The organism is Allokutzneria oryzae (assembly GCF_042429765.1).
GTDB lineage: Bacteria > Actinomycetota > Actinomycetes > Mycobacteriales > Pseudonocardiaceae > Allokutzneria > Allokutzneria oryzae.
Map to the genome: position 1 here is coordinate 224,645 of NZ_JBHLZU010000005.1, position 54,646 is coordinate 279,290.

The following is a 54,646-nucleotide window of genomic DNA, read 5'->3' on the forward strand; positions in this document are numbered from 1 at the left end:
TGGACAGGAACTCGCCGATCGAGGACGCGACGAGCCCGCCCGCCGGGAAGTACGCCAGGTAGCCGGGACCCGCCGTCTCCACCGCGGTGGCCGCCGCCTCCTTGAAGCGCGCCAGCAGATCGGCGAACTCGCCCGGCCCCTCGGCCGGCGGGTCGAGCGGCTTCGTCGTCGACGGCAGGTTCGACGCGGGCGCGTCCGGTAGCCCTTCGAGGAAGTTGGCGGCGAACTCGGTCGTGGCGGCCATCATCTCGGTGAGTTCCGCGCGGGGCGGGTCCAGGGATTCGAAGATCATGCCCCGGACGATAGGAACCGCTGCTCAGCCCCGTCTTGTACGTTATTGCGCCGATGGGGGGCCTACCGAAGGGCGACGATGCCGTGGACGTGATGACACAGGCGACGCGGGAACGGATCGAGTTCACGGACTTCCTCGAAACGCTCTCGGCGGAGCAGTGGGACGAGCCGAGCCTGTGCGCGGGATGGACCGTCCGCGAGGTGGTCACGCACGTGATCAGCTATGACGAGCTCGGCTGGCGCCGGACGGCCGCCCGGCTCGCACGCGCCCGGTTCAGCCTGGCCGGGGCGAACGCCATCGGAGCGGCCGACCGCTCCCGCACGCCGAGCGAGCTCGTCGCCCTCTTCCGCGCGCACCCACGGCCGCGCGGTCTCACCGCGGCGTTCGGCGGCATGATCGCCCTGCTGGACGGGATGATCCACCAGCAGGACATCCGCCGCGCACTGGGTCTACCCCGCGAGATCCCCGGCGACCGGCTTCGGACCGCACTCCGGCTGGCGTTGCTGGCCCCACCCATCGGCGCGTTCAAGCGAGCTCGCGGCCTGACCCTCGTCGCTCCCGACTTGGGCTGGTCCCGTGGTCGTGGCCCCGAGGTGCGCGGTCCTGGCGAGGCCCTGCTCATGGCCATCGCCGGTCGCCGCGACGCCGTCGGCGACCTGTCCGGCCCCGGCCAGCCGATCCTCGCCACCCGGCTCTGATCCGGAAGGGCTCGGGCAGCGTCCGCGCAGGTACCCGCCGGGCGCGACACCGAGGATGCGCCGGAAGTGCCGCGACAGGTGCGCCTGGTCGACGAATCCGACCAGGGCGGCCGCGTCGGCGGGCCGCGTACCGGCGTCCAGCAGCGCGCGCGTCCGCCGCACCCGCTCCTGGTTGAGGTAGGCGTGCGGCGGCAGGCCGAACCGCGCCCGGAACCCGCGCAGCAGCGCGAAACGTCCGAGCCCCACCTCGGCGGCCAGCTCGTCCAGGCTCGGTGGCTCGGCCATCCGCTCCAGCAGCACCCGCCGCGCGCGGTCGAGCCGCTGGTTGCCCGCCTCGGCGGTCCGAGCCTCGCGGACCTGGGTGCCCCGTGCCTTCCAGAGCACCTGGATCGCTTGGTACAGCAGGGTTTCCGAAACCAGGTGGTCGTCGTGCTCGGCGGCCCGGTGCGCGGCGAGGATCGCGGCGCCGACGGTCCGGTCGTAGCTGGTTTCCCCGGTGAACGTCGGCGTGCCCGCCGGTCCGCCCAGCTCGCTGACGACCTCCGAGACCAGCTCGACCGTCGGGTAGAGCACGCGGTAGGTCCAGCCCGTGGTGTCGGCGGCGTGGCCGCTGTGCACCTCGCCCGGGTTGATGCAGGTGATCCCGCCCGCGCCGATCGTGCGCGTGTCGGACTCCACCAGCAGCAGCTCGGTGCCGCTCTGCACGACGCCGATCGCGTACGTGTCATGGCTGTGCTTGGTGAAGGTGTGCCGGACGAAGCGAGCGGCCATGAGGTCCAGCTCGGGAACGCTCGGATGCCGCCAGTACCGCACGGGTTCCGCCATCGCCATGGCACCACCGTACGACCCGCGTCCGCCGTGATCAGAGTTCGGCGGCCACCGAACCGTGTGCGGCCTACTGTCGGCTCATGCTCGTGCTCGCCACATACGACCAGGTCAGCGCCGCTTTGGCGGACCGGGACCTGATCGTGCCGCCCACGCCCGCCGCGACCACCGGAGTCGGCTGGCTGCGCTCCGCCGTGCCCCGCTTCAGCTCCGGCGCCACCCACGCGCGGCGTCGCGGCCTCGTCGAGGCCCCGCTCCGCGCGCTCGTCCCGGACACGCTCCGCCGCCGCGCTCGCGCGCTCGCGGACCGCCCCGACACCGCTGCCGTCGAGGTGCTGGCCGAGGCGCTGGGCGTCGCGGTCGACCCGGCGGTCGTCGTCGCGGCGGCCCGCGCCTACCTCCCGCCGGTCGAGCCCACGCCCGCCGACGACGCGGCGGTCGCCTCGCTCGTCGCGGCACTCGGCGGAACGTGGGACGAGGCCACCGCCGCGCGCGCCTGCCTACTCGTCCAAGCCTGCGCCTCCACGGCGGGACTCATCAGGAATGCGTTGCCGTACAAGGATTCCGGCGTGCCCGAGGCAGTGCTCGCGGAGACACTGCGGCACTCGCCACCGGTTCGTGTGCTGCGGCGCCAGGCTCCGGACGGCACGCTGACCGAGCTGGACCTGGCTGCGGCCAACCGCGACCCCGCCGTGTTCCCCGACCCCGACACCTTCGACGTGCACCGCGTCGGCAACCACCGCCACCTGTCCTTCGGAGTGGGGCTGCGGCCCTGCCCCGGCGACAACCACGCGCTGGCCATCGCGGCCGGAGTTCTGGAAGGGAGCTCGTGATGACCGCCTTCGCCGACCTGCACCGCCCCGGCGACCCGCTGCTGCTGCCCAACGCCTGGGACCACGCCTCGGCCGCCGCCCTGTTCTGCGCGGGTTTCCCGGCGGTGGGCACGACCAGCCTCGGTGTCGCGGGGGCCAACGGCCTGCCGGACGGCGCGGGCAGGACACGCGCCGAGACGATCGCGCTGACCAGGCTGATCACGTCGTTGCCCGGCATGGTCACGGTCGACATCGAGTCCGGTTTCAGCTCCGATCCGGCCGAGGTCGCCGACCTGGCGGCGCAGCTGCACGACGCGGGCGCGGTCGGCGTGAACTTCGAGGACGAGATGGGCGCGCCCGAGGTCCACTGTGGACTCATCGAGGCGATCAAGCGGCGCGTCCCCGGGCTCTTCGTCAACGCGCGCACGGACACCTACTGGCTCGGTGGCTCCTCGCTCGACGAGACCCTGGTCCGTGCGGAGTCCTATGTGGACGCCGGAGCGGATGGGATCTTCGTTCCCGGTATGGCGGACCCCGACGAGATCAGCGCTGTGGTGGATCGGATCGACGCGCCGCTGAACCTGCTCTACCTGCCGGGCAAGCACACCGTCTCCGATCTCGCCGCGCTCGGGGTCAGCCGCATCAGCACGGGTTCGCTGCTCTTCCGCGCCGCCCTGCACGCCACAGTGGCCACGGCACTCGCGGTGCGTGACGAGCAGCCAGTCGCGTCCGGCATCCCCGGCTACGACGAGACCGTGAAGCTGCTGGGACCATGAACACCGTGGGACCGGAGTTGGCGGCGCTGGCGGGACTGCTGGCGGACGAGACGCGAGCGACGATGTGCCTGGCGCTGCTGGACAAACGCGCCTGGACCGCGGGTGAGCTGGCCAAGCTCTGCGGGGTCGCGCCGTCCACCGCGAGCGAGCACATCTCCAAGCTCATCGCGGGCGGTCTGCTCGCCGAACGACGTCAAGGCCGCCATCGCTACGTGCGCCTCGCGAACGACGCGGTGGCCGGGCTCATCGAGTCCATGTCGGCGCACGTCACTCCGGCCCCGGTCACTGGTCTCCGCCAGCACAGCGCGAGCGCGGCGCTCGCCCGTGGCCGCACCTGCTACGACCACCTCGCAGGCAGGCTCGGCGTGGCGATCACCGACGCGATGTCCGCCAACGGCCTGCTGAACACCGACACCGGCGTCGCCCTGACCGAAGCGGGGCTGGAGTGGTTCTCCGGCCTGGGCATCCGATTTCCCGCCGCGCCGAAGCGCCCGCTGGTCCGGTCCTGTCTGGATTGGACGGAGCGGCGTGACCACCTCGCGGGCGTGGCGGCGGCGGAGCTGTGCCGCGCGGTCCTGGAGCGCGGGTGGGCGGTGCGGATCGGGTCGAAGCGAGCGGTGAAGGTGACGCCGCTCGGGATCGATGAGCTGCACCGCCACCTCGGCATCGGCGCGGCCGAACTCGAATGCGTGCCGTCGCGGTAACAGGCACGATCACCGCAGGAGGCGATGCGCCCGCCGTGCCCCGCCCCGTGCTGCGACGCACTCGCTGGCCGGCTGGCTGGCGTGGTCAGGCTTTTCGCGTTTTGCCACCTAAGCGCGAAAGAGAGCGCTCCCATTTCACGCTTAGGTGACAAAACGCGAACCAGGGGGCGCCTGTCCTGCAAGTCGTCCCGATGCTTCGAGGCGGCACCGCCCCCGTGTCCCCGTGCGCGTGTGGGCTGGCTGGCCTGATCGGGGTTTTCGCGTTTTGTCACCTTATTGCGCGAAAGAGCGCTCTCATTTCGCATCAAGGTGACAAAACGCGAAACGGGGGGCACGTGGGTGAGGGCGCCAGGGGGTGGTGTGGTGGTGCTACCACTTGCAGGGCGCGGCCTAGGAGCTGGCCGGGGTTCGTTACGGCGCCCTGGCCCCTGGTCGCAACCCTCCACGGCGTCTCGTTGCCGCGGGCCTCACCGACGCGGTCACCTCACGGCTTGGCGTCCAACGCGGCGCGGACCGCCTCGGGGGTGCGGGCGACGGAGGCGGTGCCGTCCTCGGCGGTGATGATCGGTCGCTGGATGAGCTTGGGGTTCGCCACCAGGGCTTCGATCCACTGTGGACGGTTGGTGGCGTCGCGCGCCCAGGACGTGATGCCCAGCTCGGCGGCGACGGGCTCACCGAGGCGGGTGATGTCCCACGGCTCCAGCCCGAGGCGGCCCAGGACGGCCTCCAGCTCCGTCGCCGTCGGCGGGTCCTGGAGGTAGTACCGGACCGTGTAGTCCGCGCCCTCGGCGTCCAGCAGCGTCAGCGCCGACCGGCACTTGGAACACGCGGGGTTGATCCAGATCTCCATGTTCACTCCGTCTCGTCGAAGAAGTCGTCGCTGGCGGTGAGCCCCTCGACGAACGTCCGGAAGTCCTTGGCCAGCGGCAGTTCGTCCAGGTCCGCCTCGCACTCGAACCAGGTGACCGACGGCTCCCCGGCCGGGCCGCACGCCCGGTAGTCCAGCGCGACCCAGTAGTGCCCGTCGCCGCTGAGCAGCACCAGCCCCTGGGGCAGCTCCCATTCCTCGATCAGGTACGGGGTGTTCGCCAGGCTCGGCCAGTGCTCGGGCTCGCAGGCGCCCGCCAGTTGCTCGAACGGGACGTGGTCGGCGCTCCACGAGGTCCGCTTGGTGGTGGGGAAGGCGTTCCACGCATCCGCGACGTAGCCGCCGTTGCGCACGCGCAGCAGCTCGACCAGGGAGGCTGGCAGGCGCACGCCGAGCAACCGCTCCGCCTCCCCCACCTGCTCGTCGGTCACCGGTGGCGACTCGGTGGAGTCGCTCCAGAAGCTCGCCTTGACGTCATCGAACCGCGCCACGGTCGGTGATCTTACGAGCCAGCTCACCGCCGAGCCGCCGCGTGGCGTCACCGGCGAGGCCGGTCTGGCTGAGCACCACCTCGGTGGCCCCCGCGTCGAAGTGCTCCTGGACGCGCGCGGCCACCGTCTCCTCGTCGCCGATCAGGGCCAGGTCCGCCGCCTGAGCAGCTCCGAGCGCCCTTTGCCCGGTGAGGAACGGCAGCGCGCCGTCGGCCAGCTCAGCGGTGGTGCGCAACGCCTGCGGAGCCATCGCGGAGACCAGGACCGGCACGCTCGGCCGGGCCTCAGCCAGCTCGGTGGTCGCGGTCAGCGTCTCGCCCCGCGCCGGTGTCGAAGATCGAGCGCAGCGCGGTCACGAACTCCCGCAGCCGCGCGATCGGGCGCTCGTAGCGTCGGCTCGACGAACCCCTTGGGCGGTCGTCCAGCCGCTGGCCGAACCACGCCGAGGCCAGCCCGGCGGTCTCCGCCTGGTCCACCGGTGCGGGGCCAACGCCTGGTGAGGAGAAGGAGGAAGCTAGATCCAAGAGAGGGTGAGAAGGAAGCTTCCTCATAGCCTCACGGGACGTCACAGTACGTGCCTGCTCACTCGGGGATCAACGCGTTTAACCGGTCGAGCGTGATGACCTCCGAACCCTCGGGGAGCCCGTCAGGCCGGTCGATCCCGACGAACGTCACCGGCCCGTCGTAGCGCGTCCCCGCCTCGTGAAGCGTGTACGCGCCCGACAGTCCCAACAGGTGAGCCACCGTCAGGTAGTCGCGTCGCATGACTCCGCGCACCAGCAGCGAGGTGCTCCTCCCGTTGTTCTCGACCTGGTTCGCCCACGACGTGCCGGGCAGGTAGAGGTGCGCCCACCGCGCCGACCACGTTCCGTCGTCCCCTCGGGCGAAGACCAACGGCACCGCGACCCGTCCGGACCCGCGCATCGCCGAACGCGTCCGGACCGTGCTGGCCTCGAACGGCATTCCCTTCTGCGCCAGCTCACGAGTCATGTACCCGAACATCGACTCGGCCACCGCGTCGAAGCCCTCGCCCGCGTAGACGTTGACCTGCGGCACGATGTAGGCCGCCGAGACCTGGGCCAGCGGCACGTCGATGAACTCGCTCGCCCCGTTCTCGGCGCTCGTGACATCGCCGGAGTAGTAGGCGCCATCGCTGTGGTGGTTCGTCCACGACACGAAGCCCGCGCGGCGGAAATCCTTGTCCAGCAACAAAACCGACAAGTCGTAGTCGGTGCGCTCGGCACGCTGGCGCCAGTGGGTGAACAGCCGCAGCAGCTCACCGTCCACCGGGGCCGTCGAACCGCGTGGCATCACGCCGAACCCGTCCTCGCTTGCCTTGCCGGACAACGGAAGCGCGACGGTGAGCACCGCCGGATCGACGACCACGCGCTCACGCACGGGAATCCGGCGCGCGAGCTCGGCGTCGAGCGCGGCGAGCACCCGCTCCACCACGTCCGCGTCCAACGGAGGCCGCTCGTCCGCGGTCACCCAGGCTCGCCGAGCACGAGAGGCGAACACGCGCACCGCGTCGGTCCGGGTGCGGTTGCCCAGGTGCTCCCGCACCGAGCACAGCACCCGTCCCGACACGCGATCGATGACTCCGTGCAGGCGCTCAAGCACGTGCACGGCCTCGTCGGGGGAGCAGGACCGCAACACCCGGTCCAGCTGGCGCAGCAGCATTCCCGGAGATCCGGACAGCAGCTCGACCGCTCGCGCGATGTCACCGGAGCCGAAGGCGACCTCGATGCGGCCCGCCAGCGAGCGGACCGTCTTCTCTCCGCGCGCTACCGCGAAAACGTCCTGGGCGTGAGGGAAATCGGCGTACTCGTGCGGATGCAGCCGCTCGCCGAGACGCTGCCAGCGCCGCGCGTACGCCGCGATGTCACCGAGCTTGCCGGGACCGCTCGCGACGACCTCGTCCAACGCGGCAAGCAGGATCCGGCGCTCCGGGCGGCGGAACTGCCGGAACCGCGTCGTGGTCCGCAGCGTGACATCGCCCCCGGACGCCTGACACGCCAGCCGGAGCACGTCGGTCGGCGTGTCCACCGCGAGCGGAGCCCGGCCCCACGTCAGCCGCACGGCGTTGATCACGGCACGGTGCTCGCGGACCGGGATCGCCTCGGGCTGCCCGGCGTCCAGGCACAGCGGGGCGAGCTCGGCGAGCGCCGCGAGGCCGGCCTCGCCCAACGGGGTCGTGCTCCCGGCCAGCTCCAGGTACAACGCCCGGACCTCGTCGTCGAGCGAGCCGCCGAGGTGCACGACGGTGACCCGGTCCTTGGCCGAGGCGATCAGCTCGTCGTGCGCGGCGACCAGCTCCGGGTAACCGTGCTGGTAGGTGCCGTAGACGGGCAGCAGGTCGACGCCGCCGGGAGCCACGACCGCCCGCAGGCAGTCCACCCAGAACTCGACGGTGTCGGGCACCCCGTCCGGGAAGTCGCGGAAGTAGGCGTTGTGCTCGACGTGGTCGCCGACCAGCTCGCGGACAGCGCCGACCACCGTCACCGCGCGGTCCATCGCCGCACCGGGCTCCAGACCCGAGACGTGCTCCAGCAGGGCACGGGAGGCGGTGAACCCGGCGCGCAGCAGCACCGCGTCCATCTGCCTGGCCACGGCCGCACCGTCACCAGCCGGTCCGGCGGTGAAGGGCACGCGCAGCGTCGAACGGATGATCAGCTTGTCCAGCACCGAGAATCCCCCAAGGAGTGGCTCCACAGCGGAGCAGGAACGTCGCGCGCCCTGGTGTCGAACCAGGTCTCCCAGGGATATGAGACCTGGGTGGCTGCCGAGCCTCGCGCGTGGGGTGACCGACACAGCCGTCCCGGCGGGAGTCGAACCACGCGGCCTTCCGCCCGTGGGGCGGACGCTCTGCCGTTGAGCTACGGGACGAGTAGCGCGTACGGGAGTCGAACCCGTGTCCCCGGAGTGAGAATCCGGGATCCGTTCCGCTGGACCAACGCGCTGTGGCGCACCCCTGACACGTCCAGGGGCGCAGTAGCCGATCCGGGAGTCGAACCCGGTCCTCCGCAGTGAAAGTGCGGCGGCCTCACCGTCAGCCGCATCGGCCTTGCCTGCTCCGCTGTGGAATTGTTGACAGCACCGACGGGAGGATTCGAACCCCCGGGAAACCGCTTTGGAGGTGGTTCCGCTTCCGAAAGCTCGTCGGCTCACCGAATTGTTTTTCGGGTGCACGCAAAAGAGAAGCCGCCCGGTTCGGTCTCCCGAAGGGCGGCTCCCCGAACGTGACGAAGCGCTACGTCACCGTGGGGAGCCCACGCCGCTCTTCCTGCCAGGACTCGCGCGACGACCACACGTCGGCGAGCGCGGCGCCGTGATGGCGCTGCGGTTCCCGCATCCACGTGGTGGTCATGGCTTTTCCTTCCCGGTGGCTGTGTGCATTCATCGTGACCGATGGGCGCGGCGGGGTCAATCTCATTTTCCGGATTGTTTCCGCGCTCACTCCCGGTGCTTTTCCGCCGCCAGTCGGACGCGTTCGGCGTGCCGGGCCCACCACTCGCCGTCGCCGACGTCGTCGTGGTCGCGGCCCGCCCGCCCGTCGAGCATCTCGCGGACGATGTCGGCGTGCCCCGCGTGCTGGGCGGTCTCGGCGACGACGCGGACGAGGAGGTGGCCGAGCGTGGTCTCCCGCCGTTCCCGCGGCCACCACGCGACGGTGGCGGGCGCGTCCAGGCCCAGCTCCGCGATCGACTGGTCGGAGTGCCGCCACGCGGTCCGGTACAGCCCGACCAGGTACTCCCGGGACTGCTCAGCCGTCGCCCACATGTCGGCGCTGTCCCAGATCGACTCGTCCTCGACCCACGGCAGGGTGACCGGGGACGGTCGGCCGACGCAGTCGCCGAGGTAACCGAGCTCGATCCCGGCGAGGTGCTTGACGAGGCCGAGCAGGTTGGTGGCGCTGGGCGTCATCGGCCGCCTGATGTCGTACTCCGCCAGGCCGTCCAGGGAGGCGAGCAGGCTCTCCCGGGACGCCTGGAGGTACCGGTGCAGGTCGGCGGCCACACCGGGTGCGATGTGCTGGCTCATGCCGCGAGGCTAGCCACGACCACCGACAAGCAGCTGCTCGAACGGGACGACGTCGGTGTACGGATCGGCCTTCCTGCTCGGCGGCCGGTGCTCCAGCAGGTCGGCGAGTTCCTTGCCCGCCAACGCGATCCGCTCGTTCAGCGCCGCGTCGTTGCCCCAGTCCTCAGAGGCCGCGTACACCGCCGTCGGCACCACGACCGACCGGAGGTGGGCGAACATCGGCCGCAGCGCGTGCTCCAGCGCGAGCGAGTGCCGCGCCGTCCCGCCGGTCGCACCGATCAGAACCGGCTTTCCCGCGAGCGAGTCCGGCTCCAGCACGTCGAAGAACGACTTGAACAACCCGCTGTAGGAGGCGTTGAAGATCGGGGTGACCGCGATCAGCGCGTCCGCGTCGACGACGGTCCGGATCACCTCGCCGAGCCTGGTGCCGGGAAAACCGGTCAGCAGGTTGTTCGTCACGTCGTGCGCGTGCTCCCGCAGGGTGACCACTTCGACGGAGGCGTTGTCCCGCAAGGACTCCCGCGTGGCGGACGCCAGCCGGTCGGCGAGCAGCCTCGTCGACGACGGGTCGCTCAGGCCCGCCGACACCACCGCGATCGAGGTCATCGGACGGTCTCCTTCCTGGCGGCGAGCAGGCTCGCGTGGGTCGGGGCCTCGGGAACGTGCGCCGGACGCAGCGCGGCGAACTCCTTGCGCAGCACCGGAACGACCTCCTCGCCGAGCAGGTCCAGCTGCTCCAGCACCGTCTTCAGCGGCAGGCCGGCGTGGTCCATCAGGAACAGCTGACGCTGGTAGTCGCCGAAGTGCTCGCGGAAGGTCAGCGTCTTGTCGATGACCTCCTGCGGGCTGCCGACGGTCAGCGGGGTCTGCTCGGTGAACTCCTCCAGCGACGGCCCGTGGCCGTAGACCGGGGCGTTGTCGAAGTACGGCCGGAACTCGCGCACCGCGTCCTGCGAGTTCTTGCGCATGAACACCTGGCCGCCGAGCCCGATGATCGCCTGGTCTGCGCTGCCGTGGCCGTAGTGCTCGAACCGCTGGCGGTACAGGCCGATGAGGCGCATGAAGTGCTCCTTAGGCCAGAAAATATGGTTGGCGAAGAAACCGTCGCCGTAGTACGCGGCCTGCTCGGCGATCTCCGGGCTGCGGATCGAGCCGTGCCAGACGAACGGCGGGGTGCCGTCCAGCGGGCGGGGGGTGGAGGTGAAGGACCGCAGCGGCGTGCGGAACTTGCCGTCCCAGTCGACCACGTCCTCGCGCCACAGCCGGTGCAGCAGGTTGTAGTTCTCGATCGCCAGGTCGATCCCGTCGCGGATGTCCTTGCCGAACCACGGGTAGACCGGGCCGGTGTTGCCCCGGCCCATCATCAGGTCCACCCGGCCGTCGGCGAGGTGCTGCAGCATCGCGAAGTCCTCGGCGATCTTGACCGGGTCGTTGGTCGTGATCAGCGTCGTGGACGTGGACAGGATCAGCCGCTCGGTGCGCGCGGCGATGTAGCCGAGCATGGTCGTCGGCGAGGACGGCACGAACGGCGGGTTGTGGTGCTCGCCGGAGGCGAAGACGTCGAGCCCGACCTCCTCGGCCTTCAGCGCGATGGTGACCATGGCCTTGATCCGCTCGGCCTCGGTGGGGGTCCGACCGGTGGTGGGGTCGGTGGTGACGTCGCCGACGGTGAAGATCCCGAACTGCATGTCAGCTCCCTGTGCTCGAGCAGATAGTAGAACTTTCAACTACCTCGTTCAACGATACCGGGTCCCTGGTTGTTCCCGTAACCAGGTCCGGTACTCGCCGCGCTCTCGCCGTGCAGGCGAGCCGACTCGGACTCCGGCAGGCGCGCCGCGCGCTTGACCGCGAGCTCGGCGAGCTTCTCCCGCCAGCTCCGCGCGAGGGCGGGAACGTCGGCCAGTGCGCTGGTCTCGGCGGGCGTCCCGCCGTAGCGGACCTGGTTGGCCCTGGTCACCGTCCAGTCCGCGAAGGGCCGTTCGAGCAGCGTGAGCAGTTGTCCGGCGGCGATCTCCCCGTCCTGGAGCACGCGCAGGTACCAGCCGGTGTAGCCGGTGTTCTGCACCTGCACGGCCAGGTCCTTCACCCGGTGGCGCCTGGCCAGCTTCCAGCAGGGGCTGCGGGGCTGGGACAGCTGCACCACCGCGTCACCGAGCGAGTACACGTCACCGATGCACGCGGTGTCCTCGGTGACGCCCTCGACGAGGAGGTTCTCGCCGAACGCGCCGGGAGCCAGCTCGGCGACGGCGAGTTGGCCCGCCCAGTGCGGGTAGCGCGCGAAGGGGTAGACGCACGCCGCCTTGTCCGGCCCGCCGTGGACGCGCAGGTCGGCCTGTTCGTCCCCGTCCAGCCCGGTGCCGCGCAGCATCACCGGTCCGGTGACCGGGGCCTTGTCGATCCCGCTGTACCAGGTCCGTCCGTCCGGGTCCTCGAAGTGCCTTGGCCGTCCACTGTGGATGGACAGCACCCTGGTCGATGTCGTTTCGCCGCTGTTCATGCCCGTACTGTGTCACCCAGCCCGGCCCTGGACCTCGTTGTTGACCTCCGTGGGTGTCTGACGAGAGCGGTTCGGCGCGGCGCGCGGCCATGGACGGCGAGGACGCTCTCGGTTCCTTCGAGCCTAAGGGTGCTGGCCGTCGGTGCCGCGCTGGCACTGCGCGAGTTCGGGCCTGGGGCTCGACCTCTCGCGGGAGCAGCTCGCCGAACAGCCCGCCCGGCTGGTCCTGGAGCACGGTTCCGCGCTGGTGATGCCCTTCGGCGACGGCGCCGTCGACAAGTGCTACTCGGTGGAGGCCGCCCAGCACTTCGAGGACCGCACCGCCTTCGCCACTGAGGCGCGCCGAGTCCTGAGGCCGGGCGGAAAGCTTTGTGCGGCACCGTTCTTCGCCACCGACGAGTCCGCTCCCGGCGACGGCATCGACTACGCCGTGCCGATCGAGGCGTTCCGCGCCGGTCTCCACGAGGTGGGCTTCGCCGACGTCCGTGTGGAGAGCATCGGTGACCGGGTGCGGCAGGGCTTCGACACGTGGGTGTCGCAGACCCAGTGCAAAGGCAGCTGGGGCCGGAACTGGCTGAAGGCGAACCGGGCCGGGCTCGCCGACTACTTCCTGGTGACGGCGAGCGTCTCGCGTGTGACGTCCAGGAAATGAGCGACCAGTGGGTTCTGGTCCTCGCCCCGCCAGCACATCGCGACGACCGTGCGCGCGGTGTCCGGGATGATCCGGCGATGGGCGACGCCGCTGAGGCGCATGCGGCGGATGCTCGCCGGGGCGATCGACACGCCCACCCCGGCCTCCACGAGGGCGCAGACCGTCTGCCACTCCACCGCGCGCTGCCCGACGCGCGGCTCGAAACCGTTGTCGCGGCACAGGTTCACGATCCGGTCGTGCACCGCCGGTCCTGCCGCTCGCGGTAGCAGCACGAACTCCTCCTCCGCCAGCGACCGGACCGGGACAACGCGGTGTGCTGCAAGGGGATGCGCGGCGGGCAGGACCGCGACGAACCCCTCCCGCATGATCGGCTCGCACGCCAGTCCCGGTTCGTCGGGCGTCTCCCTGACGAAGCCGACGTCGATCACGTGCTCGTGCAGCGCGGCCACCTGGGGCGAGGTGGTCATCTCGTGGATCTCGGTCTCCACATCGGGAAAGCGCTCGCGATGGGCGCGCAGCAGACCGGGAAGGACGGTCAGCGCGAGCGACGCGGCGAAGCCGATCCGGATGCGCCCTGCCGTACCGCCACCCGCGCGGCGTGCGGCGACCAGACCTGACTCAGCGGCGTCGAGCGCGCGCTGCGCCGCGGGCAGCAGCTCCTGGCCCGCCGGGGTGAGCGCGACCGGGCCGGGGCCTCGGGTGAACAGGGGGAAGCCGACCTTCTGTTCGAGGCGGCGGATCTGCTGGCTCAGCGGCGGTTGCGCGATGCCCAGTCGCTCCGCGGCGCGGCCGAAATGGCGCAGCTCGGCGAGCACGACGAACGCGTGCAGCTGCGGGAGAGCGAGTTCGGGGCGGCCCATACGTCAACAGATATCACGCGATGCCCACGAGAGTATTGGACGTATGACTGCGGGCTGCCTACCGTTCCCCGGGTGACGAAACGACAGGTGATCCTCAGCGGTTCGCGCTTCGAGGAGGAGATCGGCTACGCCCGGGCGGTGGTCGTCGACGGCTGGGTGCACGTCTCCGGCACCACGGGGTTCGACTACGCGGCCATGACGATCTCCGACGACGTCGTGGAGCAGGCCGAGCAGTGCCTCGCCAACGTCGAGGCGGCCCTCGCCGAGGCGGGATGCTCCTTCGCCGACGTGGTCCGGGTCCGCTACCTGCTGCCCGACCGCGAGGACTTCGAGCCGTGCTGGCCGGTGCTGCGCCGCCGCTTCGGCGAGGTCCGCCCGGCCGCGACCATGCTCGTCTGCGGGCTGGCCGACCCCCGGATGAAGGTCGAGATCGAGGTCGACGCCCGCGTCCCCGGCGCGTAGCCGATCGGGGGGATACCGTCGGGGAATGAGCTGGCGGGAGATGCCGTTGCCGACGACACCGCAGGTCTGGCTGTCCGCGGAGGACCGGGGCGTGGTGCGCGCGGACCTGGTCATGGCGATGCGGGTGGCGAAGGAGGGGCCGACGGGCTCCACCGTGCTCGCCGCCCACCGGTTCGTGCTGCTGGCCCGGCTGGTGGGCGACCCTGCGCAGGAGTACGTCGTCGGCAGGGCGGAGACCGAGGAGGCCGCCGAGCAGGTGATGACCGCGCTGCTGGCGGAGATCGGCTCGGCGCTGGGCGCGCAGAAGGACGGCCTGGTCGAGGTCGGCCCCGGCGGCCCGAAGCTCGTCCGCCTGAGCAAGGCCCGCTGACCGGTCCAAGCCCAGCAACGCCACACGGAACCCCGTCACGACTGGAAACCCGCCCTCACGAGAGCCTGTCCCGCGATCTCCACGTCGGTGGGCGAGTTTCGCGTTTTGTAGGCATAGCGCGAAAGAGAGCGCTCCCAATTCGCGTCATGCCTACAAAACGCGATCACCGGGGCGGCACGAGTGCGGTCATGTCATCGCTCGGGCGAGGTATGAGGACGCGGCCCAAGTGGCGGTGTCGTCCTGCTTGGTCAAGGGGATGCCGCGGTGGCATCGGCGGGGGGCGTCGGGGGCGCATCCGATGCCACCGCGGCGTGGATCAGGACTTGTTCGCGGTGATGTAGTAGTTGCCGCCCCACTCGCTGTCGTCGTTGGTGTAGCCGACGCCCATCGCGCGGTCGGTGCCCGGCAGGTAGGCGACGCCGAGGACCTGCCCATCCTTGCCCGCCAGCTCCTTGGGCTGCTCGTGGCTCGTCCACGCCTTGCCGTCGAAGCTGGCGTACTGGCTGATGTTGCTCGTCCCGGAGGGCCAGCCGCCCGCGATCATCGCGCCGTTGTCCGTGCGCACCGACAGGTCGTTGATCTCGAACAGCCCTCGGTCGGTCCACGCCGACCACGCCTTGCCGTCGTAGCGGTAGCCGGTGGTGAGGGTGCCGTCGGTGTAGAGCGAGCGGCCCGCGACGTAGACCGTGCCGCCCATGGTCGCGATCTGGTCGGCGTTCCAGCCGTTGGGGAACTCAGCGGGCACCGGGAGCTCGGTGACGGTGAACGCCTTGCCGTCCCAGTGGGCGGCGAACGGCGTGTCCTTCTCCGGAGTGGGGAACACGCCGGAGAGCCACACGTCGTTCGGTCCGGCCCCGGTGAGGCTCAGCAGCGAGCTGGGCTTGGCGGTCAGCTCCTTGGGCAGCTCCGCGCGCTGCACCTTGCCCGCGACGTAGCGGTCGAGGAACGCCTGCTGCTCCGAGGGCGCGCCGGTCTGCGGGTCGACCTTCTGCTCGACGCCGACGGCCCACGCCTGGTCACCGATGCGCTCCACGTCGACGACCGTCGCGTCCTTGCCCGCAGCGGGCTGAGGCGCGGCGACCGACGCCCACTGCTTGCCGTCCCAGCGCGTGAGAACGTAAGGCGCGCCCGCCGCGGCCTGGTCGGTCGTGGCGTCGGCGTGGTGCACACCCTGGCGGTCTCGGTAGGACAGCCCGGAGCCAGGGCGCGGGGAGCGAGCGAACTGCCGCTGTCTCTGCTGCTGCGGCATCGTCATTCCCGTGGCCCACGCCTCCGTGGCGCTGACCGAGGCGACCTGGTTCAGTGCCACGCCCTTGCCCGCGAGGTCACCGGCGGCGAAGTCGGTCCACTTCGCGCCGTCCCAGCGCTTGATGTAGGCCGTGGTCTTGCCGCTGGTGTGGTCGGTCACGTCGCCGACCGCCCAGCCGCTGGCCGCGGAGTCGAAGTCGAGCCCGGACTGGAACTTGCCGTGCTCCTTGGACTGGTTGTCGACGGCCACCCAGGGGGTGCCGGGCGCGGCGAGGGCTGGGCCCGACAGCGCGAGCGGCCCGGCCAGGGCGCCCAAGGCGGCCACGGCCAGCAGTTTCGAGATTCGCGACGGGGACACGGCGGCGATCCTTTCCGTTCACAACCGGGGAAGCCGCGAACGCTAACCAGCGGTGATACGCGCTTCATACAATCTGAAGCCAATTTCCTTGTACATACATGCTTTCCGGCGACGGCGCGACTCGTGGAGTCCACAAAGGACACATCGTGGTCCGCGCCGGGGCGGTGCGGCGCCACGGCGATCCCCGTGGCATCGGCCGGGTGGCTCTGGCGCCGCGCGGCGGGGCGCCGGGCGGCGGTTCCCGGGCGGCGGGCGCACCCGGCCGGTGGCCGTGGCCGAGTGCGCCCGCTTATTCCATAAGTCAGCGGTTGCTCACAATCGCTCGACCGGAGGATGTTGCGGTGAACATGGGCTAAGAATCAGGAGGAGGGCAGCCGAACAGCGCTTTTTCGCGCAATCGGCCGTCAGCCATACTGCTGCCTCGTGGGCAGCCACCCTGGTTTCATGCGCTATCAGGTAATTGCGCTGAGCCCATGGCCTGGTTGTTACCTGGCAGTAGCAGCAAGGAGGGCAGGGGCTTCGCGTCGCTCACCGTGGACTTCCGGTGGGAACCTCGGCACCGTCGGCAGGGGCGCGGGTGCTGTAGTGCTCTTTCACGCATCTCTTCCAGACAAAAACAACGGGCTCGACATGGGGATCGTCGCCGGCACTGCTGGGTCGGTCCTTTTGTTAGCGGCAGCTGAATCCGAGAAGCGCGCGGGACTCGTGCCGGAACGTGCGGACGGCCACTTCCTTGCGATAGGGCTCAAGTCGCCTGGAGAAGTCCCGGAGGGCCTGGAGGCTGCGGTCGCTCTTGATCGTGCCGAGCCGCCGGACCGCGTCCGTCGCCGTTGTCAGCGCCAGGTCGAGATTTCCTTGCTGAAGCTGGGCGCAGGCGAGGACGGACTGACTGATCGCCTGTCGGCGGCCGAGTTGCCCGTTACGTTGCGTAGAAGAGGACGCGAATCGTCCCGCATTCGCTGAGTCACCGAGGTCCCGAAAGCAGCACGCCATTTCCGCTGACAGGTACGCCTGATTGAGGTACCGCACCCACTCGGATTCCCCGTCCGGGCCCTTGCTGCGGTCCAGCGCGCTTTCGGCGTTGCTGATCGCGGCCACGGTCTCGCGCTGCTCGCCCAGCGCGGCGTGTGCCCGCGCGCGCATGGCGTGCAGCCGCATCAGACCGAGCGAGCTGCCGGAGCCGGTGGTGGTCGCCAGGCCGACGCGGGCCAGCTGCACGCCCTCCTCCGGGTTGCCCATCGTCGTCGCCAGATGCGACAGACCAGCGAGGATCTGCCCGCCGAGCACGACGTCCCTGCCTTCCTCGCACAGCCGAAGCGCCTGGATCATGTAGCGCTGGGCCAGCCCGTAGTGGCCGTCGTCGTAGCACATCCAGCCGGTCATCGCGGCCAGCTTCGCCGCCGAGACGAACAGCTGCGTGCGCACCGGAGCGGGGTGCGACTTGTCCAGCAGCGGCAGCACCTCCACCGTCATGTAATGAATTGTGGCCGCCTTGGCGTAACCGCCGCCATAACGGTTGTCCAGCTCGTCGAAGATTCCGATCATCGACCGCAGTCCGACCACGGTGTCCTTCACGCCGGAATCGGCGAGCCGCTGCGCGCTGTTCTCCAGCGCGGAGATCATCCAGCCCCGTTGGGGGGAGATCATCGCGGATGCCACAAAGGGAGCGAGTTGAAGCATTGTTCGACGGTTCATGTCCTCTAACCCTAGGCCAAGTTCGGTCAGTGTGTTGACCGTGTTATTGATGTCGGCGGAATAGGCAAGGCTACGCGCTGCACATTCCGGTTCACCCGGTGTCGCGAAGCCGGCCTCTATCAGAGTGACCGGGCGGCCCAGCTTCTGGCTTAACGCCTCGATGATGAGGTAACGGATCGGCTCCCGGGGCTGGGTGCCGCTGAGCCAGTGGCTCACCGCGGTCTTGTCGTAGTTCAACTCCAGGCCGCGCATCCTGCCAAACTCGTTGACCCTCTTGGCGAAACCTGCGTTGGAACTCCCGGAATCTCTGATCAGGCTGGCTAGCTTGCCGTTCGAAATTCCCCTTGTCGACATGAGGCACATCGTGGCGTGAGAACGCAATTTTGACCAGTTCGAGTACACCCGATCGGCGCAGCGTTCAACCCCCATTCAACCGTTCAACCCTTATTAGCTCTGGTGAAAGACCCCGACCAGGGGGTTTATTGTGATCAAGCGTTCGGCTGCGAGACATTCGGGACTACCGAAGATCTTTCAGAAAACGCCTTGGGCTTCGAAGTCGGAGAACACCGGCTTCGAGGAAGGCACGGTGGAGCGCGTCCGTCCCCCCAGCGGAGCCCCCCGACCGCGCTCCGCCGTGCCATGGACATCGGAAGGGAGTCGTCCCGACTCGACAGTGAGGCCAGGCCGGTACCGCGCCCCGGTGAACTCGTCCCGGATGAGCGCGACCGGCATCCCCGGGGGCCGCGAGCACCCACCCGCCCCTGCGCCGACCGCGGCGCTGCTCGCGGCCCCCCTCTCTCCTTGTGCCACCAACGAAGTGGGAGGAAGTGCGAAATGAAGTCTCGGTTGCGCGGTCGTCAGGTCGGCGGTTCGGTGAGCTACGAGGCCGATCGTGACCACGATCTGGCGAAGCGCCGGATCGCCCGATACGGCTGCCCGGGCCACCGGAACGCGCCGCGGTCGCACGAGTTCGAAGTGCTCTTCGCCGCCGAGGGCGTGGTCATCCCGGACGAGTGGCGGTGCCGCTGGCACGGAGTGGACGGCCTGCTGCTCGACCCCGTCCAGCCGAGGTCGGGTCGCCGCCCGGCCGAGCGCAGCCACACGCACTGGGACATGCTGCGTGAGCGCCGCAGCATCGCCGACCTGGAGCGCCTGCTGGACGAACGCCTCGCGAAGCTGCACGCCGGTACGGCGGGCGCCGCGCAGCCGGAGACGCGTCAGCGGCTCCGGGCCTGACCGCACGGCCCGCGGCGCGGCGGGCCCGCGATGAGGAGGAACAGCTTCGCCTCAACCGGCCGACGGAGGGCACCGTCGGCCGGTTGAGGCGTTTCCCGTTCTGCGACAAGGGAAAGGGCCCACGGGCGGTTCCTGGGGGTGAACCGGGCCGTGGGCCCCTTCCTCGGAGACCGGGTGCTTATGCGCCCGGCAGGACCTGGATCTTGCGGCCCTCGCCACGCCGGAACGCCTCCAGCGCGGGGACGTAGTCGGTCAGCGGCAGCCGGTGGCTGATGAACACCTCCGGGTCGAGCACGCCCGCGGCGAACAGGTCCGCGGCGCGCTCGTAGGAGTGCAGCACCGCCATCGAACCGGTGATCGTGATCTCCTGGTTGTAGATCTTGTAGGGCTCGATGGTCGCGCGCGCGGCGTAGTCGGAGACCCCGAACTGCAGGAACGTGCCGCCCTTGGCCACGCGCCCGAGCCCGTCCTGGATGGCCTTCTCGTTGCCGGTCGCGTCGATCACCACGTCCCAGCCCTCCGGCCGGTCCAGCTCGTCGGCGTTGGTGGCGACGGCCGTGCAGCCCAGCTTCCGCGCCGTGGCCAGACGCTCGGGGTTCACGTCGATCATCTCGATGCTCGCGGCGCCGGTGAGCTTGCCGAGCTCCAGCATCATCAGGCCCATGGTGCCCGAGCCGTAGATGACCACCCGGCTGGCCAGCTGCGCGCGCAGGATGTCGTAGCCGCGCACAGCGCAGGACAGCGGCTCGATCAGCGCGGCGTCCTCGGTGCGCACGTGCGCGGGCAGCTTCACGCAGTTGGCCACCGGCGCGACCGCGTACTCCGCCGCCCCGCCCGCCGTGGTGACGCCGATCGCCGCCCACCGCTCGCACAGGTTGTTGCGGCCGTTGCGGCAGTAGCGGCACTCGTGGCAGTACAGCGACGGGTCCACCGCGACGCGGTCACCCACCGCGACCTCGGTGACCCGCCTGCCGATCTCCACGACCTCGCCCGCGAACTCGTGGCCGGGGACCACCGGCAGCGTCGGGGCGAACTCGCCCTGCAGGATGTGCAGGTCCGTGCCGCACAGCCCGCAGGCCGAGACCTTCACGACGACGTCGCGCTCTCCCGGCGTGGGGTCGGGCACCTCGGTGACCTCGACCTGACCGGGAGCGCTGATGACGGCGGCTTTCACTTGACTGCTCCTAGCGAGAGGCCCTGGACGAGCTTGTCCTGGGCGGCGAATCCGGCGACGAGCACCGGCAGCGACACCACGGTCGCCGCGGCGCACATCTTGGCCAGGAACAGGCCCTGGCTCGTGACGAAGCCGGTGAGGAAGACCGGAGCCGTCCCGGCGACGACACCGGTCAGCACCCGGGCGAACAACAGCTCGTTCCAGCTGAAGATGAAGCAGATCAGCGCCGTCGCCGCGATGCCGGGCATGGCCACCGGCGCCACCACCCTGCGCAGCGTGGTGACCAGGCCCGCGCCGTCGAGCGCGGCGGCCTCCAGCATCTCCCTCGGGATCTCGGCGAGGAAGGAGCGCATCAGCCACACCGCGATCGGCAGGTTCATCGAGGTGTAGAGCACCACCAGGAACGAGATGTTGTCCAGCAGCCCGGAGAACTGGGCGATCAGGTAGATCGGCAGCAGACCGGCGACCATCGGCAGCATCTTGGTGGTGAGGAAGAAGAACAGCACGTCCGACCACTTCTGCACCGGCCGGATCGACAGCGCGTACGCGGCGGGGATCGCCAGCAGCAGCACCAGGACCGTCGAGCCGACGCTGGCGCTGACGGAGTTGATCAGTGGCGGCCACGGGCTCACGCCGGTGCTCGCGCCGAAGAACTCCGCGTAGCCCTGCAACGACAGGCCCGCGAACAGCGACGGCGGGTTGGTCGCGGCGTCGGCCTCGGTGTGGAAGGAGGTCAGCACCATCCACAGCACCGGGAGCACGAACAGGATGCCGGACAGCCAGGCCAGTGCGCCCCAGGGCTTCCAGGCCCGCTTGACCACGGACGGGCCCTGGATGGCGGACGGCCGTTGCAGGGTGCGGGTGCTCATCACTTGGCCTCGTCTCGGAGCAGGGAGGACACCGCGCGCAGGGCGAAGGTGGCGATCAGGATGGAGCCGACCACCACGACGACGCCCGCCGCGGACGCCTGGCCGTAGTCGTGTGCCTGGTAGAAGGTCTGGTAGATGGTGTACGGGAGGTTCGCGGTGTCCAGGCCACCCGAGGTGATGGTGAAGACCGCGTCGAAGTTCTGCACGATGTAGATCGAGCCGAGCAGCCCGCCCAGCTCCAGGTACTGCCGCAGGTGCGGCAGCGTCAGGTACCGGAAGACCTGGAAGCCGCTCGCCCCGTCGATGAACGCGGCCTCCACCGCGTCGTGCGGCCTGCTCTGCAGCCCCGCCAACAGGATCAGCATCATGAACGGCGTCCACTGCCAGACCAGCGAGGCGATCACCGCGGTCAGCGGCATGGTGCTGATCCAGTCCGGCTGCGGAGCGGAGTCACCGAAGATCCAGTTCAGCACGCCGTTGAACAGGCCGTACTCGGGGTTGTAGAGCGCGTGCTTCCACAGCAGGGCCGCGGCGACCGGCACCACCAGGAACGGCGCGATCATCATCGTCCTGACCAGGCCGCGGCCGCGGAACCTCTGGTCGAGCAGCAGCGCGATGCCCAGGCCGAGCACCAGGCTGATCAGCACGACGCTCGCGGTCAGCAGCACCGTGGTCAGCACCGACGACCGCAGGTTCGGGTCGGTGATCACCGCGATGTAGTTGTCCAGCCCGGCGAACCCGCGGTTCTCCGGCGCGAGGGAGTTCCACTGCAGGAACGAGATGACCAGGGTCGCGACGAACGGCAGCTGCGTCACCGCGATGGTGAAGATCAGCGCGGGCAGCAGCGGCGCGCGTCGTGCCCAGCGCGCGGCGGCGCTGAGTCCCTTCGGTGGCTTCGGCGGGGCCTTCACCGCGGCTGCCGGGGTCTGCTCCAGGGTGACCATCGGACTCTCCTCTCCCGCCCTAGTTCTTCCGGTACTTCGCCGCGACCTTGTCGGCGAGGTTCTGCGCAGCGCTCAGCGCCTCCTCCACCGAGCCGCGGCCGGCGATCGCCGCGCTGATCTCCTGCGAGACCTGGGTGCCGAGGTTGGTGAACTCGGGGATGCCGACGAACTGGATCCCGTTGGCGGGCCTCGGCTGCACGCCGGGGTCGCGCGGGTTCGCCGAGGAGATCGCGATCCGGGTCTGCTCGGCGAAGGAACCGGTCTCCTTCAGGTACTCCGGCCGCTGGTAGGTCGATGCGCGCTTGCCGTCGGGGATGCTGGACCAGCCCTTGGCCTCGCCGACGACCTTCTCGTAGTCCTTGCCGGAGGCCCAGGACAGGAACTTCCACGCCGCCTCGTGCTTCTTGCTGGCCTTCTGCACCGAGAACGCCCAGGTGTAGAGCCAGCCCGAGCTCGTGGTCCGCACCACCGGCGCCTGCGCGAAGCCCAGCTTGCCCTTGACGGGGGAGTCGGCCGCCTCCAGCAGACCCGCCGCCGAGGTGGCGTCGTACCACATCGCGACCTTGCCCTGCGTCATGTTGTTCAGGCACTCGGAGAACCCGGCCTGCGGCGCGCCCGCCTCACCGTGCTCGCGCACCAGGTCCACGTAGAAGCGGGTCGCCTCGGTGAACTCCGGCGAGTCCAGCCGCGCCTGCCAGTCCTTGGTGAACCACGTGCCGCCGAAGGTGTTGACCACCGTGGTCAGCGGCGCCATCAGCTGCCCCCAGCCGGGCTGGCCGCGCAGGCAGATGCCCTTCATCCCGGGCTCGGCGCCGTCGGCCTTGGCCGCGGCCTCGGCGACCTGCTGCCAGGTCGGGCGCTCCGGCATCGTGATGCCCTTGGCGGCGAAGACGTCCTTGCGGTACATCAGGAACGAGGACTCGCCGTAGAACGGTTGCGCGTAGACCTTGCCGTCGGCGGCGGTCAGCGACTGCCGGATCGGCTCCAGGATGTCCTGCTGGTCGAAGCCGGGGTCGGCGGCGATGTAGGGGTCCAGCGGCTCCAGCCAGTTGTTCTTGGCGTAGATCGGGACCTCGTAGTTGCTCAGGGTGGCCACGTCGTACTGGCCCGCCTGGCTGGTGAAGTCCTGGCTGATCTTGTCACGGACGTCGTTCTCCGGCAGCACGGTGTAGTTCACCTTGACGCCGGTGCGCTTGGTGAAGTGCTCCGCGGTCAGCTTCTGGATGTCGAGCATCTGCGGGTTGTTCACCATCAGCACGTTGATCGAGTTCGGGTCGTCGGGATCGCCGATGCCCCCGGCGCCCGCACAGGCCGTCGCGCCCAGCAGCACCACGGCGAGCGCCACGGCGCCGCTCGCGCGGCGATGAGCGGATGACGTCATTGTCTTTCCTTCCTCACCCGGAGGCAGCACGGAATGAAGGCCACCCCTCGCGGCGGCCTCCTGAAGGACCTGCTTGTCGTGTCTAGGTTCTGACCACTTTCGGGCCGAGCGAGGCGTAGCGGTGCGCCTCGGCCGGGGTCAGGCTGGAGTCGGTGACGATCGCCTCGAAGTCCGAGACCGCGGCGAAGCGGCTGAAGCTGGCCACCCCGAACTTGGTGTGCACGCCGACGAAGATCCTTCGCCGGGACACCTGGGCCGCCTGTGCCTTCACCGCGCTGACCACCGGGTCCGGCGTGGTCAGCCCGTGCTCCCTGGAGATGCCGTTGGCGCCGAGGTAGGCCAGGTCGATGACCATCTCGGAGAGCATCCTGATCGCCCAGTGGTCGACCGTGGCCAGGGTGCGCCCCCGGACGCGGCCGCCGAGCAGCAGCACCGTGGTCGACGGCGAGGACGACAGCGCCGCCGCGGTCGGCAGCGACGCGGTGACCACGGTCAGCGGCCGCGTGGTCGGCAGCGCCTCGGCGATCAGCTGAGGGGTGAAGCCCTCGTCGATGAAGACCGTCTCGGCGTCGTCGAGCCGATCGGCGGCGGCGCGGGCGATCCTGCGCTTCTCCGGGACCATCGAGGCGGAGCGGAACTCCAGGCCCGTCTCGAAGCCCGCGCTCTCCACCGGGAAGGCTCCGCCGTGGGTGCGCCGGACCAGCCCGTGCTCGCCGAGCGCGCGCAGGTCCCGCCGCACCGTCTCCGGGGCCACCGCCAGCTCGGCGGCGACCTCCATGACGTCGACCTTGCCATCGGCGCGGGCCTTGGCCAGAATCCGCCGCTTGCGCTCCTCGGCCTGCATCTCCGACCCTCCCGCCCGTTCGACCCGGTGCGTGTCTGTTCGGACTGTCGCTGTGCCCGTTCGGGCTGGTCATAGGTGTAACACCGCGTACTGGGTGTGGCCAGTGCCACACACGGTTCGGCGATGCCCGAATTCTGCCCGGTTTGTGAGAGCGCGACCAGTCAGGATCGGGCTACCGCCGGTGACCGTCGCGCACCACGTGCCCGGTTCGACCCGAGGTGATGCCCGATCACCCGAGGTCCGGGCGGGACTTGCCCGGTTCGGCCCCGGTCAGAGCGCCGCTCGGGCCTCTGCCGGAGCAGCCGCGAACACCCTCAGTCGTCACTCTTGCTCGATCGGGTTAACGCGGTCCGCCGCAAGCGGGTCGGAACCGGTCCGCACGCCGCGCACGGCCGGGCGGCGTGCTCACCCACGAGTGTTAAGCCGATCTCGCTATGGTTTGCCGACCCCGCAAGAGAGGTGTGCGCGATGCAGTCGACGGAGAGCCAGCCCCGGCCGTTGCACGTGCTCGTCGCCGGGGGCGGTATCGGTGGCCTGACCCTCGCCCAAGGGCTGGCCAAGGCCGGGATCGCCGTCACCGTCTTCGAGCGCGACGCCCACGCGCGCGACGGCGACCAGGGCTACCGGATGGTGGTCAACGCCGACGGCGAGCGGGCGCTGCGGGACTGCCTGCCGAGCGCGCTGGTCGATCTCTGCGAGCGCGCCTCGATCGCCCCGGCAACGCTGATGACCTTCCTGGACACCGACCTGGAGCCGCGCTTCGCCAAGCCGCTGCCGAGGGCGGACTCCGGCTACGTGCTCAACCGGCTGACCCTGCGGGAGATCCTGCTCGCCGGGCTGGGCGAGCGGGTGCAGTTCGGCCGCCGCGTCACCGGCTACGACCAGGTCGGCGACGGCCGGGTCCGGGTCCAGCTCGCCGATGGCCTGACGGTGACCGGTGACCTGCTCGTCGGCGCGGACGGCACCGACTCGACGGTCCGCGGCCTCGCGGTGCCCGACGCCGAGTTCGACCTGGTCGGCCATCTGGTGCGCGGCAGGACCGTGCTGCACCCGGAGCTGGCGTCCTGGCTGCCGGAGATCCTCATCGACACGGTCTCCAGGGTGCTCGGCCCCGGCGGGGTCTCGATGTCGGTGGCGACCTGCCGGGTCCGCAGGGTGCCGGGCCTGACCGCGGTGCCGGACTACCTGTCCTGGTCGATCTCGCTGCACCACGACCCCGGCGGCGCGGCGCCGCACTGGGTGGCCCGGGACGTCGTCGGCGACTGGCACCCGGCGCTGCGCCGGATCGTGGCCGAGGCCGACCCGGCGGAGGTCGTCAGCCTGCCGCTGCGCGCGGCCCGCCCGGTCGAGCGGTGGAGCGTCGGCAACGTGACCCTGCTCGGCGACGCGGTCCACACGGTGCCGCCGGGCCGAGGAGAAGGCGCCAACGTCGCCCTGCGCGACGCCGCGGTCCTGCGCCACCGGCTGATCGACGCCACCCGCGGCCGTATCCCGCTGGCCAGGGCGAAGGTCGAGTACGAGAACGAGATGCTGGCCTACAGCTTCGCCGCGCAGACCAGCATCCGGACCACCAAGCCCTACGCCCCGCGCTCCGGCGCCTGACCCCGCCGCAGGCGGTGACTCGGCCATTCGCGGGCTTATGGACGTTCCTGGAGGCGCGGAAGCGTCCATAAGCCCGCGAATGGCCGTCGTCGGGGTGGGGTGGTGGTGGCGTTGGGGGTTGTGGTGCTGCCCCGATTGCGTCGGGTTGCCTTCGGACAATTCTCCCGGACTCCGGCGCGCATTTCCTTGGGCACCACCTCGGCTAGCCCGCTCACCTAATGTGGTGGCGGGCTAGCCGGGGCCGGGTTTAAAACGGAGGAGCGGGATCCGCTATCGGTTCCGGTTCCCGGACATACGTGCGTCCCATCGGCGTCGTCCAGATATGGATACCGCCGGGGAGCTGGGTTCGTTTCCAGCGGGTGTGGTGTTTCATCACGTGATGCCGTCGGCATTTCGCACCCAGGTCATCCGCGACGGTGTTGGTGCCGTCGAAGGGTTCGCAATGATCCAGATCGCACCGGTGCGCCGGTTGCCGACAGCCGATCGCCACACAGGTGACATCCCTGGCCCGGACCAGGTCGGCGAGGGCGGCTGAGGGACGGTAGTTGGTGCGGCCCACGTCCACCGCCACCCCGGTGACGGGGTCGGCGAGGATCCGCTTCCAGGTGCCACCCGCTGCGATGTCCCTCGCCACGTCGGCCGGGATCGGCCCGTAACCCGCGAGCATCCCCGGTTCCTGATCCATCCCCATCAAGGTGGTCGCGGGGAGGGTGACCAGGACCTTGACCTCACCCTGGGGTGCACCCGTTTCCTTGCCCATCAGCAGGTCGAAGGCGACGTCAGCGCGGCGCTGGTCCATGGTGCGCTCATCGTCCAGGCCTCGGGCGATGCGGTCGATCCGGTCCCAGACCAGGGCTCCTTGGAGGGCGGTGAACTGGAACCGCAACGCGCACATCGCGTCGTCGAGGTTGAGCTTCTCCACTCGCCGGGTGCGCTTCTTCTCCTCATGCCGCCGGGCGGCTGCGTCGGGGTCGAGCTTGGCGATCAGGCGTTGGGCGTGCTGCCGGATCCGGCTGTAGTGATGGGTGCGGGCGTACTCGATCAGCACCGCTTCCACGATCTCCGCCTGCACAGCCGTGAGCGGCTCCAGTTGATCGACGATCAACAGGGCCTTGCCCTGGTCGATCCGGCCCTCCTCCAAGGCGGCGAGCACGGCCGGGCGGGAGGCGAGGGTTTCGGCGTGACAGATCAGCGTGCTGGCCTTGCGCGAAGAAATCGAGAGCAACGCCCCGACCTCATCCCCGAGATACGGGTACTCCGCGAAATCCGTGCTGACCACGAGATCGGCGAGACAGCGCGCCAGGACCGCGTGCGCGTGATTCACCGCGCGGTAGGCGTCCTCGATTGCGTCGAGGGTCTCGTCGGGGGTCATATTCCCATTCTATCCGCCGAAAAATGGTGATCATGGCTCTATGGGGTGAAATGGTGCGCTGATTCTTTCGCTGTCGGCGAACGGGAAAACATTGCCAAAGTCGGGTGGGTGCTCAGAGGGCGTCCCATTCGGTTTCCGGCGCGGGGTGGTCGTTGAGGCTGGCTGCGGGCACCCCTGCCATCGGGGCGGGGGAGGGCGTGTCCGGTCGAGTTCGGACCGGATCGGTGATCCCCCTGTCGTCCGCGCGGCTGTGGCCTCGTGGCACCGCCCGTCTGGAAGGGGGTCGTGGCCGGGTCGTGTCGTCGAAGTGGCACCGCCCGGCCGGGAGTGTGGCCTGGTCGGACGTCGAGGTCGGCGGCGAGGTCGCCGGCCGCAGCCACGGCCGGCCCCATTGCCAGCGGTTGTGAAACGGTGTTATGTTTCATTCAAAACACTGTTACGGAGGACGTTGTCATGACCCTCGCTCCCGTCGAGAACCCGTACCTGGCCGGGAACCACGCTCCCGTCGACGTCGAGACCACCTCCTACGACCTCGCCGTCACCGGTGCGCTGCCGCCGGAGCTGGACGGCAGGTACCTCCGGATCGGGCCCAACGCGATCGGGACGCAGGACGCGGTGCGCTACCACCCGTTCGCTGGCGCGGGCATGGTGCACGGCATCCGGCTGCGGGACGGAGTCGCGCAGTGGTACCGCAACCGGTGGGTGCGCACGCCCCGCACCGCTCAGGCGCTCGGCGAGGAGCAGGTTCTCGGCGCGACCACCGCGCTTCATGACACCGCCAACACCCATGTCATCCGGCACGACGGCAAACTGATGGCCGTCTCCGAGGCCGGGGCGCTTCCGGTCGTGCTCGACGAGCAGCTGGCGACGGTGTCCTACAACGACTTCGAGGGCAAGCTGCCGCGGGGCTACGCCGCGCACAGCAAGCGCGATCCCGTCACCGGCGAGCTGTTCGCCGTGACCTACTCCTCCGCTGAGACCGGTGGGCAGCTGGTCGTGGTCGGCGCCGACGGCGCGGTGTCCTCCGTGGAGCGGATCGAGCTGGACGACCGGCCGATGATCCACGACACCGCGCTCACGGCGAACCACGTGGTGATCTACGACCTGCCGGTGACCTTCAGCATGGACATCGCGATGCGGGGGAGCTTCCCCTACGGCTGGGAGGACGGGCGGCGGGCGCGGATCGGGCTGATGCCGCGTCGCGGCACGAACGCCGACATCCGCTGGTTCGAGATCGACCCGTGCTACGTCTACCACACGGCCAACGCCTACGAGGACGGCGATCGCGTCGTGCTGGAGGCGTTCCGGCACGAACGGGTCTTCGACACCATGAAGTGGCGGCCGCTGGAGACCGCGCCGGTGTTGTGGCGCTGGACCTTCGACCTCGGCACCGGCCGTGTCCACAGTGGACAGATCGACGACGTCGCAGGGGAGTTCCCCAGGATCGACGAGCGGCTGATCGGTGGCAGGCACCGCTACAGCTACGGAGTCGCCTTGCACGCCGACGACATCGGCAACCTCGGCGGGCACGGGATCGTCAAGTACGACCGCGACTCCGGCAGCAGCCAGGTGCACGACTTCGGCTCGGGCCGTTACGCGGGCGAGGCGGTCTTCGTGCCGCGTGGGCTGGACTCCGCCGAGGACGACGGCTGGCTGCTGACCCTGGTCCACGACGGCGAACGCGACCGCACCGACCTGGTGGTGCTCGACGCGGGCACGCTCAGCGCGGAGCCCGTCGCCGTTGTGCACCTTCCGGTCCGGGTGCCAGCTGGTTTCCACGGCGACTGGTTCCCGACGCTGGGCTGAGCCGGTCCAGGGCGGCGGCCAGCCGGTCCCGCAGCGCGGTCTGCGCGGCGATCCGCTGCTCCAGCACGGCCAGCCGCCGCCGCGCCACCTCGATCCCCGCCGCGGACGGCGGCGCACCGAGCAGGTCGCCGTCCAGGCAGGGCAGGAAGAACCGCGCGTCCTCCAGGGTGAGCCCGACGTCGAGCAGGTTCCGGATGTTGGCGACTCTGACCACTGTGGACTCGGGGTAGTCCCGGTAGCCGTTCGCCATCCGCCGCGAAGTGATCAACCCCGCCTGCTCGTAGTGCCGGAGCGCGCGCGGCGTGGCACCGCTCGCCTCGGCCAGCTCGCCGATCCGCACGCGCACCTCCGCCGTCAGTGCTGTCAGGACACCACCGCGCCACCGTCAACGGGCAGCACGACACCGGTGACGAACCCCGCGTTCGGCGAGGCGAGCCCGGCGATCGCCCACGCTACTTCCTCGGCGTCGCCGACCCGCTTGAGCGGGGTGTGCTCCATCTGCCACGCCCGCGTGGCGGCGAGCTGCTCGGCCGAGAGCCCCTGGTGCTCGCCGATGGGCGTGTCGATGGCCCCTGGCGCCACGGCAACGACCCGGATGCCCAGCGGTGCCAGCTCCACCGCCCAGCTCCTGGTGAACGTGTCCACAGCGGCCTTCGTGCCCGCGTAGACGGAGTTGCTCGGCCACCCGCGCTGCCCCACGGCCGTGGACACGTTCACCACGACGCCGTTGTCCCGCCGCAGGTGCGGCACGGCGGCCTGGGTCAGCAGCACCGGCGCGACGAAGTTCGTCGCCAGCTGGGCGGAGACCGCTTCCGGCGTGATCTCGCCCATCCGTCCACTCCGGACGATCCCGGCGTTGTTGACCAGCACGTCCAGCCCGCCGAACCGCTCGACGGTCTCCTCGACGATCCGGCGCGGCGCGTCCGGCTCTGTGATGTCGGCGGCGATGGGGTGGATGTCCGGGCCGTGCCCGGAGACCTCGGCGAGCGGTTCGGCCCGCCTGCCGACGATGACGACCCGCGCGCCCTGCTCGGCGAAGGTCAGCGCGGTGGCGCGGCCGATTCCGGTTCCGGCCCCGGTGACCAGGACTGTTCTGCTCATGTCCGGGATCGTCCAACCCTGCCGCCAACGGCAAGGTCAAGCCCGGTCGAGCCGGAACGTGGCGAGCTCCAGTCCCGGGGCGGGGCTGAGCGTGCCGGTGCGCACGAAGCCCTTCCGCTCGTACAGCGTGACCGCCGGCGTGTTGGCCGCTCCGGTGGAGACGATCGCCGGCCCGCTCTCCCGCAGCACCTCGTCCACCAGCGCGCCGGCGATCCCCTTGCGGAACCAGCCGGGATCGACGCACAGCCGGTCGATGTCGATCTCGCCCTCCGTGGTGCGCCGCCACGCGAGGAACGCCACCGGCTCCCCGTCTTCGCTGACTGCGCCGAGCCAGCGCAGCGGTTCGGCGCGCATCTGCGCCACCGTCTCGTGCAGTGCGGGAATCCCGTCGAAGCCGATGAGCTCCGCCTCGACCCGATAGGCACGCAGCCCGATCCGGTGCACGGTCTCGGCCGTGCCGTCGTCGGTGAGGTCGAGGGCGCGCAGTGTCCAGCTCACTGGGGGTTTCTACCAGATCAAGTGTCCGAATTTGCCAACAAATAACCAGCTAGGGGAGCATTCCTGACAGTACTTCACCTCTGGAGGTTCCATGCGAGCTCAGCAGGTTCTCAGTGTCCTCGCGGTGATGGTGGCGGCGGGGGTGTCCCTGGCTCCGACTGCCTCGGCCGCGACACCGGTCAAGGTGCTTCAGCTCAACCTCTGCCACAGTGGCGCCGCCGGCTGCTTCACCGGCGACCGGGTGATGACCAAGGCGAAAGCGGTTGTCGCCTCCGTCAAGCCCCAGGTGCTCGCGCTGAACGAGATCTGCTCCGGCGACGTGGCCCCGCTGCGCGCGGCGATGGGCTCCGCGAAGTCCCTCTTCGTTCCGGCCCGCAACGACGGCAAGCCCGCCAAGTGCAAGAACGGCCAGGACTACGGCAACGCGATCCTGGTCGCCACGGCGCTCGCCGGGTCGTCGGCGGGGGTGAGCGGCGTCTACAAGAACCAGGACAGCCGCAAGGAGAAGCGCACCTGGGGCTGCCTCCCGGCGGGGAAGATCGGTGCCTGCACCACGCACCTGTCGGCCTGGGACGGGGCGGTCGCCCTCGCGCAGTGCAAGGAGCTGATGACCCGCGCGGAGGGCTACGCGAAGACGACGCCGACGCTCTTCTCCGGGGACATGAACCTCCGGTACAAGGGCGATCCGGACGCGCAGAGCTGCAACCGCACCGGCTTCTACCGCAAGGGCGACGGCGCCCTCCAACACGTGTTCGCCTCCACGAAGTTCACCTTCGTCAAGAGCAGCACGCTGAGCATGGAGGGCACCACGGACCACCCGGCCCTCGTGGTCGAGCTCTCCGTCCCCTGAGCGGCACGGCGGAGCCGCTGCTCGATCGTGGGAACTAGAGCGCGGCGGCGAGCAGCGAACGAATGTCCACTTCGGACACTGAAACCCGCTCCGCCACCAGAGCCGCCGCCTCGCCCAGTTTCCGTTTGTCGAAGCCGATTCCCACCAGCGAGGTCGGCGCGCCGACGTGCGTCGCCAGCTCGCGGAGTCCCTGTGCCGCCGTCGTCGCCCCCAGCGCGTCGGCGACCGGGATCAGGGCAGGGCCCTCCATGAGCTCGGCGACGTGCGGCAGCATCACGCTGTGCGTCGCGGCGTGCGGCAGGCCGTAGGCGCCACCCAGCACGTGGCAGATCTTGTGGTGCGGCCCTGATCCCGCGACGGCGAACACCGCACCCGCCAGATAGGCGCCGTAGAGCAGTTCCGTGCGCGCGGTGAGGTCCGAGCCGTCCGCGACCGCTGTCGGCAAACCCGTTGCCAGAGCACGAACACTGTCCACCGCCATCAGCGAGCTGACCGGGTTCGCACCCGCCGCGTAGACGCCTTCGACACTGTGCGCCATCGCGTTCATCGCACTCGTGGCGGTGATGTCGGGCGGCAGGTCCGTGGTCAGCGCCGGGTCGTAGACCACCAGTTCGGGGAGCACGTCGGTGCTGCGACCGGTGCGCTTGCTGGAGTTCTCGGTCATGCCCCACACCGGAGTCATCTCGGAGCCCGCGTAGGTGGTCGGCACGGCGACGATCGGCAGCCGCAGCTCCAGCGCGACCGCCTTCGCGGTGCCCACGGTGGAGCCGCCGCCGATGCTGAGCAGGCAGTCCGCGTCCAGCTCCTTGGCGTGCGTCCTGGCCTGCTCGGCGATCTCCACCGGAACGTGCTCGCGGACGTCGGTGAACTCGCCGACGACGCGGTTGCCCAGCGGCGCGGTGAGCTCGCGGGCGAGGGGGAGCCCGCGTTTGGTGGCCAGTACCAGCACGCGGCGCGCGGTGACCTCCTCGGCTAGCGCGGTTCTGCTGGCTCCCACTCCGAAGACGACACGACCTGGCAGGGACTCGTAACGGAACGCGCGCATGATCCCAGACTGCTTCCTGGCGACCCCGCTGTCCACCACTGGTTCAGCGCCGCTGTCATACGCTGCGAGTATGGAACTGCGGCACCTGCGCTACTTCGTCGTCGTCGCCGAGGAGCTGAACCTGACCAGGGCGGCGGAGCGGCTGCGGATGGCGCAACCACCGCTGAGCGTGCAGCTGCGCAAGCTGGAGACCGAGCTCGGCGTCCGGCTGCTGGACCGGTCCTCCCGCGGCGTCCGGCTCACCGAGGCGGGCAGGCTGCTGCACGAGGAGGCCCGGCGCATCCTCGGCGCGGTCGACCAGGCGGGCCAGCTCGTCCGCTCGGTCGGGACCGGCACGGTGGGGCGGCTGTCCCTGGGGTTCGTGCCCTCGGCCGCGCTGGAGGTGCTGCCGCCGCTGCTGCGCGAGTTCAAGGCAACGCACCCCGAGATCACCTTGTACCTCAACGAGATGCGCCCCGACGAGGTGGTGCGCGCCCTGCACGAGCAGCGCATCGACATCGGCCTGTGCTACCTGCCGCTGAGCTTCGCCGACCCGGCGCTGCGCACGCACTGCGTCGCCGAGGACCCCCTGGTGCTCGCGGTCCCGGCGGCCCACCGCCTCGCCGGGAGGTCCGCGGTGGACGTGGCGGAGCTGGTGGAGGAGCAGTTCGTGCTGCCGACCCGCCACCGCATGCCCGGCCTGCACGCGATCATCACGGAGTCCTGTGCCGCCAACGGCTTCACCCCGAACGTGGTGCAGCGCGAGGTGTGGCTGATGCAGACGATCGTCGGCCTGGTCGCGGGCGGCATCGGCGTCGCGGTCGTGCCCGCCTCCACCCAGCGCCTGCACCCGGCCGATGTCCGCTTCCTCCCGCTGACCGGGACCACGACCCCCGCCCGCATGGCCGCGGCCTGGCGCCCCGATCACCTCTCCCCGGTCCTCGAAGCCTTCCTCCACCTCCTCCCCACCCCCCGCTAGTACGGCCATTCGCGGGCTTATGGACCTCTTCGAAGGCTGAAAAGGGTCCATAAGCCCGCGAATGGCGGGTTTGGGGTTGGGGGTTAGTCCCAGGTGACGGGGAGGGCGCGGACGCCGTAGACGAGGGCGTCGTGCTTGAAGCGGATGTCTTCGAAGGGCACCGCCAGCCGCAGCGTCGGGATGCGGGTGTAGAGCCTGGAGAAGACCTCTTGGAGCTCCACCCGCGCGAGCTGCTGACCGAGGCACTGGTGCACCCCGTAACCGAAGGCCAGGTGCGCCTTGGCGTTGCGGGTCAGGTCGAGGGTGTCCGGGTCCGGGAAGACCGACTCCTCGCGGTTGCCCGCCGACAGCGCCGCCACCAGCCACTGGCCCGCGCGGATCGTCTCCTCGCCGATCTCGACGTCCTCGGTGGCGTAGCGGAAGAGTCCGAAGTGGACGATGGAGAGGTAGCGCAGCAGCTCCTCCACCGCGCCGGGCGCCAGCTCGGGGTCGGCCCGCAGCGCCGCGAGCTGGTCGGGGCTGCGCAGCAGGGCGAGCGTGCTCAGCGCGATCATGTTCGCGGTGGTCTCGTGCCCGGCGATCAGCAGGGTCACGCCGAGGGAGACCAGCTCCTCGACGGTGAGCGGCTCGCCGGTCTCCTGGGCGCGCCGGATCAGCCTGCTCAGCAGGTCGTCCTCGGGGTGCTCCATCTTGGCCAGCACGAGCTGCGCCATGAACTGCTGGACCTGCATCGCCGCCACGGCGGTGGCCCCCGGGTCACCGCCCACCCCGACCAGCAGGGTGGTCTGGTGCTGGAAGGAGTCGCGGTCGGCGTAGGGCACGCCGAGCAGCTCGCAGATCACCAGGGACGGGATGGGCAGCGCGAAGTCGCGGTAGAGGTCGACCGGCTCCGTGCTGGCCAGCATCGCGTCGATGTGCTCGTCCACCAGCCGCTGGATCTTCGGCCGCAGCGCCTGGATCCGCTTGACGGTGAACTCCGGGGTCAGCAGCCGGCGCAGCCTGCTGTGCGCCGGGCCGTCCATCCGCAGCAGCACGCCCGGCGCCACCGGCTCGTCGGGGTCGGCGTTCGGCACGACGTGGTTGGACGGCGCCCCGCGCGAGCTGAGCCGGGGGTCCACCAGCGCGGTGCGGATGTCCTCGTGCCGGGTGAGCACCCACGCGTCCAGGCCGATCGGGCAGGACAGCGGCGCGATCGGGGCCTGTTCCCGCAGCTCCCGGTACTCGGGAGCGGGGTCGAGCGGGCAGGCCGGATCGCGGTCGACGGGGAAGGCGCCCCTGGTGGCCACGCCGCCGTTGTCGGTCATCACCGGTTCCCTCCTGGGAGACGAAATGGCAGTGACTGCCATGCGACCAAGACTGCCACGGTGTCGGCGCCGTCCGCAACGAGCGTCGCCCACCTGCGCTGATAGCCTTGCGCACCAGGGGGTTGAGCCAAGGAGACGTCCGATGGGGCTTCGCGAGACCAAGATGGAGCGCACGCGGCAGCTCATCGCGGACAAGGCCTTCGAGCTGTTCACCGCGCAGGGGTTCGCCACGACCACGATGGAGCAGATCGCCGCGGCCGCCGAGGTCGGCCCGCGCACGCTCTACCGGTACTACGCGACGAAGGAGTCGCTGCTGCTGACCTTCGTGGAGCAGAAGCTCGACGCCGCGTTGGACGTGCTGCGCGCGCAGCCGGAGGACGTGCCGCTGCCGGAGGCGTTGTACAAGCTCGTCGACTACGTGCTGCGCACCGTCGCGGAATCCGGTGACCGCATTATCGCGGTCTACGAACTCGCCTGGAGAACTCCGTCCGCGCGGGCGCAGCTTTCCGACAAGACCTCGCACTGGCGCCGTGAACTGGCGACCGAGATCTCCCGCAGAATGGGAGGCCGGTCCGCCGAGCTCGCCGCGGCCCTGGCATCCGCCAACACGATGACCGTGATCGAGGTGTCCATCCACAACTGGGTCAGCAGCGGGGGCCGGGCGAACATGCGCCGCCTCACCCACCGTGCGCTCGACCTGTTGCGCGAGGGGGCGGTCCCGGTGCCGACGCCCCGGGCCAGGTCGGCCACCTGATCCACTGTCCACAGTGGTCAGGGCCCGGCCGGATGCCCGCCGGCCGGTGGTGACAGGGCGTCCCCCGGTCGGCCCAGCGGGTACCCGCAAGGCGGATTCCGGCGATCACCGCGGCTGCACCCGCATGCCCTAGCGCCGTGGTCGCTCTGCGTGAACTTCGGCCCCGCGCGGCCTGTCGCTGGGCGCGCGCGGCCATTCGAACGAGTGGTTGTGTGCGAGGGAACCGTATTGTGACGTGCGCTCTCGCATCACCGGCACGGGTGACTGTACGGCTTTGAAAGCCCGATGCTAACTTCGGTTCAGTCAGCAACTTGCACATTTAAGAAGTTCTTGTGACGCGGTATTGCAAAGGCGCTGCCGCGCGCTCTGGGCCTTTTATTCTTCGGCATTCTTGATTGTCCGGTTTATTTGTTGTGTCTCCGTTATCAGATTGGTGGTGTCGGTTGTGACCGAGTCGGTGCAGGCGGACCGGGACGTCGCCGGGGCGAGCCCGCAGCTCAGCCTCGGGACGGCCGCCGCGCGGAACCTCGCGACGACGACCAAGTCCGTCCCGCAGATGCAGGGCATCTCCTCGCGCTGGCTGCTCAAGGTGCTGCCCTGGGTCCGCGCCGCCGGTGGCGCCTACCGGGTCAACCGCAGGCTCAGCTACGAGGTCGGCGACGGCCGGGTCACCTTCACCAACACCGGGGCCGCCATCCGGGTCATCCCACCGGAGCTGTGCGAGCTGCCGCTGCTGCGCGGTTTCGACGACGAGGAGGTGCTCAACGCGCTCGCCGACCGGTTCGTGCAGCAGGAGTACCAGCCCGGCGACGTGATCGTGGAGTTCGGCAACCGCTCCGACCAGGCGTTCCTGATCGCGCACGGCAAGGTCACCAAGATCGGCACCGGCGCCTACGGCGACGAGACCGTGCTGGACACCCTGGCCGACGGCGACCACTTCGGTGACGAGACCCTGGCCCAGGACGGCGACATCTGGGAGTTCACCGTCAAGGCCACGACGGCCTGCACGGTGCTGATGCTGCCGCAGCGCGCCTTCGAGGAGCTGGTCGAGCAGTCGGAGGCGTTGCGGGCGCACGTGGCCGCGTTCCGCGACGGGCTCAGCCACTCGCGCAACGACCACGGCGAGGCCGCGATCGACGTCGCGGCTGGCCAGACCGGTGAGTACGACCTGCCGACCACGTTCGTCGACTACGAGCTGAAGCCGCGCGAGTACGAGCTCAGCGTCGCGCAGACGGTGCTGCGGGTGCACTCGCGGGTGGCCGATCTCTACAACGAGCCGATGAACCAGACCGAGCAGCAGTTGCGGCTGACCATCGAGGCCCTGCGCGAGCGGCAGGAGCACGAGCTGGTCAACAACCGCGACTTCGGTCTGTTGCACAACGCCGACCTCAAGCAGCGGTTGCAGACCCGCGGCGGTCCGCCCACCCCGGACGACATGGACGAGCTGCTGTCGTCGGTGTGGAAGGACCCGACGGTCTTCCTCGCCCACCCCAAGGCGATCGCGGCCTTCGGCCGGGAGTGCAACGAGCGCGGCCTCTACCCGCAGAGCGTGGACCTCAACGGCCACAAGGTGCCGTCCTGGCGCGGTGTCCCGATCCTGCCCTGCAACAAGATCCCGGTGACCGAGAGCCGCACCTCCTCGATCATGCTGCTGCGCACGGGCGAGGAGAACCAGGGCGTCATCGGCCTGCACCAGACCCAGATCCCCGACGAGTACGAGCCCGGCCTGTCCGTGCGGTTCATGGGCATCGACGAGAAGGCGATCATCTCCTACCTGGTGAGCACCTACTACTCGGCCGCCGTTCTCGTGCCGGACGCGCTCGGCGTCCTGGAGAACGTCGAGGTCGGCCGAGTCCACTAGGCGCTCGCCTGGGGAGGACACGACTCCGGTCGAGCGCGGACCTGCCGACCTGAGGGCGCGAACCGCGCCCGGACTGTCCGAGGACTTCCCGCGGCTGCCTCCTGAGGGCGCCGGGGAGTTCGTCGGCCGCGCTCTGTGGGAACTGGACGACATCCTCGCGAACGGCCGCACCTTCGCGAACCGGTGGCGTGGCGGGAGACGGCGACCCTGCTCCCGACCGGCTTCAGCCGCGCCACCGGGGCGACGCGGTGCCCGAAGACCCGCGACGGCCTCCTCTTCCCCGAGGAGGAGATCGTGCGCGGGGGCGACGCAGGCTCCACGGGGCACCCGCACCACTCGGACAACCTGACTTTCCCTGCTCTCCCAACACCTTCCACGATCTCTTCGGCGCGGACAGAAAACGGTGGTGTTTCTCAGTGACACAGACGGACATCGGCGGCACAGCGGCGGCTCGGCAGCTCAGCCTCGGGACCGCGGCAGCGCGGAACCTGGCGACGACGACCAAGTCGGTCCCGCAGATGCAGGGCATCTCGCCGCGATGGCTGCTGCGGATGCTGCCCTGGGTGGAAGCCCGTGGCGGCGCGTACCGGGTCAACCGCAGGCTCACCTACGCGGTCGGCGACGGGCGCCTGTCCTTCACCAACACCGGTGCCCAGGTGCGCGTGGTCCCGCCGGAGCTGTGCGAGCTGCCGCCGCTGCGCGGTTACGAGGACGAGCAGGTGCTCGCCACCCTCGCCGACCGGTTCCGGCAGCGGGAGTTCGCAGCGGGCGACACCCTGGTGCGCGCCGGTGCGGCCGCTGAGGAGATCTTCCTCGTGGCGCACGGAAAGGTGAACAAGGTCGCGGCGGGCAAGTACGGCGACCAGACCGTGCTGGGCACCCTCGCCGACGGCGACCATTTCGGTGACCAGGTCCTCGTCGGCGACCAGTCCCCGTGGCCGTACACCGTCACCGCCGCCACCGCGTGCACCGTGCTGACCCTGCCCGCGCGCGAGTTCGAGAACCTGGTGTCGCAGTCGGAGTCGTTGCGCCAGCAGGTGGACCGCTACGTCAACGCCCCGAAACACGCGCAGAACAAGCAGGGTGAGGCCGCGATCGACCTCGTGGCCGGTCAGCTCGGCGAGTACGAGCTGCCTGGCACGTTCGTCGACTACGAGCTGAATCCGCGCGAGTACGAGCTCAGCGTCGCGCAGACGGTGCTGCGGGTGCACTCGCGGGTGGCCGATCTCTACAACGAGCCGATGAACCAGACCGAACAGCAGCTGCGGCTCACCGTGGAGGCGCTCAAGGAGCTCCAGGAGCACGAGCTGGTCAACAACCGCGACTTCGGTCTGCTGCACAACGCCGACCTGAAGCAGCGGATCTCCACCCACAGCGGCCCACCGACCCCGGACGACCTCGACGAGCTGCTGGCCCGCAGGCGCAGGTCCCGGTTCTTCCTGGCCCACCCCAAGACGATCGCGGCCTTCGGCAGGGAGTGCACCAAGCGCGGCCTCTACCCGGAGGGCGTCGTGGTCGAGGGCAAGCAGGTGATGGCCTGGCGCGGGGTGCCGCTGCTGCCGTGCGACAAGATCCCGATCACCGACACGCACACGTCCTCGATCCTGGTGCTGCGCACCGGGGAGGACGACCAGGGCGTGGTCGGCCTGCGCCAGACCGGCCTGCCGGACGAGTACGAGCCCGGCCTGTCCGTGCGGTTCATGGGCGTCAACGAGAAGGCCGTCATCTCCTACCTGGTCAGCGCGTACTACTCGGCGGCGGTGCTGGTGCCGGACGCGCTCGGGGTGCTGGAGAACGTCGAGATCGGCCGCTGAGGGCGAGGGCGGGGAACGACATGGCCACGGTCGAGAGGATGACAACGGGCAGGCCCGCACGAGACGTGCTCGCCTGGAGCCGCAACGTGGTGGACCCCGCTCTGCGGGCGGTGGTCGAGGCGATGCCTTCGTCGATGGGACTGATCGCCGGGTACCACTTCGGGTGGTGGGACGAGCACGGCAGACCGACGAGCGCGGACGGCGGCAAGGCGCTGCGCCCGGCTCTGGTGCTGCTCTGCGCGGCGGCGGTCACCCAGGACGCCTACGGCGACGAGCTCGACTGCGTCCGGGACGCGGTCCCGGCCGCCGCCGCGGTGGAGCTGGTGCACAACTTCTCGTTGCTGCACGACGACGTGATGGACGGCGACCTGACCAGGAGGCACCGGCCGACCGCGGGCCGGGTGTTCGGCTCCAGCGCGGCGATCCTGGCAGGCGACGCGATGCTGAGCGCGGCGTTCGGCGTGCTCGCGGGCAGCGGGCACCCGGCGACGCAGCAGGCGCTCGGCGTGCTGAGCACGGCGGTGATCAACCTCGTTGACGGGCAGAACAAGGACCTGGCGTTCGAGAACCGTCACGACGTGGAGCTGCCGGAGTGCATCGGCATGGCCGAGCGCAAGACCGGCGCGCTGCTGGGCAGTTCCTGCGCGTTGGGCGCGATGTTCGGCGACGGGAGCCCGCGGCAGGTCGCGCTGCTGCGCGGGTTCGGCGACCACCTGGGGCTGGCCTTCCAGCTGGCCGACGACCTCCTCGGCATCTGGGGAGATCCGGCCAGGACCGGCAAGCCCGCGCACTCCGACCTGACCAACGGGAAGAAGTCGTTGCCGGTGGTGGCAGCACTGAACTCGGGTACCCCGGCGGCGGAGGAGCTGGCCGCGCTCTACCTCAGGGAGGAGCCGCTCTCCGAGGCCGAACGAGCCCGCGCGGCCGAGCTGGTCGAGCTGGCGGGTGGCAGGCAGTGGACCCGCGACCAGGCGGAGCAGCTGACCAACCGCGCGTTCGCCGAGCTCGCCGCGACAACACCCGCGGCGCGTCCCGCCGCGGAACTGCGATCGTTGGGCACACTGGTGGTCACCCGCGACCACTGAGCACTGACGCGCAGCGTTCACCGGGCAGTTCCCCGCCGTCTCCCGGCGGGGAACTGCCCCGTTTCCGTGCACCGGCCAAGAGGAGTTCGTGTGTCCCACCGCGGCAGGATCGGTGTCGTCCTGGCCAGAACCGGTCGGTTGACGCTGCTCGGTGACCCGGTGGAGTACGTGGTGGGCCGCTTTCGCGAGCTCCTTCCCTCGGTGGACCTCGTCACGGCGGACAGCCAGTCCACTGTGGAGGGAGCGCGCGCCGCGACCACGGCCCTGATCGAGCGCGAGCGGGTGCAGCTGGTCGTCTGCCTCGGCGGCACGAGCGTCCTGCCCACCGTCGCCGAGACCTGTGAGCTCCTCCGCACCCCGTGCGTCTCGACGGCGTTGCCGTGGCAGGTCTATCGCTACGGCCGCGACCGCACCTTCGACTGGACCTACCACTTCTGCTGGGGTCTCGACGACATCGCGCGCACCTTCGCCGACCTGTGGCGGCACGCCGGCGAGTCCGTCGGTCTGCTGTGGAACGACGGCCCCCAGGGCAGGGCGCTGCGGGACCCGCGGTTCGGCTTCCTCCCGGTGCGGACGCACACCCTGGTCGATCCGGGTGCCTACCGCGAGTCCGAGTCCGACTTCGCGCACCAGGTGGAGGCGCTGCGACTGGCCGATGTGGACGTCGTCAGCAGCGCGGCGACCACGGGGGACCTCGTGCGCTTCTGCGAGCGGGCGGAGCGGGAGGGCTTGCGCCCCAACCTGATCACCTGCTCCCGCTGGCTGGCCTACCCCTTCGGCATGGACCACCCGGCGTTGAACGGGGTCGCCACGGTCGTGGCCTGGACCCCTCGGCACCGCTACGTGTCCAGTGTGGACGGTGTGACCGCGGCCAGGCTGGGGGAGGACTACCAGCGCGACACCGGCAGGCAGTGGCTGCCGCTGCTGGGGTTGGCGCACGCGCTGCTGGAGGTCGCGGTGCACGCGCTGCGCGCCGCTCGGTCGCCGGAGCGGGCCGCCGTCGCCGAGGCGCTCGCGAAGACCACAGTGGACACGATCGCGGGAAGGCTTGACTGGACGAGCGGTCCGGTGCCCGCCGTGGCGAGGGTTCCGTTGGCAGGCGGGCAGTGGCGGATGCGCGAGCGCCCCGAGCTGCGCGTCGTCGCCAACGACCAGGTCCCCGCCGCGGTGTGCGACGGGGACCTGGTGGTCGGCGTCAGGAGCTGAGCGTGATGGTGAACTTGTAGGACACCGGCGCGAGCGGGTCGAGCAGCGCGCCGCCCTGCTTGGCGGTCTTCGCCTCGCCCCGCGCGTCCTTGTACTCGCCGGTCCCGCCGATGACCGCCATGGTGGAGTCCTTGAAGCTGCTGGTGGTCCCCACCGTGTAGGTGCGCAGGCTCGACAGGTGGATCTCGCCCTTGGCCAGGCGGAACGCGCTCGTGCAGTGCGAGGTGAGCTCCGGCAGCGCGATCTTGGCGACCAGGCAGGTTGAGTAGCCCTCGCCGATCTTGGCGCCCGCCTCGTCGAAGAGGTCGCCGCCGCCGAGGAAGGCCAGGCCGACGGTGGGCACCGCGGGCAGGCTCAGCACGCCGCGCTTGGCGGTCACCGTGATCGTCTCGCCCGCGGGCGCGGCCGGGGCCGCGCTCGCGGTCACCACCGGCAGCAGCGCGACGGCCGCGCCGAGGGTGAGCAGTCTCGTCCAGGACATGTGCCTTCTCCTCAAAGGGTTTCTCTCACGGCAGGGGCAGGGGCTGCCCCATCTGCTGCAGCGCGACGCGGAACGCGTCGGGGGTGACGGCGGCGGCTCCGCTGAAGGGGTGGTCCATGAGATGGGTGAACAACAGCGACGCGGAGACGAGCATCGCCAGCACCCCGACCATCAACGCGTGCGGCAGGAAGCGTTCGGTGCCGAAGAACAGCGCGAACCCGATCAGCAGCGTGCCGCCCACGATCAGGCCGACCCAGAAGAACTGCGGAATGGACGGGACGGCCTCGTTGAGCCGGTCCCTGCGCGCGCTGCCGATGGTGTTGACGCGCTCGATCATGGCGCTGTAGAGCGCCTCCTGCCTGGGCTCCTCGACGTCGACCTGGACGATCGCCCTGCGCATCCGCTTGGCGACCTCCTCGACCTTGGGGCTGCCCTTGCCCTCGGCCAGCAGCGGCCACTCGTCGACGATCACGGCCCGCGCGTAGGAGACCGCGATCTCCTGGAAGGCCGCCTTGTCCTTGTCGGAGAAGGCGGTGGAGGCGTGGTAGAGCCCGGGAAGGGCGTTGGCCTCGACGTAGGTGTTGGCCCGCGCCGCGCCGAGGTCCTCCCACACGGCGACGACGACGAAAGCGACCAGGATGGCGTAGAAGGCCCCGCACGCGGCGAAGAAATGGCCGGAGACCTCGTTGTACTTCTCCCGGGAACGGAATGGCACGAGCTTGGTGACGACGTACGCGGCGATGATGCTGATGATCACCGTTCCACCGACAACCAATGCGCTCTGCAGCAGCAAGACAGGGTCCTTCGTCGGCTCTACAGGAACAGCTCGAAGGTAGTTCCCCCGCCTCCGGAACAACCATTACACGAACAGGCGTTCACCAACGGAGGTCGGCGGTGTCAGGCACTTGTGCGCATCGTTCGTCCTCGCGGCGGTTGCCCGTGCGTTCGGCCGGCCGATGAAGATCGCGTAGCGTCAGCGCATGGCCACTTTGGTGTCGTTTCACGCCCACCCCGACGATGAGTGCATCGGCTGCGGTGGTGTCATGCGCAAGGCCCACGAGGAGGGCCACCGGGTCGTCCTGGTGGTGGCGACCAGAGGGGAGCACGGCGAGGTGCCCGACGGTTTCCTCGACGAGGGCGAGCAGCTGTGGCAGCGCCGGGTCGTCGAGACCCACGCCTCCGCGAAGATCCTCGGCGCCGACCGCGTGGAGTTCCTGGGCTACACCGACTCCGGGATGATCGGCGAGCCCACCAACGACCTGCCCGGCTCCTTCTGGACCGCCGACGTCGAGCGGGCCGCGCAGCAGCTCGCGGCGATCCTCACCGAGGAGAACGCCGACGTCCTCACGATCTACGACGACAACGGCGGCTACGGCCACCCGGACCACATCCAGGTCCACCGGGTCGGCAAACGCGCCGCCGAGCTCGCGGGCACCCCGCGCGTCTACCAGAACACGATGAACGCCGACCACATGCGCCGCGGCATGGCCGCCCTCGCCTCGCAGGCCGAGGGCGTCGAACTGCCCGACGTGGAGGCCGAGGGCCAGTTCGGCAAGCCGGAGTCGGAGATCACCGCCGCCGTCGACGTGACGAGGTACCTGGCGGCCAAGCGCGAGGCGATGCGCGCCCACGCCAGCCAGATCAGCGAGCAGTCGTTCTTCCTGGCGATGCCGGAGGAGGGCTTCGCCTACGCCTTCGGCACCGAGTGGTTCATCCGCGAGGGCCAGGGACCGGGCATCACCGAGACCGACCTGATGGCGGGGCTCTGATCCCCTGGCCCCCCCAAAGGACTGGTTTTCGGCCATTCGCGGGCTTATGGACGTGTTCGCGGGCTGAGACGGGTCCATTAGCCCGCGAATGGCCATGGGGTGCTCTACACGTCGCGGAAGATCTCGATCCGCGCGCCGAGCTGGTTGAGCCGGTCGGCGAGCTGCTCGTACCCCCGGTTGATGACGTAGACGTTGCGCAGCACCGAGGTCCCCTTCGCGGCCAGCATCGCCAGCAGCACCACCACGGCGGGCCGCAGCGCGGGCGGGCAGATCACCTCCGCGCCGGACCAGCGGGTCGGGCCCTCCACGTAGACCCGGTGCGCGTCGAGCAGGGTGACCCGGCCACCCAGCTTGGTCAGCTCGGTCAGGTACAGCGCGCGGTTCTCGTAGACCCAGTCGTGGATCAGCGTCGTGCCGTGCGCCGTGGCGGCGATCAGGGCGAAGAACGGCAGGTTGTCGATGTTCAGCCCGGGGAACGGCATCGGGTGGATCTTGTCGTGCGGCGCGCGCAGCGTGCTGGGCCGCACGACGAGGTCCACCAGCCGGGTCCGCCCGTTGGCCGCCGGGTACTCCTCGCCGCGGTCGTAGTCCAGGCCCATCTCCTCCAGCAGCGCGAGCTCGATCTCCATGAACTCGATCGGCACCCGGCACACGGTGATCTCCGAGCCGGTCACGATCGCGGCGGTCAGCAGGCTCATCGCCTCGATCGGGTCCTCCGACGGCGCGTAGTCCACGTCGCGGTGGATCTTCGGCACCCCGTGCACGGTCAGCGTGGTCGTACCGATCCCGTCGATGCGCACCCCGAGCTCGGTGAGGAAGAAACACAGGTCCTGCACCATGTAGTTGGGGCTGGCGTTGCGGATCACGGTCACGCCGTCGTGCCGTGCCGCGGCCATCAGCGCGTTCTCGGTGACGGTGTCCCCGCGCTCGGTCAGCACGATCGCCCTGCCCGGCCGCCTGGTCCGGTCGACCCGCACGTGGTAGCTCCCCGCGGCGGCCTTGACCTCAAGACCGAAGGGGCGCAAGGCGGTCATGTGCGGCTCGACCGTCCTGGTGCCCAGCGCGCAGCCGCCCGCGTACGGCAGCTCGAACTCCTCCTCGTGGTGCATCAGCGGACCGAGGAACATGATGATGCTGCGGGTCCGGCGCGCGGCGGCCACGTCCATGCCCGCCAGGTCCAGCCGCGCGGGCGGGACGATCTCCAGGTCGTTGTCCTCGTTGAGCCACCGCGCGCGGACCCCGACGCTGGCAAGGACTTCGAGGATCCGGTTGACCTCCTCGATCCGGGCGACCTTGCGCAGCGTGGTCCGGCCGGAGTTCAGCAGCGCGGCGCACAGCAGCGCGACACCGGCGTTCTTGCTCGTCTTCACCGTGATGCTGCCGGAGAGCGCGCAGCCGCCCGTGACCCGCAGGTGCATCGGCCCGGACCGGCCGAGCGTGACGATCTCGGAGTCCAGTGCGGCGCCGATCCGGGTCAGCATCTCCAGGCTCAGGTTCTGGTTGCCCTGCTCGATCCGGTTCACCGCGCTCTGGCTGGTGCTCAGCGCGTCGGCGAGCTGCGCCTGCGTCCAGCCGCGGTGCTTGCGGGAGTCGCGGACGAGGCGGCCGATCTGGCGCAGGTAGGCGGAGAGCTGCTCGGAGCTGTCAGGCATGCCCGAGACCGTATCTCATATCTGGCATACCCGACGCGCGCCCTCCTGGCGAAAGCGGAACCAGGGGCGGCAAGCTCACATTTCGGATGCTCGCAGTGATGTACTTGACGGAAAATGGGTCAACAGCGCCTCATAATGAGTAGATCCTGATACGTTACGGGTATGGAGGACCTCGAATCCGGTGTGCGGGGCCGAACCCGCCGGGCGATCCTGGCCGCCGCCGCGGCGGCCCTGGCCAAGGACCGCTCCGCCACGCTCACCGACATCGCGGAGGCCGCCGACGTCGGCCGGAGCACCGTGCAGCGCTACTTCGCCGAGCGCGAGGAGCTGGTCACGGCGGTGACGCTGGACTCGCTGCGGGTGCTGGGCGTGGCGACCGAGGAGGCGGACCTGGGCCGGGGCGAGCCGGGCGAGGCCATGCGCAGGCTGGTCACCGCGATGCTCAGCGTCGCCGAGCGCGTCCTGTACCTCTACGGCGACGCCGAGATCCTGGAGAGCTTCGGAGGCGTCGACGTGGAGGACGAGGGCAGCGCCGCGGTCCGCTCCCTCATCGCCCGGGGCCAGGCAGACGGGACCTTCGACGCGAGCGCGGACCCGGCGTGGATCGAGACCGTGCTGTGGTCCCTGGTCTACGGCGCCTGCGACGCGATCAGCCGTGGTCGGATGCCCCGGCACGGCGCGGCGGCGACGGTCATCCGCACGTTGGAGAACGGCATCGCGGGGGGCGGGAAAGCGTGAGGGTCCTGGTGACCGGTGCGACCGGGAACGTCGGCCGGATCGTGGTCGAACAGCTTGTCCGGCAAGGGGTTCCGGTGCGGGCGCTGACCCGCGACCCCGCATCGGCGACCTTCCCCGAGGAGGTGGAGGTCGCTCGCGGCGACCTCACCGACCCCGCCGCGCTGCCGCTGGAGGGCATCGACCGGATGTACCTCTTCCCCCTCCCCGGCACCGCCGGCGGCGTAGTCGCCCGCGCGGTGGATGCGGGGGTCCGGCGGATCGTCACGCTGTCCTCGGGCGCGGTGACCTTCGGTCACGACACCGACTACCACCTGCCCGTCGAACAGGCCGTTGAGGCGTCCGGCCTGGAGTGGACCCACGTGCGGCCGGGCGAGTTCGCGCTGAACAAGCTGTGGCTGTGGGGCCCGTCGATCCGCGCGGAGAGCGTGGTCCGCGACCCGAACCCGGACGTCGCGTGGTTCCCGACGCACGAGCGCGACATCGCCGACGTCGCGGTCGCGGCCCTGACCGAGGACGGTCACGCCGGTCAGGCGTACACGGTCAACGGGCCCCAACAGATCAGCTACCGCGACCAGGTCCGGGCCATCGCGGGCGCGATCGGTCGCGAGGTCCGCTTCGAGGTGGTCAGCCGCGAGCACGCCCGCGAGCTGTACCTCGCCCAGGGCGGCTTCGCCGCCGCGAACGCGGACTTCCTCCTGGGCTACGAGTCCTACTCCGGGGAGGAGCAGGACGGTCCCGACACCGAATGGGCCGACCAGGAGTGGCCGATGCCCACTGCCGAGTAGGTCACCGGCCGCCCCGCCCGCACCTTCGCCGAGTGGGCGCGCGACCACGCGGACGACTTCCGCTAACCCCGCCAGGACTGGAAAGCCGTCAGTCCGAACGAGGACCCCGGCTGCGGCGTTCCCACGACGCGCAACGCGGTCGTCGTCACCGTGGGGAAGGTGATCCTCGTGAGGTCGTTGCCCGCGGTCGGAGTCCGGCTCTGTGCGGGAACATCCACCCAGGAACCGTCGGAAACCCGGTGCTGCAAGCGATATGAGGCGGGCACGCGAACTCCACCCCCGTCGTCGTAGAAGAACAGCCGCACGTCCGAGGTCGCGGTCGGCTTGCCGAAGTCGATCGCGAGCCAGTCGGTCGGGTTGGGGGATCGGTAGCTCGTCCAGCGGGTGTTCGGCACGTCGAGGAAGAAGTTCTGGCCGTCGTTGGCCTGCGCGGGATGATCACCGTTGCCGACGTTGGAGTACGACGCGCTCGCCGTCGGGAAGCCCTCGCCGCGTACATTGGCCGCGTCATCGACCAAGCGTGGCAACGGTTTCACCTCGCCGCGCGGCACCGGGACGCGCAGCGGCTTGAGGTCGTTCTGCCGGGCGACCTCGCGGCCGTCCAGGTAGACGCGCAGGCCCTTGCCCCTGCCGTAGTGCCTGCCGTCCTTGTCCCACACCACACTCAGGTTCCGGCCGTGGTAGGAGAGGTTCTCGACCGCGAAGTGCGACCAGCTCTCCGGGGCCAACGGGCTGATCCGGACGCTGTCGTCCTGCTGCGGGCGCACGCCGAGCAGGCCGGACAACACCAGGTCCGCGTAGGTCGAGTGGTTGTAGTCCTCGCTGTGGTTCTTGCTGTCGTAGAGCCAACGCGGCTCGTCGGGGTGGTGGGCCTCTGCGACGTAGGGCTTGCCGTCCTTGGTCTGGGTGAGCGCGTACCCGCGCAGCAGCGCCAGGTAGTCCGACTTGTCCACATAGGACTGAGCGGGGTAGTCGAGGAGCAGGTTGGCCAGCGCGGTCAGCGTCTGGCTGGTGGAGTACGGCCAGCTCGGGCCGCTCCACCGGCAGCAGCCCCGCTCCGCGTCCTTCATGAACCAGGGACTGCGACGCTCCACAGTGGTCGGACCGTACGGCGCTTCGAAGCCCTGCGGGTCACGCAGCTGCGCCCACGCCTGCGCGTTGCCGGGCGCAGCGATGTGGAACATCCACGGCACGAAGCCGATCTGCTCGCGGTCGGCGATCTTCACGCGGTCCGGGTTGTCGTCGCGCATCACGTGCTTGTAGAACTTCTTGTCCTTGTCCCACAACCACTTCTCCTGGGCCTTGGCCAGCGATCCCGCCCGGTCCCGGAACGACTGCTCCGTCCCGCGGTCGCCCACCCGGCGAGCCAGGTCGGCGATCGCGACGGCGTCGGCGATCTGGTAGCTGTTCATGGTCGGCCGGAACCCGTCACCGCCGTGGTACGGGTCGGGGCTCTGGTAGGAGCTCGCGGTGTACTCCATCGCGTCCCACACCGGCGTCTGCCAGTACAGGCCCAGTCCGGGGTCGTACTGCGGGGACCACCGCTCCCAGTGCCGCTTCAGCTCGGGCAGCAGGTTCGTCGCGAAGCCCATGTCGCCGGTTACCTCGGCCCGCCGCAGGGTCGCGTCGGCCAGCCACGAGGAGTACTGGTGCGCCCAGTCGGTGGTGTTCTTGTTGAGGAGCTCCGTCGCGGGCTTCGGCCCGGACCCCGCGCCGCGCGTCCAGTAGCGCAAGTAGTCGTCCAGGTAGCGGGTGTCCCGCAACCACCTGCCCTCGTAGACGTGGTGCCCGGCCGCTGCCACGATCCCGCCGTCGGGGGCGGAGTAGCCGACGGGGCCGAGGAACTCGCTGGTGATCCAGCCTTCACGGGTGTACTTCTGCGCCTCGTAGAAGGCGCGCCAGCGGTAGTAGTAGACGGACTCGATCTGCTCGTCCGGCAGGTCCACGAACGGGATGTTGGCCTTGAACCAGCCCTTCTCGGGATGCTCGCCCAGCAGCGCGTCGTGGTCCAGCAACCGCGTCCCGGCCCCGGGGGAGGGGTAGACCTCCGGGGCGGGGGCGGCGGTGACGACGGTGACCGCGGCGACCACCGCGGCCAGCAGAGCGCGGGCAGGCATCTCGGTGACCTCCTGGCTCGGCGGCGGCGCGGGACAGGGGAGCGAGGTCCCATTAACCGGTCACGCCGGGCCAGGAGTCAATATTTGGGCGAAAAGTGTCCGGAAATGACCACGTGAGCGAGCGGAAGCGATCAGGTCTCCGCGACGTGCACGTGGATGCCCAGATCGCGCAGCGCGGCGACCTCCTCCGCATCCGCCGCCGCGTCGGTGACCAGGTGCCCGATGCCCTCCGGCGGCACCGTCTGCACCATCGTGTCCACGCCGAGCTTGGTGTGGTCGGCGAGCACGACGACCTCCGCCGCGGTCGCCGCCATCGCCCGGTCCATCGCAGCCACCGACACGTTGGGCGTGGACAGGCCCCACGCGGCGGTCAGCCCGTTGCCGGAGAGGAAGGCGCGCTGCATCCGCAGGCCGGAGATCGACTCCTCGGCGACCGTCCCGACGAGCGCGAAGATCGAGCCGCGCAGCGTGCCGCCCGGCATCAGCACCTCGATGCCGCGCGAGCGCGCGAACGCCTGCGCGACCAGCAGCGAGTTGGTCAGCACGGTCAGGTCCGTCAGCCGGGCCAGCCGCCGCGCCAGCGCCTGCGTCGTGGTGCCCGCGCCGAGCACGATCGCATCGCCCGGGGAGACCAGCTCGGCCGCGGCGTTGGCGATCGCGGCCTTCTCCGCGCTCGCCACCTGCGTCTTCTCCGTGTAGCTGGGCTCGTAGGAGGGCGCCTCGTTGGCCACCGCTCCGCCGTGCCGCCGGGCGAGCAGGCCCTCCGCCTCCAGTCTGCGCAGGTCCCGCCGCACGGTCACCTCGCTGGCCTGGACGATCCTGGCGAGCTCGCGCAGCGACACCATCCCGTTGGCGCGGACCAGCTCCAGCACGGCCTGACGCCGTTCGGCAGCGAACATGGGACCGACATTAAACGATCAGAAACGGTCAGGCGGCCTCGAACGATCTCTTCGAGAGACCGATCAGGTAACCGTCGATCGTGGTCCGGACCGGCGCGTCGGCCCGCTCGCCCGCGCCCAGGGTGACGAACAGCGGCACGTAGTGCTCGACGGTGGGGTGGGCGTAGGGCAGCCCGGGCGCCTTGGCCCGGAAGTCGGCGAGGGTGTCCACGTCGCCCCTGGCCAGCGCGTCGGCCGCCCAGGCGTCGAAGTCGGCCGACCAGTCCGGCACCGCGTTCCCGGTGACCATCTCGCGGGTCAGGAACGGCAGGCCGTGGGTCATGAAGCCGGACCCGATCACCAGGGTGCCCTCCTCGCGCAGCGACCGCAGCCGGGAGCCGAGCGCCAGCAGCCTCTCCGGGTCATGGGTGGGCATGCTCAGCTGGAGCACCGGGATGTCGCCCAGCGGGTACATGACCTTCAACGGCACCCATGCGCCGTGGTCGAGGCCGCGCCGGGCGTGCCGGTGCACGGGCTCGCTGTCGGGCATCGCGGCGGTCACCCGGCGGGAGAGCTCGCTGGCGTCCGGCGTCGCGTAGGTCATCTCGAAGTACCGCCGGTGGAACCCGCTGAAGTCGTAGACCAGCGGCGTGTTCGCCTCGGCCGAGCTCAGGCTCAGCGGCGCCGCCTCCCAGTGCGCGCTGACGATCAGGATGCTCTTCGGCTTGGGCAGGCTCCGCGCCCACGCGAAGAGCTGGTCGATCCAGAGCGCGTCGTCGAACAGCGGCGGCGCGCCGTGGCTGAGGTAGATCGACGGCAGCGGGCCGTCCTCCGGCGTCCACTCCCGCTGGGCGCGCGCCAGCGGCAGCGCGCCGGGCAGGAACCGGTCGAACGCGCCCGCGGGTACCTCGGTCATGACGGGACCTCCCATGTAGTTCAAAGTTCAACCACAACGGTAGGCCGAAACAGTTGAGAGTTCAAGTGTGACCGGTACGATGATCGCCATGACCGAGGACGTCCGGTGGCTCAGCTCGGCCGAACAGCGGGCGTGGCGGGCCTACCTGCGCTCCCATCGGATGCTGTGGGTGGCGCTGGACCAGCAGCTGCAGCGCGAGTCGGGCATGCCGCACGCCTACTACCTGATCCTGGTCGCGCTCTCGGAGTGCCCGGACCGCACCTCGTCCATGACCGACCTCGCCGGGATGGCCGGCACCTCGCCGAGCGCGCTCTCGCACGCCATCGGCAAGCTGGAGGCGCAGGGCTGGGTGAGCCGCTGCCGCAGCTCGGGCAACGCGCGGGTCGTGCTGGCCACGTTGACCGACGCGGGCTTCGCCGCGCTGGCCGAGGCCGCGCCCGGCCACGTCAGCGAGGTGCGCGGCCGGATCTTCGACCGGCTCAGCCCCGAGCAGGTCGAGCAGCTCAGGGAGATCTGCGAGTCGATCGCGGGCGACGACCCGGCCTGGCCGTGATGGATCGTCACATTTCGGCGGCGGCCGATCGGTGAAATGCGCTGACGATAACGCCGGTCCGTGGCAGTGATTATCCGCGAGTGCGCGGCTTCAGTGTTTTTGTCACTCGTTCATCGCAATTTCCGGCATTTCGCCCGCGCGCGCTGTCGCTAGCTGAGGTCGCCGCTGGTCTTGCCGGGCTGCTGGAACAGCAGCGGGGCGACGTTGGAGGCGGCCCTCGGCTGCTCCGCGGGCTTGTCCCGCAACACGATCGGCTGCTCGGAACGCGGGGCGGGGGTCTGGGGCTTGTCCTCCGCGGCGGGCGCGGGGGCCTGCTTGGCGGGGGCCGCGGCCCGGTCGCTGAGCGCGTTGCGCGCCGCGTTGATCCAGATCCGCTGCATGTGCTCGTCCCTGCTGCCCTTGATGGTGGTCAGCAGGCCGGAGAGCGCGCCGCGCAGCTTCGCCGTCAGCGTCGGGTTCTTCCGGATGTGGCGCCAGACGGGGTGGTCCGCCTGCAGCCGGGCACTGGCGAGCCGCTGTGCCTGGATGCGGAGTTCGGCCGCGGGGAGATCGGTCCACGCCGCGACGGTCTCGGCATCGAAAGTCATGGGCGAAGTCTTTCAGGTCCGGTGCGGCAACGGCCGACACTCCGCTTTATCCCCGACCGCGTCGAACGGGTGAGAAAAGCGTATGAGTGGAATCGCCTTGGTAGGACGATCCGGGTGGAATTTGATAAATTCGTTATTGGAGCTGTACGGAAACTCGACCGAGTGTATCGGTCGGCGCAACGACCGCAGTGTAGCGGAAAACTCCGGTCCAATCGTCAGCGCGGCATTCGGCGCCACACGGCCCTCGGCAGCACCCGCAGCACCGCGAACAACAACCGCAACGCGCCGGGCACCCACACCACGCCGCGACCCCGGCGCAACGCGCGCACGGTGGCGTCGGCGACCTGGTCCGGAGTGCTGGACAGCGGAGCGGGGCTCATGCCCTCGGTCATCCTGCCGACCACGAACCCCGGCCGGACCAGCAGCAGGTGGACCCCGCTGCCCGCGAGCGCGTCCGCCAGGCCGCTGGCGAAGCCGTCCAGCCCGGCCTTCGCCGACCCGTAGACGTAGTTCGCCCTGCGCACCCGGACCCCGGCGACCGAGGAGAACACCACGAGCTTGCCGTGGCCCTGCTTGCGCAGCAGCGTCGCGAGGTGGGTCAGGATGCTGACGTGCGCGACGTAGTCGGTGTGCACGATGGAGACCGCGTGCGCGGCGTCGGACTCGGCCCGCTTCTGGTCGCCCAGGACGCCGAAGGCGGTGACCACCACGTCGAACCGGCCGTGCCGCTGGACGAGCTCGTCCAGGAAGGCGCCGTGACCGTCGACGTCGTCGGCGTCGAACTCCACGCAGTCCACCGTTGTCGCGCCCGCGACGCGGAGCACCGACTCCTGGGAGTCCAGGTCGGTGCTGCGCCTGGCGGCGAGGACGACGGTGCTGCTGCCCTCGGCCACGAGGCGGACGGCGACGGCCAGCCCGATCTCGCTGCGGCCACCGAGGACCAGAACGGTTCCACTCACCGGGCCAAGTTTGCCGCATCCGCAAAGCGAGCCGGGCGCCGGTGGGGGGTTCACGCCGCGCCGAACGCCGCCGCCACCGCGTCACGCACCTCCGCATCGCCGGGCACCTCCGCGCCCCGCTCCTCGGCGAGGACGCGGAGCGAGGTCATCGGGTCGGTCAACCCGCAGGAGACGAAGCTGTCGAAGACGGCCATGTCCGGGGCGACGTTGACCGCGAAGCCGTGGCTGCTGACGCCGCCCCGGATGCGCATGCCGATGGAGGCGATCTTCCGGTCGTCCCGGCTCCACACGCCGACCAGGCTCGGGCCGCCGCGTTCGGTCTCGCGCCGCTTGGCCGGGAAGCCGAGTGCGCGCAGAGCGTCGATGACGCCGTGCTCGACCCAGCGGACCACGTCGGCCGGTCCGCGCTCCCGGACGTGCGCGACCAGGTAGCCCACGACCTGGCCCGGACCGTGGTAGGTGGCCTGCCCGCCACGGTCCACCTCGAAGGTGGGCAGGCCGGAGACCGCGTCGGGCAGGTCGCTGGGCGCGGTGCGCGGGCCGTAGGTGACGACGGCCGGATGCGAGAGCAGGAAGAGCCGGTCGCCCTCCGCGCCCGTCTGGCACTCGGTGACCCACTGCCGCATGGACTCGTCGGCGACCGGGTACGGGACCTCGCCGAGGTCTACGCGGGCGAGTCCGGGAAAGGGGCGGTCCGGTTGCATGCCACCACTGTCACAGACCCGGCCCGCGCCGCTCCACCGGCTTCAGACCGCGCGCGCGATGGCGATGTTGCCCTCCAGCCGCGCACCCGCCTCGTAGATCATGTAGCTGCGGCCGTTCTCCTCACCGAAGCACGGAGCCGCCGAGCGCCCGCGGTCCGGCGCTCCGGCCAGCGGGGTGTGGAAGACGCCGAGGTGCTTGCGCAGTGTGAAGTCGCGGCCCACCTCCGTGATCCGCATCTCCCCGCCGTCGGTGTGGTAGACGACGTAGACGGAGTTGTTGCGGAACAACACGTGCGGCCCGGACAGGTTGGTGCGCCCGACATCGCTCGGCCGCACGAGCGGGTTCCGGTCGAACTGCCAGTTGCGGCCGTCGGCCGACCAGCCCCAGCCGATGTGCCTGCGGTTCGCGGTCGTGTTGACCATGAAGACCATGACGTAGCGGGAGCCGCGCGAGGGGATCGTGTGCTCGAAGACCCGCGCGTAGGAGGACTCCCTCGCGTCGGGCGCGAGCATCTTCGTCTCCAGCACGATCTTGTCGTAGGTGAAGGTGATGCCGTCCTTCGACCGCGCCAGCCTGGTGGTGGTGTTCTCGCCGTGGAAGTACAGCCACATCTCCTTCGCGGCGCTGTTCCACATCGCGTGCGGCGAGGACACGTGGGTGACGAAGTCGTAGTGCGGCGGCCATTCCCTGCGGATGATCGGGTTGCCGGAGTACTCGGTGTACGGGCCCTCGATCGAGTTCGCGTAGCTCAGGCAGATTCCGCCGGGCGCGTCGTGCGGGGCGTAGTAGAGGTAGAACTTGCCGAGCGCGTTGGGAATCCGGTCCTTCGTGCCGCGCAGGCAAGGGAAGATCACTTCGTTGCGCGCTGGCGGATAGGACAGGGTCGCCTTGTCGAACGCGAGCTTGAGATAGCGGTAGCCCGGGAACCCGGCTGGTCCCGCCGAGGCGGTGCCCGCGAGCCCTGGGAGCAGCAGGCCCGCCCCGGCCGCGGCCGCGCCACCCAGCAGTGCGCGGCGGGACAGGTTGTTGGTGTTCTCGCCCACGGTGTCCGCTCCTTTGCGAAGAGCCGGTGCTGGGTCGGCAGTGTCACCACGCCACAACGGCCCGGTCAAGGGGCTAATTCGTATTAGTACTGGCTTCTGTCGAATTCCAC

General features: G+C 70.1%; 55 protein-coding genes, 3 tRNA genes and 1 pseudogene (1 of these 59 only partly in view). 21 read left to right on the top strand and 38 right to left on the bottom strand.

Going from position 1 to position 54,646, the window contains the following annotated elements; genetic code table 11:
• A protein-coding gene (locus ACFFQA_RS06430; RefSeq protein ID WP_377850711.1) for a pyridoxal phosphate-dependent decarboxylase family protein crosses the window boundary here: on the bottom strand, window positions 1-292 show its start. The gene continues 1,082 nt to the left of window position 1, outside the view; 292 of the gene's 1,374 nt are visible here — the first part of the coding sequence; the start codon lies at window positions 290-292; its stop codon lies off the left edge, out of view.
• Between the two features lie 92 nt (window positions 293-384).
• Here ACFFQA_RS06430 and ACFFQA_RS06435 point away from each other — a divergent pair, with 92 nt between their 5' ends.
• Entirely contained in the window at window positions 385-990 is a 606-nt protein-coding gene (locus tag ACFFQA_RS06435) for a maleylpyruvate isomerase family mycothiol-dependent enzyme (RefSeq protein WP_377850712.1), read from the top strand.
• 36 nt (window positions 991-1,026) lie between these two features.
• Here ACFFQA_RS06435 and ACFFQA_RS06440 read toward each other — a convergent pair.
• Window positions 1,027-1,821, bottom strand: a pseudogene (locus tag ACFFQA_RS06440) (AraC family ligand binding domain-containing protein); the annotation flags it as partial.
• Between the two features lie 77 nt (window positions 1,822-1,898).
• Between ACFFQA_RS06440 and ACFFQA_RS06445 the strand changes: the two are divergent.
• From ACFFQA_RS06445 to ACFFQA_RS06455, 3 genes are read left to right on the top strand one after another with little or no spacing between them, the layout of a single operon-like run.
• The gene (locus ACFFQA_RS06445) at window positions 1,899-2,648 is read left to right on the top strand and encodes a cytochrome P450 (RefSeq protein WP_377850713.1); all 750 of its coding nucleotides are present in this window, start codon (window positions 1,899-1,901) and stop codon (window positions 2,646-2,648) included.
• Entirely contained in the window at window positions 2,648-3,403 is a 756-nt protein-coding gene (locus ACFFQA_RS06450; protein ID WP_377850714.1) for an isocitrate lyase/PEP mutase family protein, read from the top strand. Before ACFFQA_RS06445 ends, ACFFQA_RS06450 begins: the two co-directional genes overlap by 1 nt.
• Entirely contained in the window at window positions 3,400-4,107 is a 708-nt protein-coding gene (locus ACFFQA_RS06455) for an ArsR/SmtB family transcription factor (protein WP_377850715.1), read from the top strand. The genes ACFFQA_RS06450 and ACFFQA_RS06455 overlap by 4 nt, the downstream gene beginning before the upstream one ends.
• A gap of 484 nt (window positions 4,108-4,591) precedes the next feature.
• On the opposite strand, the gene ACFFQA_RS06460 is transcribed toward ACFFQA_RS06455, so the two are convergent.
• From ACFFQA_RS06460 to ACFFQA_RS06515, 12 genes are all read right to left on the bottom strand, one after another.
• Complete coding sequence (locus ACFFQA_RS06460; RefSeq protein ID WP_377850716.1) at window positions 4,592-4,957, bottom strand: arsenate reductase family protein; 366 nt, start codon at window positions 4,955-4,957, stop codon at window positions 4,592-4,594.
• Between the two features lie 2 nt (window positions 4,958-4,959).
• Window positions 4,960-5,466, bottom strand: coding sequence for an SMI1/KNR4 family protein (locus tag ACFFQA_RS06465; protein ID WP_377850717.1), 507 nt, complete (start codon window positions 5,464-5,466; stop codon window positions 4,960-4,962).
• Window positions 5,450-5,737: an LLM class oxidoreductase gene (locus tag ACFFQA_RS06470; RefSeq protein ID WP_377850718.1), complete on the bottom strand. Its 288-nt coding sequence runs from the start codon at window positions 5,735-5,737 to the stop codon at window positions 5,450-5,452. Before ACFFQA_RS06470 ends, ACFFQA_RS06465 begins: the two co-directional genes overlap by 17 nt.
• A gap of 13 nt (window positions 5,738-5,750) precedes the next feature.
• Window positions 5,751-5,942 (bottom strand): hypothetical protein, encoded by a 192-nt coding sequence (locus ACFFQA_RS06475; RefSeq protein ID WP_377850719.1) that lies wholly within the window; start codon window positions 5,940-5,942, stop codon window positions 5,751-5,753.
• Window positions 5,943-6,048: 106 nt separating this feature from the next.
• Window positions 6,049-8,151 (bottom strand): TerD family protein, encoded by a 2,103-nt coding sequence (locus ACFFQA_RS06480; protein WP_377850720.1) that lies wholly within the window; start codon window positions 8,149-8,151, stop codon window positions 6,049-6,051.
• 128 nt (window positions 8,152-8,279) lie between these two features.
• Window positions 8,280-8,352: transfer RNA gene (locus ACFFQA_RS06485), tRNA-Val, on the bottom strand.
• A 2-nt stretch (window positions 8,353-8,354) separates the two neighbouring features.
• A tRNA-Glu gene (locus ACFFQA_RS06490) sits at window positions 8,355-8,426 on the bottom strand.
• A gap of 32 nt (window positions 8,427-8,458) precedes the next feature.
• Window positions 8,459-8,530 (bottom strand) — tRNA-Glu (locus tag ACFFQA_RS06495).
• Window positions 8,531-8,919: 389 nt separating this feature from the next.
• Window positions 8,920-9,507 (bottom strand): DinB family protein, encoded by a 588-nt coding sequence (locus ACFFQA_RS06500; protein ID WP_377850721.1) that lies wholly within the window; start codon window positions 9,505-9,507, stop codon window positions 8,920-8,922.
• 9 nt (window positions 9,508-9,516) lie between these two features.
• On the bottom strand, window positions 9,517-10,113 hold the full coding sequence (locus ACFFQA_RS06505; RefSeq protein ID WP_377850722.1) for an FMN reductase: 597 nt from the start codon (window positions 10,111-10,113) through the stop codon (window positions 9,517-9,519).
• Entirely contained in the window at window positions 10,110-11,195 is a 1,086-nt protein-coding gene (locus ACFFQA_RS06510) for an LLM class flavin-dependent oxidoreductase (protein WP_377850723.1), read from the bottom strand. Before ACFFQA_RS06510 ends, ACFFQA_RS06505 begins: the two co-directional genes overlap by 4 nt.
• Window positions 11,196-11,230: 35 nt before the next feature.
• Window positions 11,231-12,004, bottom strand: coding sequence for an MOSC domain-containing protein (locus ACFFQA_RS06515; protein ID WP_377850724.1), 774 nt, complete (start codon window positions 12,002-12,004; stop codon window positions 11,231-11,233).
• Between the two features lie 142 nt (window positions 12,005-12,146).
• On the opposite strand from ACFFQA_RS06515, the gene ACFFQA_RS06520 reads away from it, so the two are divergent.
• Window positions 12,147-12,656: a class I SAM-dependent methyltransferase gene (locus ACFFQA_RS06520; RefSeq protein ID WP_377850725.1), complete on the top strand. Its 510-nt coding sequence runs from the start codon at window positions 12,147-12,149 to the stop codon at window positions 12,654-12,656.
• Here ACFFQA_RS06520 and ACFFQA_RS06525 read toward each other — a convergent pair.
• Window positions 12,608-13,516, bottom strand: a complete 909-nt coding sequence (locus tag ACFFQA_RS06525; protein WP_377850726.1) for a LysR family transcriptional regulator — start codon at window positions 13,514-13,516, stop codon at window positions 12,608-12,610. The genes ACFFQA_RS06520 and ACFFQA_RS06525 overlap by 49 nt on opposite strands.
• A 72-nt stretch (window positions 13,517-13,588) precedes the next feature.
• Between ACFFQA_RS06525 and ACFFQA_RS06530 the strand changes: the two genes are divergently transcribed.
• Both ACFFQA_RS06530 and ACFFQA_RS06535 read left to right on the top strand, forming a co-directional pair.
• The gene (locus tag ACFFQA_RS06530) at window positions 13,589-13,978 is read left to right on the top strand and encodes a RidA family protein (protein WP_377850727.1); all 390 of its coding nucleotides are present in this window, start codon (window positions 13,589-13,591) and stop codon (window positions 13,976-13,978) included.
• A 25-nt stretch (window positions 13,979-14,003) separates the two neighbouring features.
• On the top strand, window positions 14,004-14,348 hold the full coding sequence (locus ACFFQA_RS06535) for a hypothetical protein (protein ID WP_377850728.1): 345 nt from the start codon (window positions 14,004-14,006) through the stop codon (window positions 14,346-14,348).
• Window positions 14,349-14,664: 316 nt separating this feature from the next.
• Here the strand turns inward: ACFFQA_RS06535 and ACFFQA_RS06540 are convergent, their stop codons facing one another.
• Both ACFFQA_RS06540 and ACFFQA_RS06545 read right to left on the bottom strand, forming a co-directional pair.
• Window positions 14,665-15,954: a hypothetical protein gene (locus tag ACFFQA_RS06540; RefSeq protein ID WP_377850729.1), complete on the bottom strand. Its 1,290-nt coding sequence runs from the start codon at window positions 15,952-15,954 to the stop codon at window positions 14,665-14,667.
• 669 nt (window positions 15,955-16,623) lie between these two features.
• Window positions 16,624-18,078 carry an NsdA family TPR-like regulatory protein gene (locus ACFFQA_RS06545; protein ID WP_512699650.1) on the bottom strand — a complete coding sequence of 485 codons (1,455 nt, stop codon included), beginning with the start codon at window positions 18,076-18,078 and terminating at the stop codon, window positions 16,624-16,626.
• Between the two features lie 405 nt (window positions 18,079-18,483).
• Between ACFFQA_RS06545 and ACFFQA_RS06550 the strand changes: the two genes are divergently transcribed.
• Window positions 18,484-18,885: an RNA polymerase-binding protein RbpA gene (locus tag ACFFQA_RS06550; protein ID WP_377850731.1), complete on the top strand. Its 402-nt coding sequence runs from the start codon at window positions 18,484-18,486 to the stop codon at window positions 18,883-18,885.
• Window positions 18,886-19,063: 178 nt separating this feature from the next.
• Here the strand turns inward: ACFFQA_RS06550 and ACFFQA_RS06555 are convergent, their stop codons facing one another.
• From ACFFQA_RS06555 to ACFFQA_RS06575, 5 genes are all read right to left on the bottom strand, one after another.
• On the bottom strand, window positions 19,064-20,059 hold the full coding sequence (locus tag ACFFQA_RS06555; RefSeq protein WP_377850732.1) for a zinc-dependent alcohol dehydrogenase family protein: 996 nt from the start codon (window positions 20,057-20,059) through the stop codon (window positions 19,064-19,066).
• Entirely contained in the window at window positions 20,056-20,928 is an 873-nt protein-coding gene (locus ACFFQA_RS06560; protein WP_377850733.1) for a carbohydrate ABC transporter permease, read from the bottom strand. Before ACFFQA_RS06560 ends, ACFFQA_RS06555 begins: the two co-directional genes overlap by 4 nt.
• On the bottom strand, window positions 20,928-21,872 hold the full coding sequence (locus ACFFQA_RS06565; protein WP_377850734.1) for a carbohydrate ABC transporter permease: 945 nt from the start codon (window positions 21,870-21,872) through the stop codon (window positions 20,928-20,930). The genes ACFFQA_RS06560 and ACFFQA_RS06565 overlap by 1 nt, the downstream gene beginning before the upstream one ends.
• A 19-nt stretch (window positions 21,873-21,891) precedes the next feature.
• Window positions 21,892-23,253: an ABC transporter substrate-binding protein gene (locus tag ACFFQA_RS06570; protein WP_377850735.1), complete on the bottom strand. Its 1,362-nt coding sequence runs from the start codon at window positions 23,251-23,253 to the stop codon at window positions 21,892-21,894.
• An 82-nt stretch (window positions 23,254-23,335) separates the two neighbouring features.
• Window positions 23,336-24,097 carry a DeoR/GlpR family DNA-binding transcription regulator gene (locus ACFFQA_RS06575; RefSeq protein ID WP_377850736.1) on the bottom strand — a complete coding sequence of 254 codons (762 nt, stop codon included), beginning with the start codon at window positions 24,095-24,097 and terminating at the stop codon, window positions 23,336-23,338.
• A gap of 468 nt (window positions 24,098-24,565) precedes the next feature.
• Between ACFFQA_RS06575 and ACFFQA_RS06580 the strand changes: the two genes are divergently transcribed.
• Window positions 24,566-25,699, top strand: coding sequence for an FAD-dependent oxidoreductase (locus ACFFQA_RS06580; protein WP_377850737.1), 1,134 nt, complete (start codon window positions 24,566-24,568; stop codon window positions 25,697-25,699).
• Window positions 25,700-25,946: 247 nt separating this feature from the next.
• Here ACFFQA_RS06580 and ACFFQA_RS06585 read toward each other — a convergent pair whose 3' ends face one another.
• Window positions 25,947-27,071: an HNH endonuclease signature motif containing protein gene (locus ACFFQA_RS06585; RefSeq protein WP_377850738.1), complete on the bottom strand. Its 1,125-nt coding sequence runs from the start codon at window positions 27,069-27,071 to the stop codon at window positions 25,947-25,949.
• A 453-nt stretch (window positions 27,072-27,524) separates the two neighbouring features.
• On the opposite strand from ACFFQA_RS06585, the gene ACFFQA_RS06590 reads away from it, so the two are divergent.
• On the top strand, window positions 27,525-28,877 hold the full coding sequence (locus ACFFQA_RS06590; protein ID WP_377850739.1) for a carotenoid oxygenase family protein: 1,353 nt from the start codon (window positions 27,525-27,527) through the stop codon (window positions 28,875-28,877).
• Here ACFFQA_RS06590 and ACFFQA_RS06595 read toward each other — a convergent pair.
• From ACFFQA_RS06595 to ACFFQA_RS06605, 3 genes are read right to left on the bottom strand one after another with little or no spacing between them, the layout of a single operon-like run.
• On the bottom strand, window positions 28,792-29,217 hold the full coding sequence (locus tag ACFFQA_RS06595; RefSeq protein WP_377850740.1) for a MerR family transcriptional regulator: 426 nt from the start codon (window positions 29,215-29,217) through the stop codon (window positions 28,792-28,794). The genes ACFFQA_RS06590 and ACFFQA_RS06595 overlap by 86 nt on opposite strands.
• 23 nt (window positions 29,218-29,240) lie before the next feature.
• Window positions 29,241-29,978 carry an SDR family NAD(P)-dependent oxidoreductase gene (locus tag ACFFQA_RS06600; RefSeq protein WP_377850741.1) on the bottom strand — a complete coding sequence of 246 codons (738 nt, stop codon included), beginning with the start codon at window positions 29,976-29,978 and terminating at the stop codon, window positions 29,241-29,243.
• A 36-nt stretch (window positions 29,979-30,014) separates the two neighbouring features.
• A complete protein-coding gene (locus ACFFQA_RS06605; protein WP_377850742.1) occupies window positions 30,015-30,476 on the bottom strand; it encodes a GNAT family N-acetyltransferase in 462 nt (153 codons plus the stop codon).
• 91 nt (window positions 30,477-30,567) lie between these two features.
• Here ACFFQA_RS06605 and ACFFQA_RS06610 point away from each other — a divergent pair, with 91 nt between their 5' ends.
• Window positions 30,568-31,326, top strand: a complete 759-nt coding sequence (locus tag ACFFQA_RS06610) for an endonuclease/exonuclease/phosphatase family protein (protein WP_377850743.1) — start codon at window positions 30,568-30,570, stop codon at window positions 31,324-31,326.
• Between the two features lie 34 nt (window positions 31,327-31,360).
• Here ACFFQA_RS06610 and ACFFQA_RS06615 read toward each other — a convergent pair whose 3' ends face one another.
• Entirely contained in the window at window positions 31,361-32,371 is a 1,011-nt protein-coding gene (locus ACFFQA_RS06615; protein ID WP_377850744.1) for a maleylacetate reductase, read from the bottom strand.
• Window positions 32,372-32,441: 70 nt separating this feature from the next.
• Here ACFFQA_RS06615 and ACFFQA_RS06620 point away from each other — a divergent pair, with 70 nt between their 5' ends.
• Window positions 32,442-33,329: a LysR family transcriptional regulator gene (locus ACFFQA_RS06620; protein WP_377850745.1), complete on the top strand. Its 888-nt coding sequence runs from the start codon at window positions 32,442-32,444 to the stop codon at window positions 33,327-33,329.
• An 83-nt stretch (window positions 33,330-33,412) separates the two neighbouring features.
• Here ACFFQA_RS06620 and ACFFQA_RS06625 read toward each other — a convergent pair whose 3' ends face one another.
• Window positions 33,413-34,633, bottom strand: a complete 1,221-nt coding sequence (locus tag ACFFQA_RS06625) for a cytochrome P450 (protein ID WP_377850746.1) — start codon at window positions 34,631-34,633, stop codon at window positions 33,413-33,415.
• Window positions 34,634-34,775: 142 nt separating this feature from the next.
• Here ACFFQA_RS06625 and ACFFQA_RS06630 point away from each other — a divergent pair, with 142 nt between their 5' ends.
• The 5 genes from ACFFQA_RS06630 to ACFFQA_RS06650 all read left to right on the top strand — a co-directional run bounded on the left by ACFFQA_RS06630 (window position 34,776) and on the right by ACFFQA_RS06650 (window position 41,353).
• Window positions 34,776-35,387, top strand: a complete 612-nt coding sequence (locus ACFFQA_RS06630; protein ID WP_377850747.1) for a TetR/AcrR family transcriptional regulator — start codon at window positions 34,776-34,778, stop codon at window positions 35,385-35,387.
• Between the two features lie 445 nt (window positions 35,388-35,832).
• Window positions 35,833-37,248, top strand: a complete 1,416-nt coding sequence (locus tag ACFFQA_RS06635; RefSeq protein WP_377850748.1) for a family 2B encapsulin nanocompartment shell protein — start codon at window positions 35,833-35,835, stop codon at window positions 37,246-37,248.
• A gap of 416 nt (window positions 37,249-37,664) precedes the next feature.
• On the top strand, window positions 37,665-39,062 hold the full coding sequence (locus ACFFQA_RS06640; protein ID WP_377850749.1) for a family 2B encapsulin nanocompartment shell protein: 1,398 nt from the start codon (window positions 37,665-37,667) through the stop codon (window positions 39,060-39,062).
• A gap of 20 nt (window positions 39,063-39,082) precedes the next feature.
• Window positions 39,083-40,147, top strand: coding sequence for a family 2 encapsulin nanocompartment cargo protein polyprenyl transferase (locus tag ACFFQA_RS06645; RefSeq protein ID WP_377850750.1), 1,065 nt, complete (start codon window positions 39,083-39,085; stop codon window positions 40,145-40,147).
• Window positions 40,148-40,237: 90 nt separating this feature from the next.
• Entirely contained in the window at window positions 40,238-41,353 is a 1,116-nt protein-coding gene (locus ACFFQA_RS06650; RefSeq protein ID WP_377850751.1) for an ABC transporter substrate-binding protein, read from the top strand.
• Here ACFFQA_RS06650 and ACFFQA_RS06655 read toward each other — a convergent pair.
• Window positions 41,343-41,834 (bottom strand): allene oxide cyclase barrel-like domain-containing protein, encoded by a 492-nt coding sequence (locus tag ACFFQA_RS06655; protein WP_377850752.1) that lies wholly within the window; start codon window positions 41,832-41,834, stop codon window positions 41,343-41,345. The two genes, ACFFQA_RS06650 and ACFFQA_RS06655, sit on opposite strands and share 11 nt — an antisense overlap.
• 25 nt (window positions 41,835-41,859) lie before the next feature.
• Window positions 41,860-42,627, bottom strand: a complete 768-nt coding sequence (locus tag ACFFQA_RS06660; protein WP_377850753.1) for a bestrophin-like domain — start codon at window positions 42,625-42,627, stop codon at window positions 41,860-41,862.
• Window positions 42,628-42,814: 187 nt separating this feature from the next.
• Between ACFFQA_RS06660 and ACFFQA_RS06665 the strand changes: the two genes are divergently transcribed.
• Window positions 42,815-43,603, top strand: a complete 789-nt coding sequence (locus tag ACFFQA_RS06665) for a PIG-L family deacetylase (protein ID WP_377850754.1) — start codon at window positions 42,815-42,817, stop codon at window positions 43,601-43,603.
• A 104-nt stretch (window positions 43,604-43,707) separates the two neighbouring features.
• Here the strand turns inward: ACFFQA_RS06665 and ACFFQA_RS06670 are convergent, their stop codons facing one another.
• Window positions 43,708-45,255 carry a helix-turn-helix domain-containing protein gene (locus ACFFQA_RS06670; RefSeq protein ID WP_377850755.1) on the bottom strand — a complete coding sequence of 516 codons (1,548 nt, stop codon included), beginning with the start codon at window positions 45,253-45,255 and terminating at the stop codon, window positions 43,708-43,710.
• A gap of 162 nt (window positions 45,256-45,417) precedes the next feature.
• Between ACFFQA_RS06670 and ACFFQA_RS06675 the strand changes: the two genes are divergently transcribed.
• Window positions 45,418-45,993 carry a TetR/AcrR family transcriptional regulator gene (locus ACFFQA_RS06675; RefSeq protein WP_377850756.1) on the top strand — a complete coding sequence of 192 codons (576 nt, stop codon included), beginning with the start codon at window positions 45,418-45,420 and terminating at the stop codon, window positions 45,991-45,993.
• Complete coding sequence (locus ACFFQA_RS06680) at window positions 45,990-46,778, top strand: SDR family oxidoreductase (RefSeq protein WP_377850757.1); 789 nt, start codon at window positions 45,990-45,992, stop codon at window positions 46,776-46,778. Before ACFFQA_RS06675 ends, ACFFQA_RS06680 begins: the two co-directional genes overlap by 4 nt.
• Window positions 46,779-46,840: 62 nt before the next feature.
• Here the strand turns inward: ACFFQA_RS06680 and ACFFQA_RS06685 are convergent, their stop codons facing one another.
• From ACFFQA_RS06685 to ACFFQA_RS06695, 3 genes are all read right to left on the bottom strand, one after another.
• On the bottom strand, window positions 46,841-48,895 hold the full coding sequence (locus ACFFQA_RS06685; RefSeq protein WP_377850758.1) for an MGH1-like glycoside hydrolase domain-containing protein: 2,055 nt from the start codon (window positions 48,893-48,895) through the stop codon (window positions 46,841-46,843).
• 131 nt (window positions 48,896-49,026) lie between these two features.
• Window positions 49,027-49,794, bottom strand: coding sequence for a DeoR/GlpR family DNA-binding transcription regulator (locus tag ACFFQA_RS06690; protein WP_377850759.1), 768 nt, complete (start codon window positions 49,792-49,794; stop codon window positions 49,027-49,029).
• A gap of 28 nt (window positions 49,795-49,822) precedes the next feature.
• Window positions 49,823-50,689 carry a dioxygenase family protein gene (locus ACFFQA_RS06695; protein WP_377850760.1) on the bottom strand — a complete coding sequence of 289 codons (867 nt, stop codon included), beginning with the start codon at window positions 50,687-50,689 and terminating at the stop codon, window positions 49,823-49,825.
• Between the two features lie 88 nt (window positions 50,690-50,777).
• On the opposite strand from ACFFQA_RS06695, the gene ACFFQA_RS06700 reads away from it, so the two are divergent.
• Entirely contained in the window at window positions 50,778-51,242 is a 465-nt protein-coding gene (locus ACFFQA_RS06700) for a MarR family winged helix-turn-helix transcriptional regulator (RefSeq protein WP_377850761.1), read from the top strand.
• A gap of 149 nt (window positions 51,243-51,391) precedes the next feature.
• On the opposite strand, the gene ACFFQA_RS06705 is transcribed toward ACFFQA_RS06700, so the two are convergent.
• The 4 genes from ACFFQA_RS06705 to ACFFQA_RS06720 all read right to left on the bottom strand — a co-directional run bounded on the left by ACFFQA_RS06705 (window position 51,392) and on the right by ACFFQA_RS06720 (window position 54,536).
• Complete coding sequence (locus tag ACFFQA_RS06705; RefSeq protein ID WP_377850762.1) at window positions 51,392-51,829, bottom strand: hypothetical protein; 438 nt, start codon at window positions 51,827-51,829, stop codon at window positions 51,392-51,394.
• A 215-nt stretch (window positions 51,830-52,044) separates the two neighbouring features.
• Window positions 52,045-52,788, bottom strand: coding sequence for a decaprenylphospho-beta-D-erythro-pentofuranosid-2-ulose 2-reductase (gene dprE2, locus ACFFQA_RS06710; protein ID WP_377850763.1), 744 nt, complete (start codon window positions 52,786-52,788; stop codon window positions 52,045-52,047).
• Between the two features lie 50 nt (window positions 52,789-52,838).
• Window positions 52,839-53,492: a lipoyl(octanoyl) transferase LipB gene (gene lipB, locus ACFFQA_RS06715; RefSeq protein ID WP_377850764.1), complete on the bottom strand. Its 654-nt coding sequence runs from the start codon at window positions 53,490-53,492 to the stop codon at window positions 52,839-52,841.
• 42 nt (window positions 53,493-53,534) lie between these two features.
• Window positions 53,535-54,536 carry a glycoside hydrolase family protein gene (locus ACFFQA_RS06720; RefSeq protein WP_377850766.1) on the bottom strand — a complete coding sequence of 334 codons (1,002 nt, stop codon included), beginning with the start codon at window positions 54,534-54,536 and terminating at the stop codon, window positions 53,535-53,537.
• Window positions 54,537-54,646: the final 110 nt, after the last annotated feature.

Excerpts from the sequence above, each read along its gene's own strand:
- ACFFQA_RS06435 (WP_377850712.1), top strand. The coding sequence starts at position 385 with ATGACACAGGCGACGCGGGAACGGATCGAGTTCACGGACTTCCTCGAA.
- ACFFQA_RS06445 (WP_377850713.1), top strand. The coding sequence starts at position 1,899 with ATGCTCGTGCTCGCCACATACGACCAGGTCAGCGCCGCTTTGGCGGAC.
- ACFFQA_RS06450 (WP_377850714.1), top strand. The coding sequence starts at position 2,648 with ATGACCGCCTTCGCCGACCTGCACCGCCCCGGCGACCCGCTGCTGCTG.
- ACFFQA_RS06455 (WP_377850715.1), top strand. The coding sequence starts at position 3,400 with ATGAACACCGTGGGACCGGAGTTGGCGGCGCTGGCGGGACTGCTGGCG.
- ACFFQA_RS06460 (WP_377850716.1), bottom strand. The coding sequence starts at position 4,957 with ATGGAGATCTGGATCAACCCCGCGTGTTCCAAGTGCCGGTCGGCGCTG.
- ACFFQA_RS06500 (WP_377850721.1), bottom strand. The coding sequence starts at position 9,507 with ATGAGCCAGCACATCGCACCCGGTGTGGCCGCCGACCTGCACCGGTAC.
- ACFFQA_RS06505 (WP_377850722.1), bottom strand. The coding sequence starts at position 10,113 with ATGACCTCGATCGCGGTGGTGTCGGCGGGCCTGAGCGACCCGTCGTCG.
- ACFFQA_RS06510 (WP_377850723.1), bottom strand. The coding sequence starts at position 11,195 with ATGCAGTTCGGGATCTTCACCGTCGGCGACGTCACCACCGACCCCACC.
- ACFFQA_RS06515 (WP_377850724.1), bottom strand. The coding sequence starts at position 12,004 with ATGAACAGCGGCGAAACGACATCGACCAGGGTGCTGTCCATCCACAGT.
- ACFFQA_RS06525 (WP_377850726.1), bottom strand. The coding sequence starts at position 13,516 with ATGGGCCGCCCCGAACTCGCTCTCCCGCAGCTGCACGCGTTCGTCGTG.
- ACFFQA_RS06535 (WP_377850728.1), top strand. The coding sequence starts at position 14,004 with ATGAGCTGGCGGGAGATGCCGTTGCCGACGACACCGCAGGTCTGGCTG.
- ACFFQA_RS06545 (WP_512699650.1), bottom strand. The coding sequence starts at position 18,078 with ATGGGGGTTGAACGCTGCGCCGATCGGGTGTACTCGAACTGGTCAAAA.
- ACFFQA_RS06550 (WP_377850731.1), top strand. The coding sequence starts at position 18,484 with ATGAAGTCTCGGTTGCGCGGTCGTCAGGTCGGCGGTTCGGTGAGCTAC.
- ACFFQA_RS06560 (WP_377850733.1), bottom strand. The coding sequence starts at position 20,928 with ATGAGCACCCGCACCCTGCAACGGCCGTCCGCCATCCAGGGCCCGTCC.
- ACFFQA_RS06565 (WP_377850734.1), bottom strand. The coding sequence starts at position 21,872 with ATGGTCACCCTGGAGCAGACCCCGGCAGCCGCGGTGAAGGCCCCGCCG.
- ACFFQA_RS06570 (WP_377850735.1), bottom strand. The coding sequence starts at position 23,253 with ATGACGTCATCCGCTCATCGCCGCGCGAGCGGCGCCGTGGCGCTCGCC.
- ACFFQA_RS06575 (WP_377850736.1), bottom strand. The coding sequence starts at position 24,097 with ATGCAGGCCGAGGAGCGCAAGCGGCGGATTCTGGCCAAGGCCCGCGCC.
- ACFFQA_RS06580 (WP_377850737.1), top strand. The coding sequence starts at position 24,566 with ATGCAGTCGACGGAGAGCCAGCCCCGGCCGTTGCACGTGCTCGTCGCC.
- ACFFQA_RS06585 (WP_377850738.1), bottom strand. The coding sequence starts at position 27,071 with ATGACCCCCGACGAGACCCTCGACGCAATCGAGGACGCCTACCGCGCG.
- ACFFQA_RS06590 (WP_377850739.1), top strand. The coding sequence starts at position 27,525 with ATGACCCTCGCTCCCGTCGAGAACCCGTACCTGGCCGGGAACCACGCT.
- ACFFQA_RS06600 (WP_377850741.1), bottom strand. The coding sequence starts at position 29,978 with ATGAGCAGAACAGTCCTGGTCACCGGGGCCGGAACCGGAATCGGCCGC.
- ACFFQA_RS06610 (WP_377850743.1), top strand. The coding sequence starts at position 30,568 with ATGCGAGCTCAGCAGGTTCTCAGTGTCCTCGCGGTGATGGTGGCGGCG.
- ACFFQA_RS06615 (WP_377850744.1), bottom strand. The coding sequence starts at position 32,371 with ATGCGCGCGTTCCGTTACGAGTCCCTGCCAGGTCGTGTCGTCTTCGGA.
- ACFFQA_RS06620 (WP_377850745.1), top strand. The coding sequence starts at position 32,442 with ATGGAACTGCGGCACCTGCGCTACTTCGTCGTCGTCGCCGAGGAGCTG.
- ACFFQA_RS06625 (WP_377850746.1), bottom strand. The coding sequence starts at position 34,633 with ATGACCGACAACGGCGGCGTGGCCACCAGGGGCGCCTTCCCCGTCGAC.
- ACFFQA_RS06630 (WP_377850747.1), top strand. The coding sequence starts at position 34,776 with ATGGGGCTTCGCGAGACCAAGATGGAGCGCACGCGGCAGCTCATCGCG.
- ACFFQA_RS06645 (WP_377850750.1), top strand. The coding sequence starts at position 39,083 with ATGGCCACGGTCGAGAGGATGACAACGGGCAGGCCCGCACGAGACGTG.
- ACFFQA_RS06655 (WP_377850752.1), bottom strand. The coding sequence starts at position 41,834 with ATGTCCTGGACGAGACTGCTCACCCTCGGCGCGGCCGTCGCGCTGCTG.
- ACFFQA_RS06665 (WP_377850754.1), top strand. The coding sequence starts at position 42,815 with ATGGCCACTTTGGTGTCGTTTCACGCCCACCCCGACGATGAGTGCATC.
- ACFFQA_RS06670 (WP_377850755.1), bottom strand. The coding sequence starts at position 45,255 with ATGCCTGACAGCTCCGAGCAGCTCTCCGCCTACCTGCGCCAGATCGGC.
- ACFFQA_RS06675 (WP_377850756.1), top strand. The coding sequence starts at position 45,418 with ATGGAGGACCTCGAATCCGGTGTGCGGGGCCGAACCCGCCGGGCGATC.
- ACFFQA_RS06685 (WP_377850758.1), bottom strand. The coding sequence starts at position 48,895 with ATGCCTGCCCGCGCTCTGCTGGCCGCGGTGGTCGCCGCGGTCACCGTC.
- ACFFQA_RS06690 (WP_377850759.1), bottom strand. The coding sequence starts at position 49,794 with ATGTTCGCTGCCGAACGGCGTCAGGCCGTGCTGGAGCTGGTCCGCGCC.
- ACFFQA_RS06695 (WP_377850760.1), bottom strand. The coding sequence starts at position 50,689 with ATGACCGAGGTACCCGCGGGCGCGTTCGACCGGTTCCTGCCCGGCGCG.
- ACFFQA_RS06700 (WP_377850761.1), top strand. The coding sequence starts at position 50,778 with ATGACCGAGGACGTCCGGTGGCTCAGCTCGGCCGAACAGCGGGCGTGG.
- ACFFQA_RS06705 (WP_377850762.1), bottom strand. The coding sequence starts at position 51,829 with ATGACTTTCGATGCCGAGACCGTCGCGGCGTGGACCGATCTCCCCGCG.
- lipB (WP_377850764.1), bottom strand. The coding sequence starts at position 53,492 with ATGCAACCGGACCGCCCCTTTCCCGGACTCGCCCGCGTAGACCTCGGC.